The organism is Kineosporia succinea (assembly GCF_030811555.1).
Classification (GTDB): domain Bacteria; phylum Actinomycetota; class Actinomycetes; order Actinomycetales; family Kineosporiaceae; genus Kineosporia; species Kineosporia succinea.
In genome coordinates this window covers 56046-113716 of record NZ_JAUSQZ010000001.1, presented here as the reverse complement: position 1 = coordinate 113716, position 57671 = coordinate 56046, and the positions used below count along the sequence as shown (strand labels likewise).

At 70.8% G+C, this 57671-nt stretch carries 50 protein-coding genes and 1 pseudogene (1 of these 51 only partly in view); 44 read left to right on the top strand and 7 right to left on the bottom strand.

Translation table 11 applies throughout. The features are described 5' to 3' along the window. Nucleotides 1–728 precede the first annotated feature (728 nt). Complete coding sequence (locus tag J2S57_RS00540) at nucleotides 729–1430, top strand: GntR family transcriptional regulator (RefSeq protein WP_307236763.1); 702 nt, start codon at nucleotides 729–731, stop codon at nucleotides 1428–1430. Between the two features lie 107 nt (nucleotides 1431–1537). Here J2S57_RS00540 and J2S57_RS00535 read toward each other — a convergent pair whose 3' ends face one another. Then, nucleotides 1538–3232, bottom strand: coding sequence for an L-lactate permease (locus J2S57_RS00535; protein WP_307236760.1), 1695 nt, complete (start codon nucleotides 3230–3232; stop codon nucleotides 1538–1540). Between the two features lie 174 nt (nucleotides 3233–3406). Here J2S57_RS00535 and J2S57_RS00530 point away from each other — a divergent pair, with 174 nt between their 5' ends. After that, entirely contained in the window at nucleotides 3407–4825 is a 1419-nt protein-coding gene (locus tag J2S57_RS00530; RefSeq protein WP_307236757.1) for a serine hydrolase domain-containing protein, read from the top strand. 24 nt (nucleotides 4826–4849) lie between these two features. Here the strand turns inward: J2S57_RS00530 and J2S57_RS00525 are convergent, their stop codons facing one another. Together J2S57_RS00525 and thrS are read right to left on the bottom strand one after the other, a co-directional pair. Continuing rightward, nucleotides 4850–6151 carry an alpha-amylase family protein gene (locus J2S57_RS00525; RefSeq protein ID WP_307236752.1) on the bottom strand — a complete coding sequence of 434 codons (1302 nt, stop codon included), beginning with the start codon at nucleotides 6149–6151 and terminating at the stop codon, nucleotides 4850–4852. A gap of 73 nt (nucleotides 6152–6224) precedes the next feature. Then, a complete protein-coding gene (gene thrS / locus J2S57_RS00520; RefSeq protein ID WP_307236749.1) occupies nucleotides 6225–8204 on the bottom strand; it encodes a threonine--tRNA ligase in 1980 nt (659 codons plus the stop codon). 117 nt (nucleotides 8205–8321) lie between these two features. On the opposite strand from thrS, the gene J2S57_RS00515 reads away from it, so the two are divergent. The 21 genes from J2S57_RS00515 (at nucleotide 8322) to J2S57_RS00415 (ending at nucleotide 30156) form a co-directional block, all read left to right on the top strand. After that, nucleotides 8322–10043: a sensor domain-containing diguanylate cyclase gene (locus J2S57_RS00515; RefSeq protein ID WP_307236746.1), complete on the top strand. Its 1722-nt coding sequence runs from the start codon at nucleotides 8322–8324 to the stop codon at nucleotides 10041–10043. Nucleotides 10044–10227: 184 nt separating this feature from the next. Beyond that, entirely contained in the window at nucleotides 10228–10962 is a 735-nt protein-coding gene (locus tag J2S57_RS00510; RefSeq protein WP_307236742.1) for a hypothetical protein, read from the top strand. A 134-nt stretch (nucleotides 10963–11096) separates the two neighbouring features. Beyond that, the gene (locus tag J2S57_RS00505; protein ID WP_307236739.1) at nucleotides 11097–11345 is read left to right on the top strand and encodes a hypothetical protein; all 249 of its coding nucleotides are present in this window, start codon (nucleotides 11097–11099) and stop codon (nucleotides 11343–11345) included. A gap of 191 nt (nucleotides 11346–11536) precedes the next feature. Next, nucleotides 11537–11785 (top strand): hypothetical protein, encoded by a 249-nt coding sequence (locus J2S57_RS00500; protein WP_307236736.1) that lies wholly within the window; start codon nucleotides 11537–11539, stop codon nucleotides 11783–11785. Between the two features lie 130 nt (nucleotides 11786–11915). Next, a complete protein-coding gene (locus J2S57_RS00495; protein WP_307236733.1) occupies nucleotides 11916–12470 on the top strand; it encodes an HIT family protein in 555 nt (184 codons plus the stop codon). 110 nt (nucleotides 12471–12580) lie between these two features. Then, the gene (gene pgsA, locus J2S57_RS00490) at nucleotides 12581–13213 is read left to right on the top strand and encodes a phosphatidylinositol phosphate synthase (RefSeq protein WP_307236730.1); all 633 of its coding nucleotides are present in this window, start codon (nucleotides 12581–12583) and stop codon (nucleotides 13211–13213) included. Beyond that, entirely contained in the window at nucleotides 13210–14100 is an 891-nt protein-coding gene (locus tag J2S57_RS00485; protein ID WP_307236727.1) for a phosphatidylinositol mannoside acyltransferase, read from the top strand. The genes pgsA and J2S57_RS00485 overlap by 4 nt, the downstream gene beginning before the upstream one ends. Continuing rightward, a complete protein-coding gene (locus tag J2S57_RS00480; protein WP_307236724.1) occupies nucleotides 14097–15266 on the top strand; it encodes a glycosyltransferase family 4 protein in 1170 nt (389 codons plus the stop codon). The genes J2S57_RS00485 and J2S57_RS00480 overlap by 4 nt, the downstream gene beginning before the upstream one ends. Then, nucleotides 15266–15838 (top strand): NUDIX hydrolase, encoded by a 573-nt coding sequence (locus J2S57_RS00475; RefSeq protein WP_307236721.1) that lies wholly within the window; start codon nucleotides 15266–15268, stop codon nucleotides 15836–15838. The genes J2S57_RS00480 and J2S57_RS00475 overlap by 1 nt, the downstream gene beginning before the upstream one ends. A 59-nt stretch (nucleotides 15839–15897) precedes the next feature. Next, complete coding sequence (pdxS, locus tag J2S57_RS00470; RefSeq protein ID WP_370882424.1) at nucleotides 15898–16791, top strand: pyridoxal 5'-phosphate synthase lyase subunit PdxS; 894 nt, start codon at nucleotides 15898–15900, stop codon at nucleotides 16789–16791. Then, nucleotides 16788–17420, top strand: a complete 633-nt coding sequence (gene pdxT, locus J2S57_RS00465) for a pyridoxal 5'-phosphate synthase glutaminase subunit PdxT (protein WP_307236718.1) — start codon at nucleotides 16788–16790, stop codon at nucleotides 17418–17420. Before pdxS ends, pdxT begins: the two co-directional genes overlap by 4 nt. Further along, nucleotides 17413–18945, top strand: coding sequence for an MFS transporter (locus tag J2S57_RS00460; RefSeq protein WP_307236715.1), 1533 nt, complete (start codon nucleotides 17413–17415; stop codon nucleotides 18943–18945). The genes pdxT and J2S57_RS00460 overlap by 8 nt, the downstream gene beginning before the upstream one ends. 316 nt (nucleotides 18946–19261) lie before the next feature. After that, nucleotides 19262–20020, top strand: coding sequence for a YebC/PmpR family DNA-binding transcriptional regulator (locus J2S57_RS00455; protein WP_307236712.1), 759 nt, complete (start codon nucleotides 19262–19264; stop codon nucleotides 20018–20020). Nucleotides 20021–20104: 84 nt separating this feature from the next. Continuing rightward, nucleotides 20105–20674, top strand: coding sequence for a crossover junction endodeoxyribonuclease RuvC (gene ruvC, locus J2S57_RS00450; RefSeq protein ID WP_307236709.1), 570 nt, complete (start codon nucleotides 20105–20107; stop codon nucleotides 20672–20674). 208 nt (nucleotides 20675–20882) lie between these two features. After that, complete coding sequence (ruvA, locus tag J2S57_RS00445; RefSeq protein WP_307236706.1) at nucleotides 20883–21515, top strand: Holliday junction branch migration protein RuvA; 633 nt, start codon at nucleotides 20883–20885, stop codon at nucleotides 21513–21515. A 136-nt stretch (nucleotides 21516–21651) separates the two neighbouring features. Further along, nucleotides 21652–22773, top strand: coding sequence for a Holliday junction branch migration DNA helicase RuvB (ruvB, locus tag J2S57_RS00440; protein WP_307236702.1), 1122 nt, complete (start codon nucleotides 21652–21654; stop codon nucleotides 22771–22773). A 404-nt stretch (nucleotides 22774–23177) separates the two neighbouring features. Then, a complete protein-coding gene (gene yajC / locus J2S57_RS00435) occupies nucleotides 23178–23618 on the top strand; it encodes a preprotein translocase subunit YajC (RefSeq protein WP_307236699.1) in 441 nt (146 codons plus the stop codon). A 105-nt stretch (nucleotides 23619–23723) separates the two neighbouring features. After that, the gene (gene secD / locus J2S57_RS00430) at nucleotides 23724–25649 is read left to right on the top strand and encodes a protein translocase subunit SecD (RefSeq protein WP_307236696.1); all 1926 of its coding nucleotides are present in this window, start codon (nucleotides 23724–23726) and stop codon (nucleotides 25647–25649) included. Beyond that, nucleotides 25649–26797 carry a protein translocase subunit SecF gene (gene secF / locus J2S57_RS00425; RefSeq protein ID WP_307236693.1) on the top strand — a complete coding sequence of 383 codons (1149 nt, stop codon included), beginning with the start codon at nucleotides 25649–25651 and terminating at the stop codon, nucleotides 26795–26797. Before secD ends, secF begins: the two co-directional genes overlap by 1 nt. Next, the gene (locus J2S57_RS00420; RefSeq protein ID WP_307236690.1) at nucleotides 26794–27339 is read left to right on the top strand and encodes an adenine phosphoribosyltransferase; all 546 of its coding nucleotides are present in this window, start codon (nucleotides 26794–26796) and stop codon (nucleotides 27337–27339) included. The genes secF and J2S57_RS00420 overlap by 4 nt, the downstream gene beginning before the upstream one ends. A 360-nt stretch (nucleotides 27340–27699) precedes the next feature. Beyond that, nucleotides 27700–30156 carry a RelA/SpoT family protein gene (locus J2S57_RS00415; RefSeq protein WP_442358342.1) on the top strand — a complete coding sequence of 819 codons (2457 nt, stop codon included), beginning with the start codon at nucleotides 27700–27702 and terminating at the stop codon, nucleotides 30154–30156. A 360-nt stretch (nucleotides 30157–30516) separates the two neighbouring features. On the opposite strand, the gene J2S57_RS00410 is transcribed toward J2S57_RS00415, so the two are convergent. From J2S57_RS00410 to J2S57_RS00400, 3 genes are all read right to left on the bottom strand, one after another. Continuing rightward, nucleotides 30517–31116, bottom strand: coding sequence for a type IV toxin-antitoxin system AbiEi family antitoxin (locus J2S57_RS00410; protein WP_307236684.1), 600 nt, complete (start codon nucleotides 31114–31116; stop codon nucleotides 30517–30519). A 94-nt stretch (nucleotides 31117–31210) separates the two neighbouring features. Next, nucleotides 31211–32461 (bottom strand): DUF349 domain-containing protein, encoded by a 1251-nt coding sequence (locus tag J2S57_RS00405; RefSeq protein ID WP_307236681.1) that lies wholly within the window; start codon nucleotides 32459–32461, stop codon nucleotides 31211–31213. 94 nt (nucleotides 32462–32555) lie between these two features. Continuing rightward, nucleotides 32556–33413 carry a peptidylprolyl isomerase gene (locus J2S57_RS00400; protein ID WP_307236678.1) on the bottom strand — a complete coding sequence of 286 codons (858 nt, stop codon included), beginning with the start codon at nucleotides 33411–33413 and terminating at the stop codon, nucleotides 32556–32558. Between the two features lie 191 nt (nucleotides 33414–33604). Here J2S57_RS00400 and J2S57_RS00395 point away from each other — a divergent pair, with 191 nt between their 5' ends. Next, nucleotides 33605–34303 (top strand): MBL fold metallo-hydrolase, encoded by a 699-nt coding sequence (locus J2S57_RS00395; RefSeq protein WP_307236675.1) that lies wholly within the window; start codon nucleotides 33605–33607, stop codon nucleotides 34301–34303. 325 nt (nucleotides 34304–34628) lie between these two features. Here J2S57_RS00395 and J2S57_RS00390 read toward each other — a convergent pair. Continuing rightward, a pseudogene (locus J2S57_RS00390) lies at nucleotides 34629–35687 on the bottom strand (Rv2578c family radical SAM protein); the annotation flags it as partial. A 248-nt stretch (nucleotides 35688–35935) separates the two neighbouring features. Between J2S57_RS00390 and aspS the strand changes: the two are divergent. The 20 genes from aspS to J2S57_RS00290 all read left to right on the top strand — a co-directional run. After that, the gene (gene aspS, locus J2S57_RS00385; protein WP_307236670.1) at nucleotides 35936–37744 is read left to right on the top strand and encodes an aspartate--tRNA ligase; all 1809 of its coding nucleotides are present in this window, start codon (nucleotides 35936–35938) and stop codon (nucleotides 37742–37744) included. A gap of 195 nt (nucleotides 37745–37939) precedes the next feature. Then, nucleotides 37940–38245 (top strand): hypothetical protein, encoded by a 306-nt coding sequence (locus J2S57_RS00380; RefSeq protein WP_307236668.1) that lies wholly within the window; start codon nucleotides 37940–37942, stop codon nucleotides 38243–38245. Nucleotides 38246–38345: 100 nt separating this feature from the next. Beyond that, nucleotides 38346–38621 (top strand): hypothetical protein, encoded by a 276-nt coding sequence (locus J2S57_RS00375; protein WP_307236665.1) that lies wholly within the window; start codon nucleotides 38346–38348, stop codon nucleotides 38619–38621. A 422-nt stretch (nucleotides 38622–39043) separates the two neighbouring features. Then, nucleotides 39044–39271 (top strand): hypothetical protein, encoded by a 228-nt coding sequence (locus J2S57_RS00370; RefSeq protein WP_307236662.1) that lies wholly within the window; start codon nucleotides 39044–39046, stop codon nucleotides 39269–39271. Between the two features lie 70 nt (nucleotides 39272–39341). Continuing rightward, nucleotides 39342–40754: a replication-associated recombination protein A gene (locus J2S57_RS00365; RefSeq protein WP_307236659.1), complete on the top strand. Its 1413-nt coding sequence runs from the start codon at nucleotides 39342–39344 to the stop codon at nucleotides 40752–40754. A gap of 151 nt (nucleotides 40755–40905) precedes the next feature. After that, nucleotides 40906–41265, top strand: coding sequence for a DUF948 domain-containing protein (locus J2S57_RS00360; RefSeq protein WP_370882537.1), 360 nt, complete (start codon nucleotides 40906–40908; stop codon nucleotides 41263–41265). A 7-nt stretch (nucleotides 41266–41272) separates the two neighbouring features. Continuing rightward, entirely contained in the window at nucleotides 41273–41578 is a 306-nt protein-coding gene (locus J2S57_RS00355; RefSeq protein ID WP_307236654.1) for a DUF6167 family protein, read from the top strand. Between the two features lie 96 nt (nucleotides 41579–41674). Then, complete coding sequence (alaS, locus tag J2S57_RS00350; protein ID WP_307236651.1) at nucleotides 41675–44341, top strand: alanine--tRNA ligase; 2667 nt, start codon at nucleotides 41675–41677, stop codon at nucleotides 44339–44341. 21 nt (nucleotides 44342–44362) lie between these two features. Then, nucleotides 44363–44854 carry a Holliday junction resolvase RuvX gene (ruvX, locus tag J2S57_RS00345; protein WP_307236648.1) on the top strand — a complete coding sequence of 164 codons (492 nt, stop codon included), beginning with the start codon at nucleotides 44363–44365 and terminating at the stop codon, nucleotides 44852–44854. 13 nt (nucleotides 44855–44867) lie between these two features. After that, on the top strand, nucleotides 44868–46007 hold the full coding sequence (gene mltG, locus J2S57_RS00340) for an endolytic transglycosylase MltG (protein ID WP_307236645.1): 1140 nt from the start codon (nucleotides 44868–44870) through the stop codon (nucleotides 46005–46007). Nucleotide 46008: 1 nt separating this feature from the next. After that, nucleotides 46009–46857, top strand: coding sequence for a shikimate dehydrogenase (locus J2S57_RS00335; RefSeq protein ID WP_307236642.1), 849 nt, complete (start codon nucleotides 46009–46011; stop codon nucleotides 46855–46857). Between the two features lie 159 nt (nucleotides 46858–47016). Beyond that, complete coding sequence (locus J2S57_RS00330; protein ID WP_307236639.1) at nucleotides 47017–48717, top strand: type IV pilus twitching motility protein PilT; 1701 nt, start codon at nucleotides 47017–47019, stop codon at nucleotides 48715–48717. A gap of 11 nt (nucleotides 48718–48728) precedes the next feature. Next, nucleotides 48729–49958: a type II secretion system F family protein gene (locus tag J2S57_RS00325; protein ID WP_307236637.1), complete on the top strand. Its 1230-nt coding sequence runs from the start codon at nucleotides 48729–48731 to the stop codon at nucleotides 49956–49958. Between the two features lie 156 nt (nucleotides 49959–50114). Next, nucleotides 50115–50603 carry a type II secretion system protein gene (locus J2S57_RS00320; RefSeq protein WP_307236634.1) on the top strand — a complete coding sequence of 163 codons (489 nt, stop codon included), beginning with the start codon at nucleotides 50115–50117 and terminating at the stop codon, nucleotides 50601–50603. Nucleotides 50604–50702: 99 nt separating this feature from the next. Next, entirely contained in the window at nucleotides 50703–51953 is a 1251-nt protein-coding gene (locus J2S57_RS00315; protein WP_370882423.1) for a type IV pilus modification PilV family protein, read from the top strand. Between the two features lie 2 nt (nucleotides 51954–51955). After that, on the top strand, nucleotides 51956–52606 hold the full coding sequence (locus J2S57_RS00310) for a hypothetical protein (RefSeq protein ID WP_307236628.1): 651 nt from the start codon (nucleotides 51956–51958) through the stop codon (nucleotides 52604–52606). 10 nt (nucleotides 52607–52616) lie between these two features. After that, nucleotides 52617–54293, top strand: a complete 1677-nt coding sequence (locus J2S57_RS00305) for a hypothetical protein (protein ID WP_307236624.1) — start codon at nucleotides 52617–52619, stop codon at nucleotides 54291–54293. Between the two features lie 98 nt (nucleotides 54294–54391). After that, nucleotides 54392–55684, top strand: a complete 1293-nt coding sequence (locus J2S57_RS00300) for a prepilin-type N-terminal cleavage/methylation domain-containing protein (RefSeq protein WP_307236621.1) — start codon at nucleotides 54392–54394, stop codon at nucleotides 55682–55684. Then, on the top strand, nucleotides 55684–56373 hold the full coding sequence (locus tag J2S57_RS00295; protein WP_307236619.1) for a PilW family protein: 690 nt from the start codon (nucleotides 55684–55686) through the stop codon (nucleotides 56371–56373). The genes J2S57_RS00300 and J2S57_RS00295 overlap by 1 nt, the downstream gene beginning before the upstream one ends. A gap of 11 nt (nucleotides 56374–56384) precedes the next feature. Next, nucleotides 56385–57671 carry the 5' portion of a type IV pilus modification PilV family protein gene (locus tag J2S57_RS00290; protein ID WP_307236616.1) on the top strand. Its footprint extends 405 nt past the window's final position, so only the first 1287 of its 1692 coding nucleotides appear in the window; it begins with the start codon at nucleotides 56385–56387; its stop codon lies beyond the right edge, outside the window.

Genomic DNA, 57671 nt, shown 5'->3' with positions numbered 1-57671 from the left:
ATCCCCGGTGCTCGGAGGGCCTGGTCGATCGAAGTGCGGTGCTTTCGATTATCGATAATCGAAAGCACCGCGTCCGGTCTGGTGGGAGCGGGAGCTGCGCTTACGCCGGAACCGGCGGAGGACAGAGGGACATCGGGAGAGTGTGTTGGGGTCGCCGAACGGTGGCGCCGAACGGTGGCGCCGAACGGTGGCGCCGAACGGTGGCGCCGAACGGTGGCGCCGAACGGTGGCGCCGAGCGGGGGTGCCGAGCGGGGGTATCGGTGGGAAGAGGGCTGTTGGGGAGCGTTGGACGGGAGCGACGGGACGCCGAGTGGGAGCGGTGGGTGGGAGCGGTGAGTGGGAGCGACGGGCGGGAGCGACGGGGACGCCGGGTGGGAGCGACGGGTGGGACGCGGGGTTCGGTCGAACGTTGGGTGAGGACGTGGGCAGTGGGAGCGCCGGGCGGGAGTGCGGGCGGTAAGGATGCTGGGCGGTAAGGACGCCGGGCGGTAAGGACGCCGGGCGGGAACGCTGGATGGGAATGCTGGGTGGGAGTGCTGGGTGGGAGCGTCGGGTGGGAGCGCCGGGTATGGTGCGGGCAGGCTTTCGGCGAAGGGCTTGTGAAGGGGCCTTGCGGAGAGGGCTTCTCGGGTGGCCGGGATTTCTGGGGGAGACTGGCTCCTCTCGGGGCATGGATCGTTCTGGGGGCCTCAGGGCCGACCCGGAGAAGGCTGACCAGGAGGTTGCCGTGACCGCAGAGGTACCGGGCCAGGGCGACGAGGTCGGGGGGCCGGGGCTGGGCAAGCTGCCCACGCTGCTGATGAACGGGGAGCTGCTGTCCGACCAGGTGCATCGGCACCTGCGCCGGGCGATCGTGCGGGGGGAGATCGAGTCCGGCCAGCGGCTGGTGGAGTCCGACCTGGCGCGCCGGCTCGGGGTGAGTCAGGCGCCGGTGCGCGATGCGGTGAAACGTCTGGTGCACGAAGGGCTGGCCGTTTACCAGGCGCGGCGGGGAAGTTTCGTGGCCGAGGTGTCCGAGGGGGAGGCCGCGGCGGCGCGCAGCGTGCGGGCGGTGCTCGAGGCGGAGGCGGCGCGGCAGGCGATCCTGCAGTGGACGACGGTGGCTCAGTGGCGGCTGAACCGTGATGTCGAGGCGATGGACGCCGCCGCTGCGGCCGACGACGCCTTCGCCCTGCGGGAGGCCGATCTGGCGTTCCACCGGCACGTGGTCGAGGCGGCCGAGAATCCGTACCTGCTGCGGGCGTGGACGGTGCTGGAGTCGAGTTTCTACCTGCTCGGCGTGATCGGCGATCCGTTCCACGTCGGTGACCTGCGGCGCACGGCTCAGTGGCACCGGGACCTGCTCGACCTGCTGGAGAGCCGCGACATCGACCGGGCCGTGGCCGAGTTCGGGCGTCACGCGGCCTCGAGGCCGGGCGACCTCACGTAGAGCGGGAGCGGCGGCAGAAGGCACGGCGCGAGAGGTCGTGGGGTGAGGGGGCGCAGAGTGTGGGGCGGGCGCCCGAAGGTCCGCGCGCGGGGACCAGGTGGCCGGCGTCAGTGCACCATCCAGCTCAGGACCGGGGACGCCTGCAGCACCACCAGCAGGCACATCACCGGCAGCAGGATCACCGTGGCCTTGAGCACCGCGCGGAAGAGCTCGCCCTCGCGTCCGGCCAGGCCCACGGCGGCGGCCCCGATGGCCAGGTTCTGCGGGCTGACCATCTTGCCGAGGACACCACCGGATCCGTTCGAGGCCGCGAGCAGCACCGGATCCAGGCCGGTCTCGGCCGCCGCGCTCACCTGCAACGCCCCGAACAGTGAGTTCGACGAGGTGTCGGACCCGGTCACGGCCGTTCCGAACCAGCCCAGCAACGGCGACAGCAGCGCGAAGAAGCCGCCGGCTCCGGCCAGCCAGGAACCGAGCGTCCCGGTCATGCCCGACGTGTTCATGACGTAGGCGATCCCCAGCACCGCGACCACGGTCAGGATGGCCGTGCGCAACTGCACCAGCACCGCACCGTAGGCCCGTACCCATTCCGCGACGGGCAGTTTCAGCACCAGCCCGGTGAGCACCCCCGTCAGCAGCAGCACCGTGCCGCCGGTCGCCAGCCAGTCGAACTTGAAGGTGGTGAGGGCCAGTTCGCTGCCGTCCGGGCGGAGCACGTCCAGGCCCGGCCATCCGAAGAGCACCGTGGCCTCCGAGAGCCTGCTCTTCACCGCCGGGATCGCCACGAGGCTGAACAGCACGATCACGATGACGTAGGGCGCGAACGCCAGCAGCCGCTCGCGCGCACCGTCAGCCGGGTCGGGGCCCGCCCCGGCGCGGTCCACGGGGGAGGGGTCGATGGTGGACGCCCCGGCACCTCCCGTTCCCACACGACTTTCGTGGTGGTCGGGTGAGGGGAGAGGGGAAGGTGCCGCGTCGTCCGTGATCGGTGCCGGTGACCAGACGCGCAGGAGAACCAGCACCGCACCCGCCGACAGCAACGCGGCGCCGATGTCGCTGAGCTCGACCGGCCCGTAGTTGGACACCGCGAACTGGGCGACCGCGAACGCGACGCCGGAGGCGGCGGCGACCGGCCAGACCTCGCGGAGCCCCCGCCGTCCGTCGAGCAGGTACAGCAGCAGGAACGGCACGATCAGCGCCAGGAACGGCACCTGCCGGCCCGTCATCGCGCTCACGTCCCGCAACGGCAACCCCGACACCTGGGCCAGGGTGATCACCGGCGTCGCCACCGCCCCGTACGCGACCGGCGCGGTGTTCGCGACCAGCGCCGTCGTCGCCGCCTTGAGCGGGCTCAGGCCGATCGCGACCAGCATCACCGAGCAGATCGCGACCGGAGCCCCGAACCCGGCCAGGGCCTCGAGCAGGGCCCCGAAACAGAACGCGATGATGACGCCCTGGATGCGCCGGTCCGGGCTGATCCCCGAGAACGCGCGCTGCAGCACGTCGAAATGCCCTGAGCGCCGGGTGAGTTCGTACACCCAGATGGCGTTGACCACGATCCACATCACCGGGAACAGCCCGAACGCCGCTCCCTCGGTGGCGGCCAGCAGCGCCTGGCCCACCGGCATCGACCAGACCAGCAGGGCCACCAGCAGTGACAGCACCAGCCCGGTCAGCGCCGCCAGCCAGGCTCTGACCCGGAACACGCCGAGCATGACGAACAGCACGAGCAGGGGGACGGCCGCGAACAGGGCCGAGGCGGCCAGGCTGCCGGCCAGCGGGTCGAGTTCCTGTCGGTACACGATGCCTCCACGCACGACGGTGTGGTCCGGAGGTTCAGGTCCGTCCAGCGTGCGCGCCCGGGCCCGGGCCGGAAAGCGCTAGGTGTGGTCCAAGAGGCAAAGTTGTCACCGGGTGGTGCCGACGGAATCGGTCCGGAAACCCGTCCGGAAACCCGGTCCGCATAGCATCGGCGCATGACAGGGGATGAATCGATCGCGCCGTCGACCGCACGCCGTCTGCTCGCCGCCCTCGCCCGCTCCCAGCGCGAGGGGCGGCTGCCGAGCGCGGTCGCCGGGGTCACCCGGGGTGGGCGGCTGGTCTGGACCGGCGGACGCGGCGGTGCCGGTGGGAGCACGGGTGGCACCTCCGGCGGGCCCGGGGGAGCGGGCCCGGAACCCGGGCCGGACACGCAGTACCGGATCGGGTCGATCACCAAGACCATGACGGCCGTGGCCGTGCTGCGGCTACGTGACGAGGGACTGCTCCGGCTCGACGACCCGGTCGAGAACCATGTGCGCGGGCTGCCGTTCGGCGACCGCTCGATCGGGCAGCTGCTCGCCCACGAGTCCGGCCTGCGCGCCGAGCTGCCCGGCGACTGGTGGGAACGCGTTCCCGGCGTGGGCTGGGCCGAGTTCGCCCAGCGGCTGCGCGCCGACGACGTGCTCTACCCGGCCGGCCGCCGGTTCCACTACTCCAACGTGGGCTACGCCGTGCTCGGCGAGGTCGTGGCCCGGCTGCGCGGCCGGGCCTGGTTCGACGCCCTGCGCGACGAGGTGCTCGTGCCGCTGGGCATGCGCCGCACCACGTATTTCGCCGAGCCGGGCGCCGCCCGGGGCTGGGCCGTGCACCCGTGGGCCGACCTGGTGCTGCCCGAGCCCACCGAGGACTCCGGGGCGGGCGCCGCGGCCGGTCAGCTCTGGTCGACCGTCGCCGATCTCGGCCGGTTCGCCGGTCTGCTGCTCGGGTCCGCCTCGGCCGGAGGCATTCTCAGCCCGTCGTCCCGTGAGGAGATGGCCGAGGTCACCGGCGTCGACAGCGGGCGGTCGAGGCGCGGCTACGGGCTGGGCGTGTTCAGCTACGAGATGCCCGACGGCGCCGTGGTGATCGGTCACGGCGGCTCGATGCCCGGGTTCGTGGCCGGGCTCTTCGTCGAGCCGGCCCAGGACACCGGCGTGGTGGTGCTCGCGAACGCCACCAACGGCGGCAGCAACGACGTGGCCTTCGAGATGCTCCGGATCATGCGCGAGCACGAGCCTTTCGTGGGCCCGGCCTGGAAACCGCTGGAGAAGGTGGACGACGAGGCCCTCGCCCTGACCGGCACCTGGTACTGGGGGCCGAGCGGTCTGGGGCTGCGGCTGACCGCCGACGGCGAGCTGGTCGCGACCGGCCTGGGCAACCCGGTGCGCACCGGCCGGTTCCGGCGTGACGCCGACGGTGAGTGGATCGGCCGGGAGGGCTACTACGCGGGCGAGAAGCTGCGGGCGGTGCGCGACGCCCAGGGAACGGTGAGCTCCCTGGACATCGGCACGTTCGTGTTCACCCGCCGGCCCTACGACCCGTCCGGCCCGGTGCCCGGGGGTGTCGACCCGGAGGGCTGGCGTCCGCTGTACTAGGAACTCCGGCTCCCATGACCGGGCCTAGTACTCCAGTACGGCCCATCCGTGCGCCTCGATCTCGGCCTCCGGCCCCTCGGAACGGCTTGCCAGCAGCCGCTTCACGGGCCGGTCGCCGAGGTCGAAACCGTAGGGGGCGTCGGACACGTTGAGCAGCACGACCAGGCCGCCGTCACCGTCCGGGCGCCGGATCTCGTAGGCGAACGCCTCGTTGACCAGGTGGATCTTCTCGGCCGTGCCCCGGGTCAGCCAGGAGTGCCGCCGCCGCAGGCCGATCAGGTCCTGGTGCAGCCGGTACACCGGTGCGCCCAGATCGGCGAGCTCGCCGGGGGTGGAGGGGAACGCGGGCCGGATCTCGGCGTCCCCTCCGGCCCGGTCGTACTTCACGCCCCGGAACGCCTGCTCGTCGCCGGCGTACACGCTCGGGATCCCGGCCACCGTGAACAGCACGGTCAGCGCGTGCCCGAGGTGACGCGGGTCGTCGAGGCGGCTGGCGATGCGCGTGACGTCGTGATTGCCCACGAAGGTCTGCGGCACGAAACCCGCGGCGAACTCGTTGTGCCGCTCCAGGTTCCAGGCCAGCTCCCAGAAGTTGGCGTCGTTCAGGCTGCTCCACAACGACTTCCAGAGCTCGTACTGGGTCACCGAGTCGAGGTCGCCGGCCCGCGCGATCTCCGCGTAGTCGCCGTGGATCACCTCACCGAGGAACCAGGCATCCGGATGCGTGGTGCGGACCTCGCCGATCACCGCCCGCCAGAACTCCGCCGGCACCTGGTAGGCCGCGTCGAGGCGCCAGCCGTCGGCGCCGCGGTCGAGCCAGTACCGCATCACGTCGATGGTGTACTGCCGCACGGCCGGGTTCTCGTGGTTCAGCGCGACCAGGGCGCCGTGCCCCTCGAAGTCGCGGTAGGTGAACGTGCCGTCCTCGGCGAACGTCAGGTGGAACCAGTCCTTGTACTCCGACCGGTCTCCGTGAGCGAGAACGTCCTGGAAATGCGGGAACTCACGGCCGACGTGGTTGAACACCCCGTCCAGCAGCAGGCGCAGGCCGCGCCCGCGCGCCTGCTCGACCAGCGCGTCCCACATCGGCTCGTCGCCGAGCCGCGCATCGATGCGGAAATGGTCGACGGTGTCGTAGCCGTGCGTCGCGGCGGCGAACACGGGCCCGAGCAGCAGGCCGTTGGCCCCCAGCTCGATGACGTAGTCGAGCCAGGGGTGGAGCTTCTCGAGCCGCGGCACGACCTCGGTGGTGGCCTCGTCGGGAGCACCGGTGAAGGTGAGCGGGTGCAGCTGCCACCAGATGACATGTTCGGACCAGTCGGGCACCGCAAAGACCTCCGGGTGAAAAGCGAACGGCGCCGGGCCTTGTCGACCCGGCGCCGTTGCGTCAGTACATGGTTCAGACCTGCGCGCGGGTCCGGATCGCCTCGGTGATCCGCTCGATCGCCTGCTCGATCGGCACCCCGTTGTCCTGCGAGCCGTCGCGGAACCGGAACGACACCGCGCCCTTGGCCACGTCGTCGTCACCCACGATCAGCATGAAGGGGACCTTCTGCTTGGTGTGGGTGCGGATCTTCTTGGGCATGCGGTCGTCGGAGTCGTCGACCTCGACGCGCACCCCGGCCTCGGCCAGACGCCCGGCCACGTCCCGGAGGTAGGGCACGTGGTCGTCGGTCACCGGGATGCCGACGGCCTGGACCGGGGCGAGCCACGGAGGGAACGCGCCCGCGTAGTGCTCGACCAGCACACCGAAGAACCGCTCCAGCGAACCGAACTTGGCCGAGTGGATCATCACCGGCTGCTGCCGGGTGCCGTCGGCCGCCGCGAACTCCAGGCCGAAGCGCGAGGGCATGTTGAAGTCGTACTGGATGGTCGACATCTGCCAGGTACGGCCGATGGCGTCCTTCGCCTGCACCGAGATCTTCGGGCCGTAGAACGCGGCGCCACCGGGGTCGGGCACCAGCTCGGCGCCGGACTCCTCGGCCACCTGGCGCAGCACCTCGGTGGCCTTCTCCCACTCCTCGTCCGACCCGATGAACTTGTCCTTCTTGTCCGGGGCGTCGGAGCGGGTGGAGAGCTCGAGGTAGTAGTCGTTCAGGCCGAAGTCGCTCAGCAGCCCGGTGACGAACTTCAGCAGGTGCCGGATCTCACCGGGGGCCTGTTCCGGGGTGACGTAGCTGTGCGAGTCGTCTTGCGTCAGCCCCCGCACGCGGGTGAGACCGTGCACCACGCCGGACTTCTCGTAGCGGTAGACGGAGCCGAACTCGAACAGGCGCAGCGGCAGCTCGCGGTACGAACGCCCACGCGACCTGAAGATCAGGTTGTGCATCGGGCAGTTCATGGCCTTGAGGTAGTACTGGCTGTTCTCGAGGTCCATCGGCGGGAACATGGTGTCCGCGTAGTGCGGCAGGTGCCCCGAGGTCTCGAACAGCTGGCCCTTGCTGATGTGCGGGGTTCCGACGTACGAGAAGCCCTCCTCGATGTGCCGGGCCCGGACGTAGTCCTCCATCACCCGCTTGATCACGCCGCCCTTGGGGTGGAAGACCACCAGGCCGGAACCGATCTCGTCGGGGAAACTGAACAGGTCGAGCTCGGTGCCGAGCTTGCGGTGGTCGCGGCGCTCGGCCTCGGCCAGGCGCTCGAGGTAGGCCTTCAGCTCGTCCTTCGTGGCCCAGGCGGTGCCGTAGATGCGCTGCAGCTGCGGGTTCTTCTCGCTGCCGCGCCAGTAGGCGGCGGCGCTGCGCATCAGCTGGAAACCGTTGCCGATCAGCTTGGTGCTGGGCACGTGCGGGCCCCGGCACAGGTCCTTCCAGGCCACCTCGCCCTTGCGGTTGAGGTTGTCGTAGATGGTGAGCTCGCCCGCGCCGACCTCGACGTCGGCGCCCTCGGCGTCACCGGCACCGCCCTTGAGGCCGATCAGCTCGAGCTTGTACGGCTCGTTCGCCAGCTCGGCCCGGGCCTCCTCGTCGGTGACCACGCGGCGCTGGAAGGTCTGGCCCTCCTTGATGATGCGCTGCATGGCCTTGTCGAGGGCCTTCAGGTCTTCCGGGGTGAACGGGGTCTCGACGTCGAAGTCGTAGTAGAACCCGTCGCGGATCGGCGGGCCGATGCCGAGCTTGGCGTCCTTGAAGGTGGCCTGCACGGCCTGCGCGAGCACGTGGGCGGTGGAGTGCCGCAGCACCGCCAGGCCCTCGGGGTCTTCCGCGGTGACCGGCTCGACCTGGTCGCCCTCGGCCAGCGCGTGGGTGAGGTCGCGCAGCTCGCCGTTGACGCGGGCCACGATCACGGCGCGGTCGTCGGAGAACAGGTCCGCGGCCGTGGTCCCCGCGGGGACTTCCCGCGGCGAACCGGATACGGACACGGTGACCTGGGCTGACACAGTGACTCCTCGTTAGGTGGTGGGCACCCGGACGGGCGCATCCTGGATGCTACCGAGCGCGCCGCCCGTGGCGCGCCAGGGCTCAGGCTCGCGTCGGTGTGTGCCGATAGCGACCGGGTGGCTGGGCATGTGGTGGGGGATGACATCGGTGACGTCTCGTACGGCGCGTACACGGACGTGGACCGGCAGGAGCAGGCCCGGATCGAGGCCGTGCACGCCCTGGGACTGATCGAGCGCCCGGTGGCCGAGGGCATCGACCGGCTGGTCGAGCTGGCGGCGGAGCTGTGCCGTACCGAGAACGCCACGATCAACATCGTGGACGAGGAGTGGCTGCACTCGATCGCGGCGGTGGGCGGGCCGAAGGGCAGCTTCCCGCGCGAGGACATCCCCTGTGACCTGGTGGTGCGCAGCGGCCAGGAGCTCGTGGTGGAGAACGCCACGACGGTGCCGATCCTGGCGAACAGCCCGGTGGTCGACGGCACGATCGCGCGGATGGGCTTCTACGCCTCCGTGCCCCTGCGCACGCTGACCGGGCACGTGGTGGGCACGCTGTGCGCCTACGACGAGCAGGAACGCACGTTCACCGCCGAGCAGCTGAAGATGCTGCGGATCCTCGCCGACCACGCGATCGGCATCTTCCAGATGGCCGACGCCCTGGAACGCGCCCGGCACGCCACCGAGCAGCTGGCCCGGCGTTCGCGTCAGGCCCAGGAGAGCCAGCAGGGCCGGCGGTCCGCGGAGGAGCTGCTGGGCGCGGTGTTCCGGCACGCCGCCGACGGGATCGTAGTGGTCGCGGTCTCCGGCACCGAGACGGGCCGGATCGTGCACGCGAACCCGGCCGCGCAGACCCTCACCGGTCGTTCCGGTCTGGTCGGTCTCACGCTTGAGGACGTGGTGGCCGGGCAGGTGCCCGTCGCCCTCGGGGCGGGGGTCGCCGACGACGGCACCGCGGCCCGGCGCGCCCTGCTCGAGGACCTCGACCGCCTGGTGACGCAGCCGGCCGGCACCTTCCCGAACGACACCGTCCAGCACCGGACCCGGATGAGCATCGGCACCGGGCACCTGCTGGTGAACCTGGTGATCACCCTGACCCGCGACGCCGAGGGCAGCCCCGAGCACGCCCTCGTGCAGATGCGCGACGTGACCGCGCAGCAGGTGCACGAGCAGTGGCTGGAACGGCAGGCCCGCACCGATCCGCTGACCGGGCTGGGCAACCGCACGGCGCTGCGCGAGCGGCTGCGGGCCGCGATCGGGAGCCTGCCGGTGACCACCGGCGACACCGGTCTCGGCGTGGTGATGATCGACCTGGACGAGCTGCGCGCCGTGAACGACGCCCGCGGCCAGGGGGCCGGGGACGACCTGATCCGCCGCACCGCGCGGGCGCTGGCCGACGTGGTCCCGGACGGCTCCTTCACCGCCCGGCTCGGCGGCGACGAGTTCGTGGTGCTGACCGGGGAGGCCACCGAGGAGTCGGTGCGCGAGGAGTCCGGCCGGGTGCAGCGGGCGCTGGCCGAGGTGGCCAACCGGTTCGGCGCGGACACCGGTCTCACCGTGACGACGGCCCTCGGCGTGATGTTCACGCAGGACCCGGCGATCGACCCGGACGAGCTGCTGCGGGCGACGGCCGCGACGCTGGCCGAGAACAAGCGGCGGCGGGGCAGCGCGGCGGCGACCGCGCGGATCCCGGGGCAGCGCGTCCCGGCCGAACCGCCGGCTCTCTACGCGGTGCCGTCGCTCGCGGGCTCGCAGCCCCTGGCCTACCCGGCGCCCACCCCGGCCCCGCGGCACGCGCCGCAGCCGGGAGACGTGGCCCACCCGGCGCAGAGCCGGCGTCATTGACCGGCGTCATTGACCGGCGCCATTGACCGGCGCCATTGAAACGTCAGCAGGCGTCACCGGGACGCGGTTCAGGGGTGCACCACTTGCACCCGCAAATGGCAGCGTCGCTGCATCGGCCTTGACCCATTTGCCCGATTGACCGCCTCATGGTGACGGAGGGATCACCGACGGTCAGGAGGGTGAAGTGCTCGGGGTTGAGGACGACGTACGCACGCCCGGTGTCCAGCTTCTCGACGGCCGCAGCATCCAGGTCGGCGATTTCCGGGTGCAGCGCTGTGATTTCGTGTTCCAGCTGGGTTCGCGCGTGGGCCTGGAGCAGCTCATGGTCTCGGCGCCGGCCCGGTGGGCGGTCGGGGCGCTGGCCGAGCGGCCCGACGACGAGTCGCGGCGTGAGCGGGCCGTCGCGGCGCTGAACGCGACCGGTCAGCCGGCCGGGGACTCCACGCGGTTCGACCTGCTGGTGGTCCGGATCGACGGCGGCACCATCCTCGGCGGGCTGCTCGTGCTGTTCGGGACCGGCCCGGCCGCCTACGTGCTCACTCCTGACACCAGCCTGGCCGACCTGCTCGCGGACGACCGCGGGCGCCTGGCCGGGATCTTCGCCGACGGCGTCGGCCCGGACGTGCCGGGTCTGCTCGACGAGGGCGGCCGGGGCGACTGGGAGGAGCGGGTGCGCGAGGTCGTCGACGAGTTCGAGCCCTGGCTGGCCATGCCCCGCGGTGCGCACGCCGCGGCGCCCGGGCACGCGATCGTGCGGGCGGTGCGGGGCGTGGGGACGCCCGGGGAGACGGTGGCCCGCCGGGTGCGCCGGCCCGGGGTCGGGGTGCGTGCCGGTCAGGCGCTGCGCCGGCTGGGCACCGCGGCCCGGGAGCGTCAGGCCGGGCGAGGTGGGCGGACGGGAGAGATCGGGCTGCCGTGACGCTCGGTGCCGCCGGGATGGGGGCGATGCCCTCGCGGTGACCGTTCGGCGCACACTCGCCCCGGCGCGCTTGTGTCGGCGGTCACTCCCCGCCTCAATGAGGGCATCCAACGGCGGAACGGGAGGAGCCGATGATGGGTGCGGATGTGGTCGTCGCCCGGCTGCGGGGCTGGGGCCCGGGGCAGCAGGACCAGCGGCTCGACGAGCTGCACGACCTGGTGGCCCGCAAGCTCGCCGGTCAGCAGTACATGGCCGACTTCGACGAGGAGTGCCGCACACCGAGAGGGCCCTCCGGGTGGACGCGGGACCGGGTGCAGCACGCCGTGGCCACGGCGATCGCCCGGGACGCCGTCTTCGCCGCGCGGGTGCGTCAGCTGCTCTGACGTCCGCGGTTCCGGCCCGTCCGGCAGGCCTTTCCGAGATTCGGCTCTGACCAGGGGTTTCGGGGGAGGCCGGGCCGGACGGGTGGGATTTCCCCTGACCTGTTCGGCCCAACTCGCGTCCAGGTACTTGACCTGCGTCACACCTCCGCCGACCCTGCCTGAACAGGTTCAGCCTTAATGAGGAGGCAGATGTGCAGGGTGCGAATGTTGTCGTCGACCGGCTGCGGTCCTGGGGTTCGACCCCCGACGGCCACCTGAACGAGTTGCACGACCTGGTCGCCGGCAAGCTCTCCGGCACCCGGTACATGGCGGAGTTCGACGCCGAGTGCCGCACGCCCCAGGGGCCCTCCGGGTGGACGCGCGACCGCGTCCAGCACGCCGTGGCCACCGCGATCGCCCACGACCCGGCCTTCGCCGAGCGCGTGCACCAGCTGCTCTAGGTCTGAGGGGGCGGGTCCGGGCACCGGACGGTGACCGGACCCGCACCGGCGGCCGACCGCCCGGGCGACCACGACGTCCACCATTCGGCGCCCCCTGAAACATCCGGGCGCCGCCACTAGACTCCCGCAGGTGACAGACGGGTACGAGACGGCCGACGCGCTCGGCGGCGAGCCGGACGGGTTCGAGCGGCTCTGGACGCCGCACCGCATGGTCTACATCAGCGGTGAGGAGAAGCCGAAGACCTCGGCGCCCGGCGAGGACTGCCCGTTCTGCCGTGCGCCGCAGGCGAGCGACGAGGAGAGTCTCGTCGTCGCCCGGGGTGAGCAGGCCTTCGTGGTGCTCAACCTGTTCCCTTATAACCCGGGGCACGTGCTGGTCTGCCCCTACCGTCACGTCGCGGACTACACCGACCTGACGCCGGAGGAGACCGTCGAGGTCGCCACCCTGACCCAGCGCGCGATGACCGTGATCCGCGCGGTCTCGGCGCCGCACGGGTTCAACCTGGGCATGAACCAGGGGGCCGTGGCCGGCGCCGGTATCGCCGCCCACCTGCACCAGCACGTCGTGCCGCGGTGGGGCGGCGACGCGAACTTCCTGCCGGTGGTGGCCCGCACCAAGGCGCTGCCCGAGCTGCTCGCCGACACCCGCAAGAAGCTGGCGGACGCCTGGGCCACCGCTGGGTGAACACCCGCCTACCCTCCGATGAGCCCTTGTGCCATCGGGAGGGCCGCTGGTTGCAGGGTGGTCACGACGGCGCCGGAGCACCCCCTGAGCGTGGATAGAGTGGGCTCACCATGCTCAACCGATTCGCGCGGGCCCTCTTCACCCGCATCTTCACGCCGGTCGCCAGGCTCCTCCTCGGCTGGGGCGTCAGTCCCGACGTGGTCACCCTGGTCGGCACCGTCGGCGTGTGTGCCGGCGCCCTGATCCTCTTCCCGCAGGGCGAGCTGTTCTGGGGGGTGATGGTGGTCACCGCCTTCGTGTTCTCCGACCTGATCGACGGCACGATGGCCCGCCTCTCCGGCCGCTCGTCGTCCTGGGGCGCCTACCTCGACTCCACGCTCGACCGCTTCGGTGACGCCGCGGTCTTCGGTGGCCTGGTCATCTGGTTCTACAACGGCGGTGACGACGAGCTCACCGGTACCCTGGCGCTGGCCTGCCTGGTGCTCGGGTTCCTCGTCTCCTACGCCCGCGCCCGCGCCGAGGGCCTCGGCATGCAGGCCAACGTCGGCATCGCGGAGCGGTCCGAGCGGCTCGTGGCCACCCTCATCGCCACCGGGTTCGTCGGCATCGGCGTGCCCGTGCTGGTGCTCACCGCGGTGCTCGGCGTGCTCGCCGTGGCCAGCGTGATCACCATCGTGCAGCGGGTGCTCATGGTGCGGCGTCAGGCCCTGGCCCGTGACGCGGCCGCTGCCGCCCAGTTGTGAAAGACCGCATCGTCACCGCTGCCTATCTGTCGGCCTGGCGCGTCGTCCGGCTCCTGCCCGAGCGCCTGGCGTACCTGATCTTCCGGCTCGCCGCCGACTACGTCTGGTGGCGCCGGGGCACCGGGGTGCAGCGGCTCGAGCAGAACCTCGCCCGCGCCGTGCCCCCCTCGACGGACCTGCGGGCGTTGTCGCGCGAGGGCATGCGCTCGTACCTGCGCTACTGGGTCGACGCCTTCCTGCTGCCCGACTGGTCGTCGGAGCGCCTGGCCCGCACCTGCCGCGTCGACGAACCCGAGCGACTGGAGCGGGTCTTCGCCTCCGGCGGCGTCGTGGCCGCGCTGGCCCACCAGGGCAACTGGGACCACGCCGGGGCCTGGGCCTGCGTGCACCTGCGCAAGGTCACCACGGTGGCCGAGCGGCTCAGGCCCGAGGAGGTCTACCAGGAGTTCCTGGACTACCGGCGGCGCCTGGGCATGGAGATCTTCCCGCTCGGTGACCCGGGCCTGATGTCGAAGCTGATCCGCCAGGTGCGCGGCGGTGCGTTCGTGCCGCTGCTGGCCGACCGCGACCTGTCCGGCAACGGGGTGCCCGTGACCTTCCTCGGCGAGGCCTCGCGGATGGCCCCCGGCCCGGCCGCGATCGCGCTCGCCACCAAGGCCCCGCTGCTGCCCGTGAACACCTACTACGAGAAGCTGCCCGAGGGTGGCTACGGGCTGGTGCTGCAGATCCACGAGCCGGTGCCGGTGCCTTCCGAGGGAACCAGCGCGGAGAAGATCGCGGCCATGACCCAGGGTTGCGCCGACGCGCTGTCCGAGGGCATCCGGCAGCACCCGCAGGACTGGCACATGCTGCAGCGGGTCTTCGACGCGGATCTCGAGGCCCGATGAGAATCGGCATGGTCTCGCCGTACTCGTTCCACGTGCCCGGCGGCGTGCAGTTCCACATCCGGGACGTCGCCGAGCACCTGATCGGGCAGGGCCACCACGTCAGCGTGCTCGCCCCATCCGACGACGACACCCCGCTCCCGCCCTACATCTCCTCGGCCGGCCGCGCGGTGCCGCTGCCCTACAACGGCTCGATCGCCCGCATCAGCTTCGGCCCGGTCGCCTCGTCACGGGTCAAGCGCTGGCTCGCCGAGAACGACTTCGACGTGCTCCACGTGCACGAGCCGTCCAGCCCGTCACTGTCGATGCTGGCGATGTGGGCCGCGACCGGCCCGATCGTCGCCACGTTCCACACGTCCAACCCGCGCTCGCGGGCGATGTCGGCCGCGTACCCGTTGCTGCGGCCCGGTTTCGAGAAGCTGTCGGCCCGGATCGCGGTCTCGGAGGACGCCCGCCGCACGGTGGTCGACCACCTCGGCGGTGACGCGGTGGTGATCCCGAACGGGGTGTTCGTCGACCGGTTCGCCGCGGCCCCGCCGCGCCCGGAGTGGCAGGGCACGCCCGGGCGCCCGGCCATCGCGTTCCTCGGCCGTCTCGACGAACCCCGCAAGGGGCTGCCGGTGCTGGCCGCGGCGCTGCCCGCGCTGCTCGAGCGTCATCCCGGTCTGCGGGTGCTGGTGCTCGGGCGTGGTGAGGCGGAGGAGGCCCTGGCCGCCGCGGGCCCGGCCCGCGGCGCGGTCGAGCTGCTCGGCGCGCTCGACGACGACGCCAAGGCCTCGCTGCTGCGGTCGGTGGACGCCTACGTCGCGCCGCACATCGGCGGCGAGAGCTTCGGGATCGTGCTGGTCGAGGCGATGAGTGCGGGGGCGCCGGTGATCGCCAGCGACCTCGGGGCGTTCCGGCGGGTGCTGGACGAGGGGGCTCTCGGGCTGCTGGCGCGGACCGGTGACCCGGACGCGCTGGCTGCCGCCGTGTCGGCCTCGCTGGAGAACCCCGACCAGGCCCGCGAACGCGCCGCCCGGGCCTCGGTCGCGGTGCGCCGGTACGACTGGCCACGGGTGGCCGCCCAGGTGCTCGACGTCTACGAGACCGTCACGATCGGCGCCGACAAGGTGGGGGAGGACCCGCGCCTGGGTCTGCTCGCCCGCTGGCGCCCGAAGGTGAGCTGATGGAGCTCGCCCTGACCTGGCTCGACGGTCCCTGGGGCGTCGCGCTCCTCACCGTGCTGGGGCTGGTCGCGATCGGCTGGTACCTGTCCTACCTGGCGGCCCGGCTCGACCGGCTGCACCACCGGGTCGAGACCTCCCGCGCCGCGCTGGAGACCCGCCTGGCCCGGCGGGCCGCGGTCGCGCTGGAGGTGAGCCGCCTGGTACCCCCGCCGGCTGGTGAGCAGCTGCGGCTGGCGGCCACCCGGATGGTGCGCGCGCCCGACGCCCCGGTCAGCGAGGCCGGGGAGAACCTGCTGGCGCGGGCGCTGCACCAGGCGTTCGCGGACCCCCGGCAGGTGACGAAGCTGCGGGCCGATCCGGTGGCCGGTGAGCTGCTCGACGAGCTGGTGCTGGCGGGGGAGCGGGTGCAGCTGGCCCGCCGGTTCCACAACGACGCGGTCTCGCACGCGCAGCGGATGCGCCGTAAGAAGGTCGTGCGGTGGGCCAGACTGGCCGGGACCGCCCAGATGCCGCAGATGATCGAGATCGACGACAGCCAGCCCGAGTCCCTGTCCTGGCAGCCTGTGTCCTGAGTGGGCTTACGATGGCGCTGATCCTGGTTCCCGTCAGCTGAACGCCTGTGAGGTTCCCCGTGTCCGACACCCCCGTTACCGGTACCGGTCTCGTCAAGCGAGGCATGGCCGAGATGCTCAAGGGCGGGGTGATCATGGACGTGGTGACCCCCGACCAGGCCCGCATCGCCGAGGACGCCGGAGCCGTCGCCGTGATGGCGCTGGAGCGGGTGCCCGCCGACATCCGTGCGCAGGGCGGCGTGGTCCGCATGAGTGACCCGGACATGATCGACGGCATCAAGGCCGCCGTCTCGATCCCGGTGATGGCCAAGGCCCGCATCGGTCACTTCGTCGAGGCGCAGGTGCTGCAGGCGCTGGGCGTCGACTACATCGACGAGTCCGAGGTGCTCACCCCGGCCGACTACGCGCACCACATCGACAAGTGGAAGTTCACCGTCCCCTTCGTCTGCGGTGCCACCAACCTGGGGGAGGCGCTGCGCCGGATCTCCGAGGGCGCGGCGATGATCCGCTCGAAGGGTGAGGCCGGCACGGGCGACGTCTCGAACGCCACCACCCACATGCGCACGATCGGCGCCGAGATGCGTCGTCTGTCGAGCCTTTCGCCCGACGAGCTCTACGTCGCGGCCAAGGAGCTCCAGGCGCCGCTGGCGCTGGTCAAGGAGATCGCCGAGACCGGCAAGCTCCCGGTGGTGCTGTTCACGGCCGGTGGTATCGCGACGCCGTCCGACGCCGCGATGATGATGCAGCTGGGCGCCGACGGCGTGTTCGTCGGCTCGGGCATCTTCAAGTCCGGCAACCCGGTCGCGCGCGCCGAGGCGATCGTCAAGGCCACCACGTTCCACGACGACCCCGACGTGATCGCCAAGGTCTCTCGCGGTCTGGGCGAGGCCATGGTCGGCATCACCGTCGACGAGATCCCGCAGCCGCACCGTCTCGCCGAGCGCGGCTGGTGAGGACGCCTCCACCACCGGTCGTCGGCGTTCTCGCGGTCCAGGGCGACTTCCGGGAGCACCTGGCCGCGCTGGCCGGGGCCGGTCTCGAGGGGCGGGCCGTGCGGCGGCCCGCCGAGCTCGAGGGGCTGTCCGGGATCGTGCTGCCGGGGGGCGAGTCGACCACGATCGACAAGCTCACCCGGGTCTTCGGTCTGCGGGAACCCCTGCGGGGGCTTCTGGACGCGGGGGTCCCCGCCTACGGTTCGTGCGCGGGGATGATCCTGCTCGCCGACCGGGTGGTGGACACGGCCCCCGGACAGCAGACGCTGGGCGGTCTCGACGTGACCGTGCGGCGCAACGCGTTCGGGCGGCAGGTCGACTCGTTCGAGGCCGACCTGGACTTCGCCGGTGTCGAGGGCGGGCCGGTGCACGCGGTCTTCATCCGGGCGCCGTGGGTCGAGGAGGTCGGGCCCGGCGTGGAGGTGCTCGCCCGCTCGCCGGAGGGGCACGCGGTGGCGGTGCGGCAGGGAAACCTGCTCGCCACCTCCTTCCACCCGGAGATCACCGGCGACCACCGCGTCCACCATCTGTTCGCGTCGATGGTGAACGAGTACGCCGAGAAGGCGCGTGCGAACGGACGTCATGCCTGAACTGAGCACGGCCCGGCGCTTTCTGGTGCTGGGGATCTGCTGTATGAGCCTGCTCATCGTGGGGCTCGAGTCGACGGTGCTGAACGTGGCGCTGCCCTCGCTGCAGAAGGATCTCGACGCCTCGGTGTCGGGGCTGCAGTGGGCACTCGACTCGTACACGCTGGTGCTGGCGAGCCTGCTGATGCTGTCCGGGTCGACCGGCGACCGGATCGGGCGGCGGCGTACCTTCCAGACCGGCCTGGCGATCTTCGTGCTGGCCTCGGCCCTGTGCGCGCTGGCCCCGAACCTGGCCTGGCTCGTCGTCTTCCGGATGCTGCAGGGCGTGGGTGCCTCGATGCTCAACCCGGTGGCGCTGTCGATCGTCACCAACACCTTCCCCGACCGGGCCGAGCGCGCGAGGGCGATCGGCATCTGGAGCGCGGTGATCGGGGTGAGCATCGCGCTCGGCCCGATCCTCGGCGGGCTGCTGGTCGACACCGTGGGCTGGCGCTGGATCTTCATCATCAACGTGCCGATCGGGTTGCTGGCGATCGGGCTGACCGCGCTGTTCGTGCCGGAGTCGAAGGCCGCGCGGGCGCGCCGGTTCGACCCGGTCGGCCAGGTGCTGGTGATCCTCGCGCTGGCCACGCTGATCTACGCGATCATCGAGGTGCCGCACCGGGGCTGGGGATCGCCGCTGGTCGTCGGGCTGCTGGTGGTGGCGCTCGCGTCAGTCGTCGGGCTGGTCGTTCACGAGAGGCGGCGCGTGGAGCCGCTTCTCGACGTGCGGTTCTTCCGCAGCCCGATGTTCTCCGGGGCCACGCTGATCGCCGTCTGCGCGTTCGCGGCGTTCGCCGGGTGTCTCTTCGTCAACACCCTCTACCTGCAGAACGACCTGGGGCTGACGCCGCTGCGGGCCGGGGTCTACCTGCTGCCGATGGCCTTCGTGGTGATGGCCCTGGCTCCGTTGTCGGGGCGAATGGTGGCGGTCTACGGCACCCGCCCGTCGCTGCTGCTGGGTGGCGTGGGCATGACGGCGGGGACGATCACGCTGACCTTCGTCGAGCCGTCGCGTCCGCTGGGGCTGCTGTTCCTGGCCTACGCCCTGTTCGGCGTCGGGTTCGGGTTCCTGAACGCGCCGATCACGGCCACGGCGGTGTCGGGGATGCCGCCGTCGCAGGCGGGGCTCGCGGCGGCGGTCGCGTCGACGAGCCGGCAGGTCGGCACGACGGTGGGTGTGGCGGTGGTCGGGTCGGTCTACACGAGTGCGCTGGGGGCGGGGTCCGCGGCCGGTCTCGCGGCGGCCGGGGCGGGCTCACGGGTGGACGCGGCGCACGCCGGCTGGGGTGTCGTCGCCGGTTTCGCGGTGCTGGCGCTGGTGTTCGGGTTCGTGTCGTCGGGACGCTGGGCGCGGGAACGGGCGGAACGGGCCGCGGCCGAGCTGGCGGAGGAGCCGGTGCGCGACCCGGTCGCGGTCACTGCGGCGTCCGAGTCCGAGTCCAAGTCCGGTTCCGGGTCCGGGTCCGAGCCCCGGGTCTGGGACTGAGGCCGGGGCGCCTTCGCCTCGTCCGTGACCTGCCTCGTCCGCGTTCTGCCTCGTCCGTGACCCGCCTAGCCGCGTTCTGCCTCGTTCGTGACCCGCCTCGTCCGCGATCTGCGGGGTTCTCGATCCGGGCGTCTCCCCGTTCGGGAGCCCCCGGTTCCGGCGTCCTCGCATCGTGCGTCCGTTGCTGGTGATCGGGCGCCTCCGGGCTCTTTCCGGGCCGGTCGGCGGCCCGTGTCCACGTCCACTCCCCGCGCGTGGGTAGGATGACCAGCTGAGCTTTGGTTATTCGAATGTATGCGTAACGGGAGGCAACCCGATGTCCGGCCATTCCAAGTGGGCCACCACCAAGCACAAGAAGGCCGCCATCGATGCCAAGCGTGGCAAGATGTTCGCCAAGCTGATCAAGAACATCGAGGTCGCGGCCCGCACCGGTGGCGGCGACCCGAGCGGCAACCCGACGCTGTACGACGCCATTCAGAAGGCCAAGAAGTCGTCGGTGCCGAACCACAACATCGACAACGCGGTGAAGCGTGGTTCCGGGGCCGACGGCGGCGGGGCCGACTACCAGACGATCATGTACGAAGGCTACGGCCCCAACGGCGTCGCCCTGCTGATCGAGTGCCTGTCCGACAACCGCAACCGGGCCGCCATGGAGGTCCGCACCGCCATGACGCGCAACAACGGCGCGATGGCCGACCCGGGCAGTGTGTCGTACCTGTTCAACCGCAAGGGCGTCGTGGTCGTGCCGAAGTCCGACGGCCTCACCGAAGACGCGGTGCTCGAGGCGGTGCTCGAGGCCGGCGCCGAAGAGGTCAAGGACCAGGGCGAGGTCTTCGAGGTGATCAGCGAGGCCACCGACCTGGTGGCCGTGCGCACCGCCCTGGTCGACCAGAACATCGACTACGACTCGGCCGAGGCCCAGTTCGTGCCGTCGATGGAGGTCCCCCTCGACGAGGAGGGCGCGCGCAAGGTGTTCAAGCTGATCGACGCCCTCGAAGACAGCGACGACGTGCAGAACGTCTACGCCAACTTCGACGTGCCGGACGACGTGATGGAAGTTCTCAACGCCGAGTGATGGCGTCGGACCGAGGGCCGGGTGTGACACGCGTTGCGGGTGTCGTTTCCCGGCCCTCGTCCGTTTTGATGTGATCGTGCTGTCATGCGTGTTCTCGGCGTCGACCCCGGCCTGACCCGGTGCGGCCTGGGCGTGGTCGACGGACTGCCCGGGCGCCGCGCCACGATGGTCGCCGTCGACGTGATCCGCACCCCGGCCGGCTCCGACCTGGGCGCGCGGCTGCTCGGGATCAGCGACGCCGTCGAGGGCTGGATGGACCAGGTCGCGCCCGACGTGGTCGCGGTCGAGCGGGTGTTCGCCCAGAACAACGTGTCCACGGTGATGGGCACGGCCCAGGCCGCCGGGGTGACCGTGCTCGCGGCGGCCCGCCGGGGCATTCCGGTGGTCATGCACACGCCGAGTGAGGTGAAGGCCGCCGTCACCGGTTCCGGCCGGGCCGACAAGGCCCAGGTCACGGCCATGGTGCAGCGGATCCTGCGGCTTTCCGAGGCACCCCGCCCGGCCGACGCCGCCGACGCGCTGGCCCTGGCGATCTGTCACCTGTGGCGTGACGGCACGGCGGCGGTTCTGCCGCGTGGCGCCCAGGGCGGTGCGACGGCGGCGCAGCAGGCGTGGGTGGCGGCGATCGAGGCGTCGAAGCGTCCGGGGCGCTGACGCTCTGGCCTGCCGGTGGCTCCGAGCTTTGACCTGAGAGCAGGAACACCTCCTATGCGTGGCGGGTATAGGGGGTGCCCCCGTGCTCGTCCGCGACGAAGTGAACCCCTCCGGGGGCGGGCGCGCCGACGGGCCTTGGCAGATTCTGTCGGTGGGTCCGGCTAGATTGCGGTCTCGTACAGATGTTCGGAGTTGTGAGGGAGTCACGGTGATCGCGTCGGTGCGGGGACGGGTGGCGGCGGTCCGCCTGGACTCGGTGGTGGTCGAGGTCGGCGGGGTCGGGCTACTGGTCCAGGCCACCCCCGGCACGCTGGCCGAGCTGCGTCCGGGGCAGGAGGCCGAGCTGGCCACCAGCATGGTCGTGCGTGAAGACTCGCTCACGCTCTTCGGTTTCGCCGAGGCCGACGAGCGCGACGTGTTCGAGATCGTGCAGACGGTCTCGGGCATCGGCCCGCGCCTGGCCCTGGCGATGCTGGCGGTGCTCACGCCCGAGGCGCTGCGTCTCGCGGTCGCGCAAGAAGACCTGACGTCGCTCACCAAGGTGCCCGGCATCGGGCGCAAGGGCGCGCAGCGCATCGTGCTCGAGCTGACCGGCAAGCTCGGTGCGCCCAGCGGCGGGGCGACCGCCGCGCCGGTCACCGCCGTGGCCGCACCGGCCTGGCGCGACCAGGTGCTCGACGCGCTCACCGGTCTGGGCTGGCCGGTCAAGGCCGCCTCCGACGCGGTCGACCGGGTGACCTCGGGGCCCGACGCGGCGGTTCCGGTCGACGAGAACGGCGCCACGCCCGACATGGCCCAGGTGCTGCGGGCAGCGCTGCGGCAGCTGGGGCGCACGGGCTGATGGCGCTGGTTGTCGGTGAGCTGCAGGTGAATACCGGTGCATGCGTCGGTTCCATCGGGCGCGGTGGTGCGGGTTCGGGTGTGGGCGCAGGCGGGCGGGTCGGTCCTGACGTGAGCGGGCTCGAGTGGGTGCGGGCATGAACGACGATGCGCTGAGCGAGGCCGAGGAAGCGGCGGCCCGGCTCCTGTCCTCGGCCGCGGGGGTCGACGACCGGCTGGTCGAGGGCGCGCTGCGGCCGCAGATGCTGGCCGAGTTCGTGGGGCAGCAGGTGGTGCGCGAGCAGCTGAGCCTCGTGCTCGACGCGGCGAAGGCGCGCGGTTCGGTGCCCGACCACATCCTGCTCTCCGGTCCGCCCGGCCTGGGCAAGACCACCCTCGCGATGATCGTGGCGCACGAGCTGAACCAGCCGCTGCGGGTCACGAGTGGCCCGGCCATCCAGCACGCCGGTGACCTCGCCGCGGTGCTGTCCTCGCTGACCGAGGGCGAGGTGCTCTTCGTCGACGAGATCCACCGGGTGGCGCGCCCGGCCGAGGAGATGCTCTACGTCGCGATGGAAGACTTCCGCGTCGACGTGGTGGTGGGCAAAGGCCCGGGGGCGACGGCGATCCCGCTCGACCTGCCGCCGTTCACGCTGGTCGGCGCCACCACGCGGGCGGGCATGCTGCCGGGTCCGCTGCGCGACCGGTTCGGGTTCACCGGGCACCTCGACTTCTACGCCCCCGAAGAACTCGAGCAGGTGCTGCGGCGTTCCGCCGAGCTGCTGGGGGTCGAGCTCACGCCCGAGGCCGCGGTGGAGATCTCCGGTCGTTCGCGGGGCACGCCGCGTATCGCGAACCGCCTGCTGCGCCGGGTGCGGGACTGGGCGCAGGTGCGCGGCGACGGCACGCTCGACCTGACCGCCGCCCGCGCCGCGCTCGAGGTCTACGCCGTCGACGCGCGGGGTCTCGATCGCCTCGACCGCTCGGTGCTCGAGGCCCTGTGCCGCCGGTTCGGCGGGGGCCCGGTGGGGTTGTCCACCCTCGCCGTCGCGGTGGGGGAGGAGCCGGAGACCGTCGAGACGGTGTCCGAGCCGTTCCTCGTGCGCGAAGGTCTGCTCGGGCGCACGCCGCGCGGCCGCATCGCCACCCCCGCGACCTGGGAGCACCTGGGTCTGGCCGCTCCCGCCGGCTTCGCCTGGGCCGGGGCGGGCACCGGCGGCGGCACGCTGACCAGCCGCTCCGGCATGCACCAGGACACGCTGCCCGACCCCGAGCCCTGATCGTGCACCGGCCCGGCACCCGACCGTGCGCCGCCGGCGGCGCTCACGCAGCCGGCGTCCCGCCTGTCCGCCCTGATCGTGTTCCGCAGCTCCACCCGAAGGGTGGCACTGCCGGAACGGGCCGCCGGGGCGATCGGCAGACGGATCCCGGCCCCGCGGCACGCCGAACGTCCCTGCTCAGAGGTCAGCTGAACGGAGCACCCAGTCCGCTGTGGGAGCATGCGTGCTCACGAGCGGGCCGAGGTCGGGCATGATAGGTCGGTTGGTGCCGAAGGCAACCAGACCGGCGTCCCGGCCGACTGGTAGCCGGACAGGTTTCCCGGCACGTCGCCAAGGAGGGCACCGGCGCACATGAAGGTCGAGACGATGAGGGCAGCATCCGTGACGGAGTGGGTGGCGACGACGTGGAACTGATCATCCTGGCAGTTCCTCTGGTCCTGCTCTGGTTCATGGTGAGCCGGCAGCGCAAGCAGCAGCGTGAGCTCATGGCCCAGCAGGACTCGGTCGCCCCGGGCACCCGGGTGATGACCACCTCCGGGCTCTACGCCGAGGTGGTCGAGGTCGAGGCCGACGCCGTGGTGCTGGAGATCGCGCCCGGTCTGCTCACCCGCTGGAACAAACGAGCGATCGCGCAGATCGTGCCCGAGACGGACCCGGCGGAAGCCGACGGCCCGGCGGAGACCGACGGCACCCCGCACCAGAGCACCACCACAGGCACCCCAGACGCCACAGACACCACCGGCAGCACCACCGCCGAGCGTGACGGCATCCGTTCCGAGGCCGGCTACGCGCCGCCCCCGGAGTCCGGCACCTCCGACGGCAGCACCGGATCCGACGGCCGCTGAGCCGGCCCTGACTGCGACGGCTCCAGCCGTCACGAGAACGAGAAGAGACCCGCAACCGTGGCACGATCCAGCAACGCCTCCCGACCAGGTCGGGCACTGCTGTTCATGGTCGCCATCTTGGCCGTCGTGTACGCCGTGGTCGGCATCCGGACGGTGACGTCGAACGGCGGATGGACCCCGGCCCTCGCCCTCGACCTCGAGGGCGGCACCGAGATCATTCTCGAGCCGAGGCCCCTGAACGGCGCGAACATCACGCCGACCACCGAGCAGCTGAACGAGGCCGTGAACGTGATCCGGCAGCGGGTCAACGGCTCCGGTGTCTCCGAGGCCGAGATCACCACGCAGAGCGGCAAGAACATCGTCGTCTCGCTGCCCGGCCACCCCGACGAGGCCACCCGCAACCTGGTGAAGCAGTCGGCGCAGATGAGCTTCCGGCCGGTGCTCGTGGCCGAGGCCGTCGGCCTGCCGGTCACCAGCGCCACGCCGACCCCGTCGACCAGCAGCAGCCCGGGGGCCACGCCGGAGGCGACCTCCAGCGGCAAGGCCAAGGCCGAGGCGAGCCCGAAGGCCAGCGCCAGCCCGGAGGCCGGTGCCGACGAGAACAACCGGGTCGTGCCGCAGGCGCTGAAGGCGGGGGCGACGCCCACCGACGAGGCGACCAGCTCCCCGAAGGCGAGCTCCTCCCCGCAGGCGACCGACGCGTCCGCAAGCCCGGAGGCGACCGCGAGCGGTGACACCGCCGCCGCCGACCCGACCGACCCGGCCGCCGGTTCCGCGTCGGACACCGCGCAGATCACCGAGGACCTCTACAACGAGTACACCGCGGAGACCTGCACCGACCTGAGCAAGCTGCAGGCGCAGTCGAGCGACCCGGCCAAGCCGGTCGTGACCTGCGAGAGCGACGGCAGCTACAAGTACATCCTCGGCCCGGTCGAGGTGCCCGGCGCCGACATCAAGACCGCCAGCGCCGGCATGGGCGCCAACGGCCAGGGCTTCTCCACCGGTGAGTGGGTGGTGAACCTCGAGTTCAACTCCGAGGGCACCAAGAAGTTCGGCGACGTCACCAGGCGCCTGATCCAGCTCACCGGCGCGCAGAACCAGTTCGCGATCGTGCTCGACGAGCTGGTCATCTCGGCCCCGTCCACCAACGCGGCGATCACCAACGGCCAGGCGCAGATCTCCGGCAGCTTCACCCAGGCCTCCTCGCAGCTCCTGGCCCAGCAGCTGAAGTTCGGTTCGCTGCCGGTGTCGTTCCAGGTGCAGACCGAGAACCAGATCTCCGCACTGCTCGGTGGCGAGCAGCTCGAGCGCGGCCTGCTGGCCGGTCTCATCGGTCTGGTGCTCGTGGTGCTCTACTCGCTCCTGCAGTACCGGGCCCTGGGCCTGGTCACGGTGTTCAGCCTCGGCCTGGCCGGCGCGCTCACCTACGGCCTGGTCGTCCTGCTCGGCGAGACCGAGGGGTACCGGCTCTCCCTGGCGGGTGTCACCGGTCTGATCGTGGCCATCGGTATCACGGCCGACTCGTTCATCGTGTACTTCGAACGAGTCCGGGACGAGGTGCGTGAGGGCCGTCCGCTGTCGTCGGCCGTCGAGGCCGGCTGGAGCCGTGCCAAGCGCACCATCCTGGCGTCCGACGCGGTCAACTTCCTCGCCGCGATCGTGCTCTACCTGGTCGCGGTCGGCGGGGTCCGCGGGTTCGCCTTCACCCTCGGCCTGACCACCCTGATCGACGTCGTGATCGTCTTCCTCTTCACCAAGCCGGCCGTGACCTACCTGGCCCGGCTGCGCTTCTTCCACGACGGCCACACGCTGTCGGGCTTCAGCGCCAAGCAGCTCGGCCGTCCGAGCGCCTACGCCGGCCGGGGCCGGGTGCGCAACGGCGCCGCCGCCACCGAGCAGGTCTCCACGGGCGACAGCATCGCCGCCCGCCGGGCCGCCGCGGCCCGCGCCGGAACCGGCTCGGAACCGGGGGATCCCGGTGGCTCCGCGCAGGACAGCCAGGTCACGTCGGGCACGGGGAGGAACTCCTGATGTTCAGCTTCGCCGCCTTCGGTAACGACCTTCACTCCGGCAAGCGCTCGTTCGCCTTCGTCGGGCACCGCAAGATCTGGTATGGCATCGCGATCGCCATGACGGTCGCGTCGATCCTGTCGCTGGCCTTCATCCGGCTGAACCCGGGCATCGAGTTCCGCGGGGGCTCGGAGTTCCAGCTCTCGCAGGTCGCCGACACCGACACGATCAAGGGCTCCGACGCCGTCAACTCGGTGGTGCCGGGGGCCGAGGCCCGCGTCACCGTCATCGGTGACAACGGCGTGCGGGTGCAGACCGAGACCCTCAGCGACGCCGAGACCACCGAGGTCCGCGACGCTCTGGCCAAGGCCTACGCGGTCGACGACAACAACATCACCTCGAACTTCGTCGGGGCCAGCTGGGGCAGCGACGTCACCAAGAAGGCCGCTCAGGGTCTGCTGGTGTTCATGGTGCTGGTCAGCATCATCATCGCCCTGTACTTCCGCACCTGGAAGATGTCGGCCGCGGCGATCATCGCGCTGCTGCACGACCTGATCATCACGGCCGGCCTCTACGCCCTCACCGGTTTCGAGGTCACCCCGGCGTCGGTGATCGGCTTCCTCACGATCCTCGGGTACTCGCTCTACGACACCGTCGTGGTGTTCGACAAGGTCCGCGAGAACACCGACCGGATCACGCTGTCCACGCGCCGCACCTACGACGAGGCCGCCAACCTGGCCGTCAACCAGACCCTGGTGCGGTCGATCAACACCTCCGTCGTGGCTCTGCTGCCGGTGGCGTCGATCCTGTTCATCGGTGCGTTCGTGCTCGGCGCGGGCACCCTGAAAGACATCTCGCTGGCCCTGTTCATCGGTATCGCGGCCGGTACCTACTCGTCGATCTTCGTGGCCACGCCGCTGCTGGTCGACCTGCGCCGCCGTGAGCCCGAGATCGTCGCCCACACCAAGAAGCTGCTCAAGCGCCGCGCCGAGGGCACCGCTGCCGGTCCGGAGCACGACGAGCCGGACGACGCGGCGGAGCCCGAGCGCGTCGGTGCCGGTTCCGCCGCGGTCGTCACCGGTTCGGGCACGCCCTCGCGCCGCGGCCCGGCCGTCCGGCGCGAGACGTCCGGCCAGCGCGCCCAGCCGAAGCGGGGCCGGCGGGGGTGACGACCGAGGAGGATCTGAGCCGGCGGCTCTCGGCGGGACTGCGGGACGTTCCCGACTACCCCTCGCCCGGTGTGCTGTTCAAGGACATCACGCCGCTGCTGGCCGACCCGGACCTGTTCGCCGAGTCGGTGCGCGCGCTGTCCGCCGCGCACCGGCCCGGCGGTGGGGCCGAGGTGGACCTGGTGGCCGGGGTCGAGGCCCGCGGGTTCATCTTCGGCGCGGCCGTGGCCCTCAGCCTGGGCGTGGGCTTCGTGCCGGTGCGCAAGAAGGGCAAGCTGCCGCACACCACGGTGTCGGCGGAGTACACGCTCGAGTACGGCACGGCCGTGATCGAGGTGCACGAAGACGCCGTGCGGCCCGGGCAGCGGGTGCTGCTGCTCGACGACGTGCTGGCCACCGGAGGCACCGCCGAGGCGGCGGCCGGACTGCTCGAGCGGGTCGGGGCCGAGGTGGTGTCGGTGTCGTTCCTGGTCGAGCTCGGATTCCTGGACGGCCGGCGGCGACTCGCCGGGCGTGAGGTGAATTCTCTGCTGAAGTACTGAAAGCGGTACGTGCCGCCCGTTCGGGAAACGTGTCCCTTTCGTTCGACCGTGCGTGATGAACTCAACACGAACCGCTCGAGTTCGGCATCAAGTCAATATCGAAAGGGACCGTTTCCCGCAGAATCGGGAATCATGAGGCGTCCGGGAGCGCTCTGGTAGCTGCTGGAAGTGCTCAAGACGGGCAGTGCGGCTGCCGAGAGGCGAGGCACGGGGGCGGTGCGGCCCCTACACTCGTCCAGCAAGGAGTCTCCGCAGCGAGACGAACGACGTCGGGAGGATCGCGTGTCCGAAGAGGTCGCAGCGAGGGTCGCGCAGGACGCGCTGCCCGATGGGCGGAAGGATCGCCCGGCGCTGGCGGCTGTGAAGGACTCCGCGAAGCCCGCCGGCAACGCCTCGCCCGGTCAGTCACCGGCCGACGGTGAACAGCGTCAGACGCCCTCGGTCCCCGCGCCCGCAGCGCCACCGGTCCCGGTGAGCCAGCCCGGCGCGTCCACCGTCGAGAAGCGCTCCACGACGGCACCGAAGGCCGCCCCCGAGCCGCGCCCCCGCGTGGCCGAGCCGCTGGTCTCGCCGGTGCGCGTGTTCTCGCGCATCGCGCGGCTGGGTGCCGCCGCCCGCAACCCCAACAGCCCCCTGCTCGAGCCGTTGCTGCGCAGCGTGCGCAACGCGCACCCGAAGGCCGACGTCAGCGTCATCGAGAAGGCCTTCCAGGTCGCCGAGAAGGCGCACTCGGGGCAGAAGCGCAAGAGCGGCGACCCGTACATCACCCACCCGGTGGCGGTCGCGCAGATCCTCGCCGAGCTCGGCATGACCCCGGCGACGCTGGCCGCGGCGCTGCTGCACGACACCGTCGAGGACACCGACTACGGCCTCGAGGAGCTGCGCGCCGACTTCGGCGACGAGATCGCGATGCTCGTCGACGGTGTGACCAAGCTCGACAAGGTCAAGTACGGCGACGCGGCCCAGGCCGAGACCGTGCGCAAGATGGTCGTCGCGATGTCGAAAGACATCCGCGTGCTGGTGATCAAGCTGGCCGACCGGCTGCACAACGCCCGCACCTGGCGCTACGTGCCCGCCCACAAGGCCGAGAAGAAGGCCCGCGAGACCCTCGAGATCTACGCCCCGCTGGCGCACCGCCTGGGCATGAACACGATCAAGTGGGAGCTCGAGGACCTCAGCTTCGCCACGCTCTGGCCCAAGGTGTTCGACGAGATCGTGCGCCTGGTGGCCGAGCGCGCCCCGGCCCGTGAGGACTACCTGGCCCAGGTACGCGAGCAGGTCTCGGCCGACCTGCGGGCGGGCAAGATCAAGGCGGTCGTGTCCGGCCGCCCCAGGCACTACTACTCCGTGTACCAGAAGATGATCGTGCGGGGCCGCGACTTCGCCGACATCTACGACCTGGTGGGCATCCGGGTGCTGGTCGACTCGGTGCGCGACTGTTATGCCGTCCTCGGTGCGCTGCACGCGCGCTGGAACCCGGTGCCCGGCCGGTTCAAGGACTACATCGCGATGCCCAAGTTCAACATGTACCAGTCGCTGCACACCACGGTGATCGGTCCCGAGGGCAAGCCGGTCGAGATCCAGATCCGCACCCACGGCATGCACCGCCGCGCCGAGTACGGCGTCGCCGCGCACTGGAAGTACAAGGACGAGTCGAACGGCGTCGGCACCGGCAACGCCACCGACATGACCTGGCTGCGCCAGCTGCTCGACTGGCAGCGCGAGACCACCGACCCGGGCGAGTTCCTGGAGTCGCTGCAGTTCGAGATCCAGGCGCAGGAGGTGTACGTCTTCACGCCCAAGGGAGATGTCGTCGCCCTGCCCGCGAAGTCCACCCCGGTCGACTTCGCCTACGCCGTGCACACCGAGGTGGGTCACCGGTGTATGGGCGCCCGCGTCAACGGTCGCCTGGTGCCGCTGGAGAGCCCGCTCGACAACGGTGACGTGGTCGAGGTCTTCACCTCCAAGACCGATGCTGCGGGTCCCAGCCGCGACTGGCTGAACTTCGTGCACAGCCCGCGGGCGCGCAACAAGATCCGCCAGTGGTTCTCGAAGGAGCGCCGCGAGGAGGCGATCGAGTCCGGCAAGGAGGCGATCACCAAGGCGATGCGCAAGCAGAACCTGCCGATGCGCCGCCTGCTCACCCACGAGGCCCTGATCACGCTGGCCACCGAGCTGCGTTTCCAAGACGTCTCGGGTCTGTACGCGGCTGTCGGCGAGGGCCAGATCTCGGCCGCGCACGTGGTGCAGAAGCTGGTCGACGCGGCCGGCGGCGAGGCCGGCACCGAGGAAGACCTGGCCGAGACCGTCACCCCGATGCGCCCGCGCCGTCCGCGCATGGGTGACCCGGGTGTGGTCGTGAAGAACGTCGAAGACGTCTGGGTCAAGCTCGCCCGTTGCTGCACACCGGTGCCGGGCGACCCGATCATCGGGTTCGTCACCCGGGGCTCGGGCGTCTCCGTGCACCGCACGGACTGCAACAACGTCAGCGGCCTGCGCGAGGAGCCCGACCGCATCGTCGACGTCGAGTGGGCGCCGAACCAGGCCAGCGTGTTCCTGGTGCAGATCCAGGTCGAGGCCCTCGACCGCAACCGCCTGCTCTCCGACGTCACCAGCACGCTGTCCGACGAGCACGTCAACATCCTCTCGGCCAACGTCACGACGTCCCGTGAGCGCATGGCCATCTCGCGCTTCACCTTCGAGATGGCCGACCCGGCGCACCTGGGGCACGTGATCGCGGCGGTGCGGCGGGTCGACGGTGTTTTCGACGCCTACCGCATCACCGGGCGCCGGGCCGACGGCGACGACATCGACTGAGTTCGGTTCGGCGGCGCGGGTCTTCGGGGCCGGTGGCCGGATCCTGAAGCCGGCGGCGGTTCTTCGAGGGCGGGGCGAGTCCTTCGGTGAAGGTGATGGCCGTTCCTCGCCGGTGGCGGTTGGTTTCGGGGCCGATGGTGGACGTGGTAGTCGTCTGCGCCTCTGCGCTCACGAGGGCTGAACGAAGGCTCCCCGAGAAGGGGACAGGTGGCCGGGCGAGGGCTCTCATGAGGGCACGGGAGCTGAACGAGGGCACCCGAGGCGAGCCACGCAAGCCCTGACGAGGGCTTGCGGAGCTGTGCGGCCGGTCGTGAGGCGGGCCCGCGGGAACCTCTCGCCGGCGCCGGGACCCGCTGCGGGTCAGGCCATCTCGCCCCAGGCCCCGATCACGGCCCGGGCCTGGGCCGCGCCGCGCGCGTAGGGCATCTGGCCGAGCAGGTCGAGCACCTGCGGCGGATGCACGTCGTAGAACTCCTGCAGCAGACGCAACTGGGGGAGGGCCTCGGCCCGCGGCAGGTCGCGGGCCACGTCGGCCGCGGTGCGGTGCGGACGGGTGACCGGCACACCCTCGACGGTGTGCAGGTGCTCGGGCGGGACGTCGACCTGCCGGGCCCGGACCCCCGGGATACGCGGGGAACGCCGGTTGCGGCCGATGATCAGGTCGAGCCGCTCGGGCAACGGCGGGGTGGGTGCACCTGCGGCCGCACACGAGCGGGGACACAGCCCGGTGTGCAGCCAGGCCGCCGTGCCGAAACCGAGCGACCGGCCGCGGCCCGCGTCGATCTCGCGGTCGCCGAGTTTCATGCGCACCGCCCGGGCCCGCACCGCCGGTGTCACCGCGACGTCGGCGGCGACCAGCACCCCGGGCAGGATCTCGCGGGCCAGCCCGTCACGCAGAAGCTCAGCGCGCTCGAGCCCGCGGGCGAGGATGAGAAGAGAGGCGTCGTCCGTCGTCGTCACCCCTCAAAGGTGCCTCTTCGCGTCCCCCGAAGCAGTCGGCAGGACAGCACCTGTGGAAACCGGTGCTGTCCTGCCGACCTGTGGAAAGCCCCTGTCAGTCGGTGAACTCGTTCTGAGCCTGCTGGGCCTGCTCGAGCCAGGCGCGGCGGGACACCAGGGACGCCTCGAGTTCCTTGATCTTGCGGGCGTTCCCGGACGCCTGGGCCTTGGCCAGATCGGCCTCGGCGTCGGCGATGGTGCGCTCGAGCTGCGTCACCATGTCGTTGGCGCGGGCCCGCGCCTCCGGGTTGCTGCGCTTCCACTTGTCCTGCTCGGCGTCACGCACGGCCTGCTCGACCCGGCGCAGACGGCCCTCGATGCGCTGCATGTCGTTGCGCGGCACCTTGCCGGCCTCGTCCCAGCGCACCTGGAGGTCGCGCAGGGCGGCCTTGGCGGCGTTCAGGTCCTTGACCGGGAGGAGCGCCTCGGCCTCGTCGGCGAGACGCTCCTTCACCTCGAGGTTGCCCGCGAACTCCTCGTCGAGCGCGGAGTTCGCGTCCTGACGGGCGCTGAAGAAGGCGTCCTGCGCGGCGCGGAACCGGGCCCACAGCGCGTCGTCGTCCTTCTTCGAGGCCCGGCCGGCCGTCTTCCAGCGGGTCATCAGGTCGCGGTAGGCGGAGGCCGTCGCACCCCAGTCGGTGGACCGGCTCAGCGACTCGGCCTCGGCGATGAGCTGCTCCTTGGCCGCCTTCGCCGAGTGCCGCTCCTCGTCGAGCGCACCGAAGTAGTGCCGGCGCTTACGGTCGAACGAGGTGCGGGCGTGGCTGAACCGCTTCCACAGCTCGTCTTCCGTGTGCTTGTCGAGGCGCGACTCCTTCTGCAGGCGGCGCCACTCGTCGAAGAGCTCCCGCAGCCGGTCGCCGGAGGTCTTCCAGGGGATGCGCTGCGGGTCGGCCCCGGCCAGCGTCTCCGCCTCCTCCACCAGCACGGTGCGCTCGGCGATGATCGCCGCCCGGGCCTCCTGCTTGGCCTTCTGGTTCTCCTCGCGCAGGTGCTCCACGGCCGGCGCGAGCGCCGTCAGCCGGGTGAGCAGCCCGTCGAGGTCACCGACGGCGTTCGCGTCGCGGATCGAGGGCTCGAGCCGCTTGATGGTGGTCTCGGAGTCCCCGGGGGAGACCTGACCGGCCTTCACCCGCTGCTCGAGCAGACTCACCTGCGCGGCCAGGTCCTCGTACTTGCGCACGAAGTAGGCCAGGGCCTCGTCCTGGGTGACACCCGGGTACTGGCCGACCTTGCGTTCCCCGTCGGGCGTCCGCACCCAGACGGTGCCGTCCTCGTCCGCGCGGCCCCACTCTTGTCCGGTCACGATCTCACGCCTTCTGCTTTGCCACCCATGTCAACCCCGTCAACCCCGTGTGCCTTGCCAGCCCCGTACGTGCTGTGATGCCCTGCGCCCCGCGTCACCCGGACACCTTGGTCGACTCGATCGACACGGCCGAGACCGGCGTGCCGTCCTGGGAGCCGTCGCTGACGCCACCCTCGGCGACCTTCTTGACCACGTCCAGGCCCTTGGTGATCTTGCCGAGCACCGTGTAGCCGCCGACGTCGTCGTCCGGGATGTCGGTGTCCCCGTAGACCAGGAAGAACTGGCTGCCCATGCTCTCGGCGTCACCACCGGCCCGGGCCATCGCCACGGTGCCCTCTTCGTAGGTACGGGACGTGGCCCCGGACTTCTTGCTCGGCGCGTTCTCGATCGGGCCGTAGGTGTAGCCCGGGCCGCCCGTGCCGGTACCGGTCGGGTCGCCGCACTGCAGCACCTCGAACCGCTCGGCGGTGGTCAGACGGTGGCACGGGGTGCCGTCGTAGAACCCGTCCTTCGCCAGCTGCACCATCGAGGCCACGGCCTGCGGGGCCGCCTTGCCGTCGAGGCTGATCGTGATGTCGCCGCAGGTGGTCTTGACGTCGACCGTCCAGGTCCGGCCCTCGGCGCCGGACTTCGCCGGCACCTTGTCGTACTGCTTCGGGCTCTCCGGAGCGGTCACGTCGACCGTGGGGCACGTGGACTTGGCGTCGCTCACCGCCGAGCTCGCACTCGCCGCGGGGGTGCTCGCCGCCGAGGTGCTCGCCTCGTCGTCGTCCTTGCCCTGGTTCGCCAGGAGGAACGCCGCGGCGATCACCAGGACCACGACGACGGAACCGCCGCCGACGGCCAGCCGCTGGCGCACCTTGCGGTTCTGTGCGCGCTTGGCGGCGAGCCGGTCCTGCCACTCCTCGTAACGACGCTTCTCGTAGGCGCGCTCCCGATTCTTCGGGGTCACGTGCTGCCCTCCATGCCGTTTTCGCCCCGCGGACCACTGTCGGCGGGTCACCCGTTACGCAGTCTAGGGGGTACGAGCTGTGTGTTCGCCGTAGTGAGCAGCAACGACGTGCCGAGCGGCGGACGGTGGCTCGTGCCGACCCCGGTGGGGAGCCTGATCGCCCCGGGTCCAGCCTGCCCTAGTCTCGGGGAATGCTGGTTCTCGGGTTCCCCTCAGAGGTGTTCGGCACCAACTGCTACGTCCTCGCCCCGGCCGCGGGGGAGGAGTGCGTCATCGTGGATCCCGGTGTCGCCGTGGTGGACCAGCTCGCCGAGGTGCTGACCGAGCACCGTCTCAAGCCCGCCGCCGTCGTGGTGACCCACGGTCACGTCGACCACGTGTTCTCGGTGACTCCGGTCTGCGGCGCCCACGGGGTCGCGCTGACGGTGCACGAAGACGACCGCTACCGGCTGAAGGACCCTCTCGGGTCGCTGCCCGAGGACTTCGGCGCCATGCTGCGCCAGCAGTTCGGCAGCACGGGCTGGAAGGAACCGGACGACGTGCGCACCGTCGCGGACGGGGAGCGTCTCGCGGCGGCCGGGCTGGACCTGGCCGTGGTGCACGCCCCCGGCCACACCGAGGGCTCGGTGATGTTCGCGCTCGACGCCCTGCCCGAGGGCATGGCCTCCGAGGCGGGCCTGACCAGCACCCTGCTCAGCGGTGACGTGCTGTTCGCCGGGTCGATCGGGCGCACCGACCTGCCCGGTGGCGACTCCGAGGCGATGAACCGCTCGCTGCGGGAACGGGTTCTGCCCCTCGACGACTCCACGCTGGTGCTGCCCGGCCACGGCTCCCCGACCACGATCGGGCGGGAACGGCGCGACAACCCGTTCCTGCGGGCGGTGATGTAGGCGGTCACAGCAAACGGAGCTGTTCCCGCGCGGGATCCTCGCGCGCGTCGGGCATGCTCCCGGCGGGAAAACGGCTCTCCGGGTCACCGGGGATGCCGGCCGCCCCGGCGCCCCGGGACCGCTCCCCGGGTGGTCGCTCACCCCGGCCGGAGGATGGTGTCGCGCCCGCCGGGCGGCCGATGCGGCGGATCCCGCCGCCGGGCTGACCGCCCTCCAGGGCTCCCTCGATGTCCGCGCGGCGTTGCCGGGTGCGGATGCTGCCCAGATCGTGGCCCTCGCCCCGCCGTTCCGCCGGGGCCCGGTCGGGGAACGCGCCGGGTGTCGTTGCGGGCGCCGTCCCGGGGGTCGCGTCGGGTGCTGTGTCGGGTGCTGCTTCGGGTGGCGTGCCGGTTTCGGCGCCGGTGATGCCGTGGCGGCGCAGCAGTGGCTGCACCCGCCCGGCGAGCCAGCGGCGGTAGTCGGGGGACGCGTAGGCGCCCTTGCCGTACAGCTCCCGGTAGCGGCGCACGAGTTTCGGGTGCTCGCGCTGCAGCCAGCCGAAGAACCACTCGCGCGCACCCGGCCTCAGGTGCAGGGGAACCACCGTGACGCCCGTGGCCCCGGCCCGGGCCAGCCGCCCGATCGCCTCGTCGAGGTGCTCGTCGGAGTCGGTGAGCCAGGGCAGCACCGGGGCCAGGAACACGCCGCAGGGCAGGCCGGCGTCGCGGGCAGCCCGCACCACCTCGAGACGGGCCCTGGGACTCGGCGTGCCGGGCTCGAGACTGCGGTGCAGTGACTCGTGCCAGATCGCGATGGACATGCCCAGCCCGACCGGCACGTCGGCCGAGACCTCTTGCAGCAGTGGCAGATCGCGCCGCAGCAGCCCGCCCTTGGTGAGGATCGAGAACGGGGTGCCGGAGTCGGCCAGCGCCCGGATCACCCCGGGCATGAGCCGGTAACGGCCCTCGGCGCGCTGGTAGGGATCGGTGTTGGTGCCCAGCGCCACGTGCTCGCGGCCCCAGCCCGGGCGGGTCAGCTCGCGCCGCAGCACCTCGACCAGGTTGACCTTGACCACGATCTCGCTGTCGAAGCCGGTGCCGGTGTCGAGCTCCAGGTAGGAGTGGGTGCCGCGGGCGAAACAGTAGACGCAGGCGTGACTGCACCCGCGGTACGGATTGACCGTCCAGCGGAAGGGCATCGGGGAGTCGCCCGGCACCCGGTTGAGGGCGCTGCGGGACATCACCTCGTGGAAGGTCATGCCCGCGAACTCGGGTGTGGTGACGGTGCGCAGCAACCCGCGCAGTGCCGGGGCGTCGAGCCCCGGCAGAGCAGGTGCCGCCACCGGGCCGGACCCTCCGAACGGCCCGGGGGCGTCACCGCTGACCCGCTGTGAATCCCAGCGCATGAGCTTCATTCGAACACGTGTTCGAACACAGTGCAAGCACCTGCGGGTCTCGGGTGTGGACGCCGCGGCGGGACCTTTGCGTTGCCACCACGGAGTGTCACCTGGGACGCCGGACGCCGCGACCCGAGAGGGTCCCGCGGACACCGGCCCGCGACGCACGGAAGAACCCGCGTGAACCTGTCGGTGCACGTCCGTAGAATCGCCTGCGTCCCGTCAGCCATGAGACAAAGACTTCGAGAGGCCACACCGTGCTGCGCACCCATCAGGCCGGGTCCCTGCGACCCGGTCACGTCGGCGAAACCGTCATCCTCACCGGATGGGTCGCCTCCCGCCGGGATCACGGCGGGGTGGCGTTCGTCGACCTGCGCGATGCCTCCGGCGTCGCCCAGGTGGTCGTGCGCGACGAGCAGGTGGCCCACGGCCTGCGCTCCGAGTACTGCCTCCGCATCACCGGCGAGGTCTCGCCGCGTCCCGAGGGCAACGAGAACCCCGCCCTCGCCACCGGCGCGATCGAGGTCATCGCGAGTGAGGTGGAGGTGCTCAACGAGTCCGCCCCGCTGCCGTTCCAGCTCGACGACCACATCGAGGTCGGCGAGGAGACGCGGCTCAAGTACCGCTACCTCGACCTGCGCCGCAGCGGCCCGGCCGCGGCCATCCGGCTGCGCAGCAAGGTCAACCAGGCCGCGCGCAACGTGCTGCTCGACCGTGACTTCGTCGAGATCGAGACGCCGACCCTCACCCGGTCCACGCCCGAGGGCGCCCGTGACTTCGTGGTGCCCGCGCGCCTGAAGCCCGGCTCCTGGTACGCCCTTCCGCAGAGCCCGCAGCTGTTCAAGCAGCTGCTCATGGTCGGCGGCATGGAGCGCTACTTCCAGATCGCCCGCTGCTACCGCGACGAGGACTTCCGGGCCGACCGTCAGCCGGAGTTCACCCAGCTCGACATCGAGATGTCGTTCGTCGAGCAGGACGACGTGATCGAGATCGGCGAGTCCATCGTCAAGGCGCTGTGGAAGCTCATCGGCCACGAGATCACCACGCCGATCCCGCGCATGACCTACGCCGACGCGATGGCGAAGTACGGCTCCGACAAGCCCGACCTGCGCTTCGGCAACGAGCTCGTCGACATGACGAAGTACTTCGCGGCCACGCCGTTCCGGGTGTTCCAGAACGAGTACGTCGGTGCGGTGGTCATGCCCGGCGGTGGCTCCCAGCCGCGCCGTCAGCTCGACGCCTGGCAGGAGTGGGCCAAGCAGCGGGGCGCCCGCGGCCTGGCCTACGTGCTGATCGGTGAAGACGGCGAGCTCTCCGGTCCCGTCGCCAAGAACATCTCCGAGGCCGAGCGCGCCGGCCTGGCCGAGGCCGTCGGCGCGAAGCCGGGTGACTGCGTCTTCTTCGGCGCCGGCGTCACCTCCGAGGCCCGGGCCCTGCTCGGCGCCGCCCGTCTGGAGATCGGCAAGCGCTGCGGCCTGATCGACGAGAGCCGCTGGGAGTTCGTCTGGATCGTCGACGCCCCGCTGTTCGAGCCCGCTTCCGCGGCCGTCGCCAGTGGTGACGTGGCGGTCGGCTCGGGTGCGTGGACGGCGGTGCACCACGCCTTCACCTCGCCGAAGCCGGAGTGGATCGACAAGTTCGAGTCCGACCCGGGCAACGCCCTGGCCTACGCCTACGACATCGTCTGCAACGGCAACGAGATCGGTGGTGGGTCGATCCGTATCCACCAGCGGGCCGTGCAGGAGCGCGTCTTCACCATGATGGGCCTCAGCGACGACGACGCCCAGGAGAAGTTCGGCTTCCTGCTCGACGCCTTCAAGTTCGGCGCACCGCCGCACGGCGGCATCGCCTTCGGGTGGGACCGCATCGTCATGCTGCTGTCGGGTGCCGACTCGCTGCGTGAGGTCATCGCGTTCCCGAAGAGCGGCGGCGGTTACGACCCGCTGACGGCCGCGCCGGCCCCGATCACCCCGGCTCAGCGCAAGGAGGCCGGTGTGGACTACGTGCCGCCGAAGCCCAAGACCGACGCCGAGAAGGGCGAGAAGGCCGAGGCCCAGCAGGGCTGATCGACCTTCGCACCGCTCTTCGCACCACGAACCCCCGGCCGCTGCGGCCGGGGGTTCGTCGTTTTGCCCCGAAAAGATTCGGAAATTTGTCGCCGAAATGCCGAACATTCCGGAGTCCGCCAGCATCTCTATCTACGTCGGCAACGGAATGCCGGCGGTCCGGCCCACCGGCCGGAGGATCGAGAGGAGCCAGGGATGGCCAACGCACGACGCGGCACCAGCACCAGCGCCCGCCCCCGCACGACGCGTGCGGCCCTGTCCGGCTCCCGGTCGGGGGTTCGGCCGGAAGCACGACCCGGCGCGACCTCCCGGGCTGCTTCCGGCCCGGCTTCCGGCGCGGCGCCCGGCACCCGGCTCCTGGGTCTTCCGGCGGCGGGGATCTGCTTCCTGCTGGGCAGCAGCGCCCTCGGTGCGCTGGGCGTGGGTCTGCTGGTGTCGATGGTCTTCGTGGCCATGTCGTCGATGAATCAGCCCGCCGACGAGGCCGGCAGCCGGTTCTGAGCGATCCGACCTGAACGGCCCGCAGGATCCGAACGGTCTCGCAGGGCCTGAACGGTCTCGCAGCGCCTGAACGACACGGACGGCACGGGAGGGGCGGACGATGGCACGCAGACGACGGGGTCGTAAGCGCAGGGCCCTGATCCTCGGGATGATCGCCGGGGTGGTGGCACTCAGCCTAACCGCGAATCCGGTGGTGGGAGCGGCCGTCGGTCTGGCCGTGATGTTCCTGGCTCTGTTGCTGGCACCTTCGCGGCGGCGGCGTCCGGGCTATGCGGACGGTGGCGGTGGCGGTGACTACGGCAATTCCGGGGACTCCGGTGGCTGGGGCGACGGCGGCGACAGCGGTGGTGGTGACGGCGGCGGTGGCGGTGACTGACCGACGCGTATGCCTGGCCGGCGCGTGTGCCTGACGGCGTGGGTGCCTGGCCGAAGTGAGCGCCCGGCCGGCGCGAGTGACTGACGGCGTGGGTGTCTGGCCGAAGCGAAGTGCCTGACCGGCGTGAGTGACTGGCCGACGCGAGTGACTGACGGCGCGAGTGTCTGGCCGAAGCGAAGTGCCTGACCGGCGTGAGCGAGTGGCTGAAGTGAGTGCCCGGCCGACGCGACTGCCTGGCCGACGAGAGCGACGGGCCGACAGGGCGAAACCGGCGGCGGCGTCCGTCGTGACGCAACCCGCGCGGACGGTGAGCGGGGTGACCGAGGTGCGCACCGCGTCCGTACCTGATCTGTCCCCGGAACGGGCCTCTAAAATGGCGCCATGGGACACGTGAGCAACTCTGACCCCGCCGGGCCGAGATCGTGAGCGCTCGGCTGCTGAGGCTGGCGATCCCCGCGGTCGTCTTCTTCGTGATCGTCGTCGGCGTGAACCTGCTGCTCGGCAACGGGATCGTGCCCGGGCTGGTGATCGGTCTCGTCGCGGTGGCCGCGTTCATGGGGGCCGAGCTGGTGTTCGGCAGAACAGGCAAGCCCGACAGCAACGACAGCAACGGCAACGACAGCAACGACGGCGCCAACGGCGCGGCCTGAGGTCCGTTCCGCCCCGCACCGGCCGACTGGGCGCGGAGCATCACCCGGCGCCGGATAATCTGCAGTCCTGATGGCCGACCTGTTCTCCGACGACAACGACTCCGACAACGACACCGTGGGCCCCCCGTCCGCCCTGAACCCCGTACGCCCGGGCAGTCTCGGGCACGCCGGCAGTGGTGACCGCCCACCCCTCGCGGTGCGGATGCGCCCGCGCGCCCTCGACGAACTCGTCGGTCAGGAGCACCTGCTCGGCCCGGGGTCCCCGCTGCGCCGCCTCGCCGAGGGGGCCGACGGACTGGCCGGACCCGCGTCCGTCATTCTCTGGGGCCCCCCGGGAGCCGGGAAGACGACACTCGCCCACGTCGTCTCTAACACCGGCGGACGCCGGTTCGTCGAGCTCTCGGCGGTCACCGCCGGGGTCAAGGACGTGCGCCGGGTGATGGAGGAGGCGCGTGAGCTGCGGGACAAGTCCGAGACCCGCACCGTGCTGTTCCTCGACGAGATCCACCGCTTCACCAAGTCCCAGCAGGACGGCCTGCTGCCCGGCGTGGAGAACCGCTGGGTGATCCTGGTGGCGGCGACCACCGAGAACCCCTCGTTCAGCGTCATCTCGCCGTTGCTGTCGCGCTCGCTGCTGCTGACGCTGCGCCAGCTCGACGACGAGGACATCGCGAGACTGCTGCAGCGTGCGGTCGCGGACGAGCGGGGCCTGAACGGCACGGTGACGCTCACCGACGGGGCGACCCAGGACCTGGTGCGCCTGAGCGCCGGTGACGCCCGGAGGGCCCTGACCAGCCTCGAGGCCGCCGCCGGCAGCGCCCTCAGCAAGGACCAGACGGAGATCACCAGCGAGGACGTCGAGCAGGCCGTCGACAAGGCGATGGTGCGCTACGACCGCGAGGGTGACCAGCACTACGACATCACCAGCGCCCTGATCAAGAGCATCCGCGGGTCGGACGTCGACGCGGCCCTGCACTACCTGGCGCGCATGGTGGAGGCGGGGGAGGACCCCAAGTTCATCGCCCGGCGGCTGATGATCGCGGCCTCCGAGGAGATCGCGATGGCCGACCCGACCGCCCTGCAGGTGGCGGTCGCGGCGGCCCAGGCGGTGCAGATGATCGGCATGCCGGAGGGCCGGATCATCCTGGCCCAGGCCACCGTCCACCTGGCCATGGCGCCGAAGTCGAACGCCTCGTACATGGCCCTGAACGCGGCGATGCAGGACGTGCGGGCCGGCCTGGGCGGGCCGGTGCCCGCCGACCTGCGCGACGCGCACTACACCGGGGCCAAGAAGCTCGGCCACGGGCGGGGTTACAAGTACGCCCACGACCACCCGCACGGCGTGGTCTCGCAGCAGTACCTGCCCGACGACCTGGCCGGGCGCGAGTACTACGTGCCCACCGACCGCGGCGCCGAGCGCGGCATGGCCGAGCGCCTGTCCCGCCTGCGCGCCGTGCTGCGGGGCGGCCTCAAACGCCGCTGACGGCGCCCGGGAACGGCGAGAGCCCTACTCCGCACGGCGATACCTCCGGTCCGCGATAGGGTCAACCCCGTTCCGGCAGGGATGTCACCGGTTTCCGGTGTCTTGACCGGCCGGGACTCGTCAACCGCAGCGCGCGATGAAAGGGAACATCATGTCGGTGGGCGGTATCGCCGGGCTCATCGCGGCCGTAGCCTTCGTCCTCCTCGTCGGCGCGCTCGCGTACCCCCTGATCAAGCTGGGAAAGGTGCTGGACGAGGCCCGGGTCACCGTGCGTGGCCTCTCGGACGGTGCCCTCCCTCTGCTGTCGGAGGTCACCACCACGGTGGCGTCGACCAACGCACAGCTCGGCAAGGTCGACACCATCACGAACAACGTGGCCCAGGTGTCGACCAACGTCTCGGCGCTGACGGCTCTCTTCGCCGCCACTCTCGGGTCGCCGGTGGTCAAGGTCGCGGCGTTCAGCTACGGCGTGCGCCAGGCGATCAGCGGACGCAAGTCGCGGAAGAGGTGACGCGGTAATGGCGAGGCTCTTCTGGATCGCGGTCGGAGCGGGAGCGGGCGTGTACGTCGTCCGCAAGTTCTCCAAGACCGTCGAGCAGTACACACCGGCCGGGATGAGCAACTCGCTCGCCTCGGTCGGTGACGGCCTGCGCGAGATGGCCGCGGTGATCCGAGAGGGAATGGCCGAACGGGAGCAGGAGTTGCGGGTCGCACTGGGTGTCGACGCCGGGACGATGGACCCGCAGACCGCACAATCGCTGATGCAGGACCCCACCGGACCGGGCGCCTACGAGGACCCCTCCAGGGACACCCGCTACTACTGATCCCACGGTAAATGCCTGGCCGTCCACCGTGCCCCTGAGGCACGGTGGACGGACGGCTGTAACCGACAAACACCTGTGACGCGAAAGGTCAGATCCATGGAGACGGCAGAGATCCGCCGCCGCTGGCTGCGGTACTTCTCGACTCGTGGGCACACGGTCGTGCCGAGTGCTCCGCTGCTGTACGACGACCCCACCCTGCTGTTCGTCAACGCCGGCATGGTCCCGTTCAAGCCCTACATGCTGGGTCAGGAGACGCCGCCGTTCGAGCGCGCCACCAGTGTGCAGAAGTGCATCCGTACCCTCGACATCGACGAGGTCGGCAAGACCAGCCGCCACGGCACGTTCTTCCAGATGAACGGCAACTTCTCCTTCGGTGACTACTTCAAGGAGAAGGCGATCGAGCTGGCCTGGGAGCTGATCACCCGGCCCCAGGAAGACGGCGGCTACGGGCTCGACGAGTCCCGCCTCTGGGTCACCGTGCTGCAGGGCGACGAGGAGTCGCGGCAGCTCTGGAAGCGCATCGCGGAACTGCCCGACGAGCGCATCGTGCAGCGTGGTCTGGCCGACAACTACTGGCACATGGGCGTTCCCGGCCCGGGCGGTCCCTGCAGCGAGATCTACTTCGACCGCGGCCCGCAGTACGGGCGCGAGGGTGGTCCGGAGGCCGACGAGGACCGCTACCTCGAGATCTGGAACCTCGTCTTCATGCAGGAGATGCTGAGCGAGGTCCGCACCAAGATCGACTTCGACGTCGAGGCCCCGCTTCCGTCGAAGAACATCGACACCGGCATGGGCCTCGAGCGCATGGCCAGCCTGCTGCAGGGTGTCGACAACCTCTACGAGATCGACGAGGTCTACCCCGTCATCTCCCGCGTCGAGGAGATCACCGGCAAGCGCTACGGCGCGAACCACCAGGACGACGTGCGCATGCGCGTCATCGCCGACCACGTGCGCTCCGGCCTGATGCTCATCGGCGACGGCGTGACCCCGTCCAACGAGGCGCGCGGCTACGTGCTGCGCCGTCTGCTGCGCCGCGTGACCCGCTCGGTGCGGCTGCTCGGCGTGCAGGACTCCTCGCTCGTCGACCTGCTCACCGTGTCGAAGAACCGGATGGCGCAGTCGTACCCGGAGCTCGAGGAGAACTTCGCGCGCATCAGCCAGATCGCGCAGGCCGAGGAGCAGGCGTTCACCCGCACGCTCAGCTCGGGCACGACGATCCTCGACACGGCGGTGGCCAGCGCCAAGCAGGCGGGCGAGAGCACGCTGTCCGGTGAGCGCGCGTTCCAGCTGCACGACACCTACGGCTTCCCGATCGACCTGACCCTGGAGATGGCGGGCGAGCAGGGCCTGACCGTCGACCACGACGGGTTCCGCCGGCTGATGGCCGAGCAGCGCAACCGCGCGAAGGCCGACGCGAAGGCGAAGAAGGTCGGCCACGCCGACACCTCGGTCTACCGCGAGCTGCGCGAGCCCGGCATCACCGAGTTCACCGGCTACCGCGAGCTGTCGACCGACTCCACCGTGCGTGGCCTGGTCGTCGACGGTCAGCGCGTGGAGGCGGCCGACAAGGGCCAGACCATCCAGATCGTGCTGGAGCGCACCCCGTTCTACGCCGAGTCCGGTGGCCAGATCGCCGACGAGGGCGAGATCACCGCCGACGGCGCGCGCCTGCGGGTGCTCGACGTGCAGCGCCCGGTCAAGGGCCTGATCGTGCACACGGTCGAGGTCACCGAGGGCACGATCCGTTCCGGCTCGGACGTTTTCGCGAGCGTCGACCGGGAATGGCGGCTGTCCGCCTGCCAGGCGCACTCCGGCACCCACGTGGTGCACGCGGCGCTGCGCCAGGTGCTCGGCCCGACGGCGCTGCAGAGCGGTTCCTACAACCGGCCCGGCTACCTGCGGCTCGACTTCGCCTGGACCTCCGCCCTGGAGTCCGCGGTGAAGGAGGAGCTGGAGCAGGTCGCGAACCTGGCCCTGCGCTACGACTACCCGGTGTCGGCGACCTACATGCCGATCTCCAAGGCCCGTGAGCTCGGCGCGCTGGCGCTGTTCGGCGAGACCTACGACGAGGAGGTCCGCGTCGTCGAGATGGGCGGCGCCTGGTCGCGGGAGCTGTGCGGTGGCACGCACGTCGAGCACAGCTCGCAGATCGGGGCGATCACGCTGATCGGCGAGTCGTCGATCGGTTCCGGCACCCGCCGGGTCGAGGCCTACGTCGGCCTGGACGCCCTGCGCTTCCTGGGCCGCGAGCGGGCCCTGGTCAGCCAGCTCACCGAGGCGCTCAAGGTGCGCCCGGAGGAGCTGCCGGAGCGGGTCAGCTCGCTCGTCGCCCGCCTGCGCGAGGCCGAGAAGGAGCTCGAGAAGGGCCGTCGCCAGGCGCTTCTCAACGCGGCCGGTTCGCTGGTCGACAGCGCGGCCGACGTCAACGGCGTCGCCGTGGTCACGCACGACGCGGGTCCGGTCGACCCGGCCGACGCCCGGGCGCTCGCGCTCGACGTGCGTGGCCGGATCGCGAACAGCCGGGCCGGGGTGGTCGCGGTCGCCGCGGTCGCCAAGGACCGCCCGGTGGTCGTCATCGCGACCAACGAGGAGGCCCGCGCCCGTGGCGTCAAGGCCGGCGAGCTGGTGCGCGAGGCCGCCAAGGTGCTCGGCGGCGGTGGCGGCGGCAAGGACGACGTGGCCCAGGGTGGTGGCACCGACGCGTCCAAGATCGGTGAGGCGCTCGCGCGCATCCAGGCCGTCGTCGCCGAGCGATCGGCGTAACCCGTGCGGCAAGGCGTCCGGATGGGCGTTGACGTCGGCAGCGTCCGGGTGGGCCTGGCCCGCTCGGACGCCGCCGGGTTCCTCGCGACCCCGCTGGAGACGGTTCAGGTCGTCGAGGGCAGCAATACGCACTATGACCGGATCTCACGGTTGGTCACCGAATTAGCGGTGTGTGAGGTAATCGTCGGCCTCCCTCGTTCACTTTCGGGCAATGAGGGGGCAGCGGCGGCGCTCGCGCGCGCGTACTCTGTCGAAGTCGCCCGTCGTGTGGCCCCGGTCCCGGTGCGCCTCGTCGACGAGCGGCTCAGTACCGTGACCGCGCATCAGCGGCTTCGCGAAGCTGGTGTGAAAGGACGCAAACGCCGCCCGGTCGTCGACCAGGCGGCGGCTGTGGTGATCCTGCAGTCGGCGCTGGACGCGGAACGTTCGTCCGGGCGCCCTCCGGGGTCCCCGGTCGTTCTGGAATCGGACCCGGATGGACCGGGTCCTGGCCATGGAGAGGCACTGACGTGAGCGAGGCTGCGGCGTGAGCGATGTGTCGTCGCTGCATGACGTGCTCCCTGGTGGTTTCTCCGGGCCACCACCGAGCCGTCGCCGGGCTGACCGGCAGAAGCGCAAGCGCCGCAAGAGCCGTCGGCGCCGCACCTGGACCGTCCTGGCGCTGTCGCTGCTCATCGCCGGCGGAGGGGTGTACGGCGCGTACCTGGCGCTGTCGCCGGTCGTCGCCCGGCTGACCGAGCCGAAGGACTACGCGGGCGAGGGCGAGGGCAAGGTCGACGTGACGATTCCCGAGGGCGCGTCCGGCCGGGTCATCGCCTCGGTGCTGACCGATGCCGGGGTCACCAAGACCGCCGTGGCGTTCGTGGACGCGACCAAGAAGGACTCGCGCGCGGCCGGTATCCAGCCCGGCACCTACTCGCTGAAGAAGAAGATGTCCGGCGCCGCCGCACTCGACGTGCTGGCGGATCCCGAGAACCGGATCACCAGCACCGTCACCATCCCCGAGGGCACCCGGGTCTCCGACGCGCTCAACAAGATCGCCAAGGCGCTCGACCTGAAGCGCAGCGACCTGTCCGACGCCGCGAAGTCCGGCAAGATCGGGCTGCCGTCGGCCGCCAAGGGCAACCTCGAGGGCTTCCTCTACCCGGCGACCTACGACTTCGGGCCCGGCGTGACGGCCACCGAGGTGCTCAAGGAAATGGTCGCGCGGGGCAACCACACCTACGACGAGCTCGGCATCGCGCCCCGGGAACTGCGCGAGACCGTGATCAAGGCCAGCATCATCGAGGCCGAGGCGGGCAACGAGAAGTACATGGGCAAGGTGTCCCGGGTGCTCTCGAACCGGCTCGACGACGGCATGAAGCTGCAGCTCGACTCCACGGTCAGCTACGCCACCGGCAAGTTCAACGTGACCACCACGTCGGACGACCGGGCCAGCACGAGCCCGTACAACACGTACAAGTACGCGGGTCTGCCGGCCGGGCCGATCAGCAACCCGGGTCACGCGGCGCTCGAGGCGGCCCTGAAGCCGACGCCCGGCCAGTGGCTGTTCTTCGTCACCACCAACCCCACCACCGGTGAGACGAAGTTCGCGAACAACGTCACGGAGCACAACCGGTACGTCGAGGAGTTCCGGGCCTGGCTGCGCGCCAATCCGGATCGCTGATGTGAGGACGTCGGAGGGGGGCCGCCGGGCCGCGGTGCTCGGCAGCCCCATCGGTCACTCGCTCTCGCCTGTGCTGCACGGTGCGGCCTACGAGTCGCTCGGCCTGACCGGGTGGGCGTACACGGCGGTCGAGATGGACGAGGCCGGGTTCCCGGCCTGGTTCGCCGGGCTCGGGCCCGAATGGGCCGGGCTCTCGCTCACCATGCCGCTGAAGCGCGTCGTCATCCCGTTGCTGGCCTCGGTCACTCCGACGGCGGACGTGGTGGGCGCGGTGAACACGGTGACCTGGACTTCCGAGGGGGCACCGGTGGGTGCCAACACCGATGTGCACGGCATCGTCCAGGCGCTGCGGTCGACCGGGCTGTCGAAGGCGCCCGTGGGCTGTGTCGTCGGGGCCGGGGCGACTGCGGCGTCGGCCGTGGCGGCGCTGGCCGAGATGGGCTGCGAGCACGTGATCGTGCAGGCGCGCACCGCCGCGAGGGCCGGGCTGCCGCTCGAGGTGGCCGAGAAGCTCGGGGTGGCCGCGCGGGTGGCACCGCTCGACGACCACGCGGCGGTGCTGTCGGCCGACGCGGTCATCGTCACGTTGCCGGGGGACGCGGCGGGCACCTGGGCGGGCGGGTTGCGGGAGTCGGTGGCCGGGCCTCCGGCGGGTTCCCTGCTCGACGTGTCGTACCACCCGTGGCCGACGCAGGCCGCGCAGTGGTGGAGCTCGGCCGGGGGTGCCGCGGTGGGCGGCTTCGAGATGCTCCTGCACCAGGCCGCCGAGCAGGTCCGGCTGATGACCGGCCGCAGCGCGCCGGTCGAGGACATGCGGGTCGCCGGGGAGAAGGCCCTGGCCTCGCGCTGAACCCGGCGCTACTCCCTCCTGCGGCGCGTCGTCGCGCTGCGTTGATCCTCCGCTCAAGCGAACCACCTCATCGGCCGAAATCCCTACGGACCGGTGGTTCGCACGTGTGCCACCGGCCGTGACCGCGGATCGCCCCGGCACGGTGCCAAGGAGGATCCGGTGGACAACAGCTATCCCGGGCAGCCCGGACCCGAAAGGCCGGCGGCTCCCGCTCCCACCGCTCCCGCCCCGGGGCAGGCCGCTGCCCCGCAGCCGCGGTCGCACCCGGCGCCGGCCGGCCACCAGCCGGGAGCCCAGCCGTCCGGGCACCCCGGAGCACACCCCGGAGCACACCCGGTACTGCACCCTGGACTGCAGCCGGCCGCCCAGCCGGGGGCACACACGGTGGCGCCGCCCGCCTACTCGCACCCGACCTACGCACAGGCGGCTCAGCCGGGTGCTCAGCCCGGCGTTCACCCGGGCCTCCAGCAGCCGGTCCGTGCGGCCCAGCCCGGCCAGAACGTGACCCCGGGCCTGGTTCCGCCGCAGCAGCAGCCCCAGCCGCCGGCCCGTCCGGTCGCGCAGCCGGCCGGGGGACAGCCGGGTCTGATGCCGCTGGCCCAGCCCGGTCTCATGCCCGCACCGGCCCCCGGACGGCACCAGGCCGCACCCGGTCAGGTGCCGCAGCAGGCACCCCAGCCGAACGTACAGCCCGGCGTCCAGCCGGGTCGGGTGCCCAGCCAGCCACAGCCGCCGGCGACGGCTCCGCAGCCGCCCCAGCAGCAACGTCCTCAAGCCTCACCGATCGAGCCGACCGGCTTCGACCTGCACGCCGTGCTGGCGTTCCTGGTGCAGCAGGGCGGCTCCGACCTGCACCTGTCGAACGGCGCCCCGCCGCTGGTGCGTATCCGCGGCCACCTCGCCCCGGTGCCCGACCACCCGCCGCTGAACAACCACGCGATCCAGTCGACGGTCTACGCGATCCTCACCCAGAAGCAGCGGGAACGTTTCGAGGAGAACCTCGAGCTCGACTTCGCCTACGCGGTGCCCGGCGCCTCGCGGTTCCGGGTGAACGTGTACCGGCAGCGTGAGTCGATGGGCGCCGTGATGCGGGTGATCCCTTACGAGATCAAGACTCTCGAGCAGCTGAGCATCAACCCGAAGGTCGCGACGTTCGCCGGCCTGCCCCGCGGCATGGTGCTGGTGACCGGCCCGACCGGCTCGGGAAAGTCGACGACGCTGGCGGCGCTGATCGACCTGGCCAACCGCACCCGGCACGACCACATCATGACCGTGGAAGACCCCATCGAGTTCCTCCACCCGAACAAGAACTGCCTGGTCAACCAGCGTGAGGTGGGCGAGGACACGCACTCGTTCGGCAGCGCGCTCAAGCACGTGCTGCGCCAGGACCCGGACATCATCCTGGTCGGTGAGCTCCGTGACCTGGAGACGATCTCGGTGGCGCTGACCGCGGCCGAGACCGGTCACCTGGTGTTCGGCACGCTGCACACGCAGGACGCCGCGCAGACGGTCGACCGCATCATCGACGTGTTCCCGCCCGAGCAGCAGCAGCAGGTCCGGGTGCAGCTGGCCGGTGCGCTGCAGGGCGTGGTCTGCCAGACCCTGGTGCGATCGGCCGACGGCAAGGGCCGCGCGGCGGCCACCGAGGTGATGTTCGCGACCGGTGCCATCCGGAACCTGATCCGTGAGGGCAAGACCCACCAGATCTACTCGGCGATGCAGGCCGGGGCCCAGCAGGGCATGCAGACGATGGACCAGTGTCTGGCCGACATGGTGCGGGCCGGCCGGGTGCAGTACGACCAGGCGCTCGAGAAGGCGCACCACGCCGACGACTTCCAGCGCCTGACCGGGCGCGGCTGAGGAGGCGGACGATGGCGACGGCGACCGCGGCGAAGACGTACGAGTACAAGTACCGGGACCGTCAGGGCAAGCTCGTCAAGGGCAAGCTCGAGGCCCCCAGCGAGGACGTGCTGATCCAGCGGCTCCGGCAGCAGGGTTACGCGCCGCTCGACGTGAAGCAGGCCAACACCGGCCTGAACGTCGAGATCAAGATGCCGGGCAGCAACAAGGTCGATCTCAAGGACCTGGCGATCATGAGCCGCCAGTTCGCGACGATGATCGACTCCGGCCTGTCGCTGCTGAAGGCCCTGAGCATCCTGGCCGAGCAGACCGAGAGCAAGCCCCTGGCCAAGACTCTCAACGAGGTCAGGTCGGACGTCGAGGGGGGTTCGTCGCTCTCGGCGGCAATGGCCAAGCACACCAAGGTCTTCCCACCGCTGATGATCAACATGTGCCGGGCCGGTGAGGTCGGCGGTTTCCTCGACGCGGTGCTGCTGCAGATCGCGGCGAACATGGAGTCCGAGGTCAAGCTGCGGGCGAAGATCAAGTCGGCGATGACCTACCCCGTGGTGGTTTTCATCATGGCCATCCTCGCGGTGGTGGGCATGCTGCTGTTCATCGTGCCGGTGTTCACGAACATGTTCGCGAGTCTGGGTGGCACGCTGCCGGCTCCCACCCGGGCGCTGGTGTTCCTGTCGGCGGCGATGAAGGTCGCGGCGCCGATCATCGTGGTGCTCGCCGTTCCCGGTTCGGTGATCTGGAACCGGAACAAGCACAAGGAGGGTGTGCGCCGGGTCGTGGACCCGCTGAAGCTCAAGGTGCCCATCTTCGGTGACCTCTTCAGAAAGGTCGCGATCAGCCGGTTCTCGCGAAATCTGGGAACCATGCTGCACGCCGGTGTGCCGATCCTGCGCAGCCTCGAGATCGTGGGTGAGGCGGCCGGCAACGTGGTGCTGAGGGACGCGGCCAAGGCAGTGGGGGAGAGCGTCCAGCAGGGAAAACCGCTGGCTGCCCCCCTGGCCGAGCACAAGGTGTTCCCACCCATGGTGGTGCAGATGCTGGCCGTCGGTGAGGACACCGGAGCCATGGACAGCATGCTGCACAAGATCTCCGAGTTCTACGACCAAGAGGTCGAGGCCACCACCGAGGCCCTGACGAGCATCATCGAGCCGTTGATGATCGCCGTGCTGGGGTCGCTCATCGGCGGCATGATCATCGCCCTCTACATGCCCATCTTCTCCGTCTTCAACCTGATCACGTGAGGTAGGACCGGTACGCGGCAGTAGGTTTCGGTTTCGGAATCCTCAAGTGCCGCTCAGGTCGGCCGATATCACGATTGTCATCGAGTCGCGCCAGGTCGCCCCGGCCAGGCGGCGCGCTCAACCCAGCCGCTTTAGTCAGATCAGAAGGAGCACTCGATGCTCGCTCGCATCCGTAAGTCGATGAAGGAGAAGGACCAGGGCTTCACCCTGATCGAGCTCCTGGTCGTCATGATCATCATTGGCATCCTGGCCGCCATCGCGATCCCGGTCTTCCTGTCGCAGCGCAAGAAGGCCCAGGACAGCGCGGCGAAGTCGGACGCCTCGTCCATCGGTAAGGCGCTGGCGACGTACTTCGTCGACGGCACGGTGGCGCCCACGGTGAACATCGTGAGCAGCCGCTACGTGATCACCCCGGCCGGTGGCTCGGCGATCGACGTCGGCAAGGTCAGCAACGGCGTCGTTCTGTGGGGTGTCGGTACGGCCGCCGCCGCCACTGCCGCTCCGGGCACGGGCCTGGTTCTCGGCACGGACTCCGGTCAGTGGTGCGTCGGTGTGAAGAACCCGAACGGCGATGCCCAGACCTACAAGTTCTCCGCGCAGAACGGCCTCGAGCAGGGCGTCTGCGCCTCGGCCTCGGCGCCGTGATCTGAACTCCTGAACACGAGGGCCGGCCGGCCGGGTCCGGCCGGCCCTCCGCTGTAGCACCACGTGGTTGTACGCGGGCTGTGAAGAGTTGGCGGAGAAATGGCTGGATGGGCTTGCGCGGACGCGTGTCCGCGGCGGGAACACGCTCGCGACAGCGGGATGTCGCTGCTCGAGGTCGTCGTCGCGATGGCGGTCTTCGCCATCGGCGTGACGGCCGTACTCGGCGTCTTCATGCAGACCGGCGCGGTCGCGGGCGACAACCTGCGCCGCACGACGGCGGCCAACCTGGTCAGCCAGCAGCTGGAGAAGGCGCGCTCCCAGACGCCGCAGCAGATCCCGGACGACCCCTCGACGACCGTCCAGACCGTCGGCTCCGTCACCTACACGATCACCCAGAACGCCAGCTACCTGACCTCGGGCGCCACCTCCAGCGCCTGCACGGGCACCAGCGGGGCCCTGGCCTACAAGCTCGTCCGGGTGTCGGTGAGCTGGGACAACATGGGCCTGGTCAAGCCCGTCACCGGTGACCTGCTGCGCTCGGTCGGGTTCGGGCCGAACGACGGCACCAAGGGCGCGCTCTCGGTGCTGGTGAAGGGGTCGACCGGGCTCGGGGTCCCCGGGGTCACGGTGACCCTGGTCGGGACCGGCAAGACCCAGGTCACCGGTGCCGACGGCTGCGTGCTCTTCGCGACGCTGGACAGCAAGGCCTACTCGGTCTCGGTCAACCAGGCCGGGTACGTGGGCATAGCCGGCACCCAGTCCGCGACCAGCAACCCCTACAGCGTCGCAGCTGGTCAGCTGACCAAGGGCGAGCTGCTCTACGACACCTCGCGGACGGTGAACCTCACCGCGGGGGTGCCGGACGGGGTGAGCGCCTACGTGGTCCCGAGCGGGGTTCCGATCCAGGTCGGCAACACCCTGATGACCACCACGAAGCTGGGCTCCTGCACCGGGAGCTCGCTGTGCCTGAGCGGTTTCCCCGGCCAGATCCGCAACCTCTTCCCCGAGGTGCAGACGGTGACGGCGGGGCAGTGCACGACGACGGACGCCTCCCAGGCGGCCATCGACAACCGTCTCCCGGCCACCGACGACGCCGCTCTGGCGATCCCGCTGGGGGCCGTGACCGTGAACGTGCGCTCGGTGCTCACCGGGCAGGCGGCCAGTGCGCGGACCGTCACCCTCACCTCGGGCGACTGCTCCGGCAACTCCTACAGAATGACCAGCGGCAGCACGATCCTGCTGCCTTACGGCACCTACAACGTCTCCGTCCCCTCCGGCGTCCTGGCCAGCAAGGCCACGGTGGGCAGTGCCGCCCGCACGGCCACCCTGACCGTCAACGTGGTGACCTGACGATGGGTCCCCAGGAGTGCGACCGGAATCAGCGGGACGCGGGTCTCAGCCTGGCCGAGCTGGTCGTGGCCGTCGGTGTCGCCTCGGTCCTGATGATCGCCATCGGCGTGGTGTTCAACGGCACGCTGCAGGGCGTGGGAGCGCTGCAGGTGAAGACCTCGGCCACCGCGGACGCGCGGATCGCGATGGAGGCCATGACCCGGTCGGTCCGGGTCGTCTACAAGCCGGACAAGCAGAGCGCGATCGAGCAGAACCAGGCCAACGCGATCACCTTCTACGCGTTGCTCAACCGCACGGGCTCGGCGGTGACGCAGATGCCGCAGCCCACCAAGGTCCAGTACCTCTTCGAGGGCAACTGCATCCGGCAGAAGACCTGGCCGGCGTCGGTGGACGCGGCGGGGAACGTGACCTGGCCCAGCAGCGGGCTGGTCTCGACCTGCCTGGCCCGCACGAGCGTCGCGCCCACGTTCACCTACTACCCGACCGGGTCCGGCACGGCGACCGTCACCGACCCGAATCTGGTGCGCAGCATCGGGATCTCGGTCGAGGTCCGCGACCCCGCGCGGCCGAAGGTGAAGAGCGTGCAGCTCGTCGGCCGGGTGACGCTGACCAACCTGGTGGCCGACGACAACAACCCCGACAGCAACGGCTGAGAAGGATCCGATGAGACGCCCCCGACGTCCCTCCCTCCCCGGTGAGAAGGCCTGGTCCGAGCGCGGTTTCGCTCTGGTCGCGGTCATCATGACGATCGCCGTGCTGAGCCTGTTCCTTCTCACCGCGCTGGCGTACGCGCTGAACGGCATGAACCCCTCGCGGCGTGACCAGGACGCGAAGTCCGCCGAGCAGGCGGCCCTCGCCGGGGTGGACGAGTACATCTCCCGTCTCAACACCGACGACAACTACTGGGCCAAGGGCGATACCGGGGACAGCACGAACGCGGCGTTCACCAGTGCGGGCCAGCCGGTGCAGGGCACGGGCGGGGCGGCGTCGACCGCGGCCCGGTTCACGTACTCGGTGCGCAGCACCGACGCGGAGACCGCCCGGACCGGCATCATCCGGTTGCGGGTGACCGGGGCCAGCGGGATGTTCGGCAACGCCGGGGTGGTCACCCGCACGGTGACGGCCGAGCTCAAGCGGGCCGGGCTGCTCAACTATGTGTACCTCAGCGACATCGAGGTGACCGACCCGGACCTGGGCGGCGACAAGTCGTGCGCGTACTACTACTACAAGACGGACACGACCCCCGCCCGGCCGAGCAGCTGCTCGGGTATCCAGTGGACCGGCCGCGACACCGTCAACGGGCCGCTGCACTCCAACGACGCGCTCCAGATCAACACCCTGACGGGGGTCAGCGGCGCGGTGAACTTCACCAACGTCAAGACCGAGAGCTCGTGGCCGGCCATCCAGGGTCTGACCTCGAACGACAAGACCTGGTACGGCACCCAGGCCAAGGGGACGCTGCCGGGGTACACGCCGAAGTACGCCAAGTCGGTCACCCTGCCCACGAGCAACAACGACCTGCTGAAGTACGTGAACCCGGACGTGGACGGCGACGGCGCGGTGGGACCCGGCTGCTACTACACCGGGGCCACGCGAATCATCCTGCAGGGCACGACGATGAAGGTGCTGAGCCCGTCCACCACCCGCTCGGACATCCCGTCGAGCTGCTACAACCGGGCCAACCCGAAGGTGGAGCAGACGGTCGCGATCCCTCCCGTCATCCACGTCGACCCCACCGCCTCGTCATGCACGCTCGGGGCGGTCGGCTACCCGGCGAGCGGTGAGTGGTACAGCTCGTCCAAGGGGGCCAACGCCGTCGCCTGGACCGGGGCCCAGGGCGGTGACGACGCCAGCGTGAACTACCACTGCTCGCGGGGTTCGGTGTACATCTCCGGCACGTCGTCCACCCCGGTGACGATCTCGGCCGCGGACGACGTCGTGGTGGTCGGCGACCTCCAGCCCGACTCGGTCGCCGGGACCAACGTCATCGGGCTGATCGCTGGCAACTGCATCTGGATCTGGCACCCGGTCAAGAGCGGCAACGTCAACGCCAACCTCTACAGCACCGCGCCGGTCAGCACCGTGCGGGCCGCGATGCTGGCCCTGCGGCACAGCATCGTGGTGCAGAACTGGTTCTCCGGAACCCAGCTGAGCGACCTCAACATCACCGGGGCGATGGCGCAGAAGTTCCGCGGGCCGGTCGGTGGCACCTACAACGGGGTGTCACGGGGGTACGGCAAGAACTACGTCTACGACCAGCGGGTGGCGTACTCGCAGCCCCCGTACTTTCTCAACGCCGACAACGCCCCGTTCCAGGTGCTGCGCATGACCGACGGCTGACCTGCGCGCCGGGCTCAAGGTTCGCCGGGCCGGGCCCGATCACCTTCACGACCACCACGTCTCCCGGGGGAGGAGACGCGTGGTCCGGGGGAGGACCGATGGGGGTGACGACGGGGCGGCGCCGGCGAGGGCCGGACGACGCCGGTATGTCGCTGCTCGAAGTGGTGATCGCGATGGCGATCTTCTCGATCGGCGTCACCGCGGTGCTCGGCCTTCTCATCCGGACCGATCAGGTCGCGAGCGGAAACCTGCGCCGCAGCACCGCCGCCGGCCTCGTCGACCAGTACCTGGAGGCCGCTCGCGCCCAGGCGGCCCTGGACCTGACCAACGGCCGGAACATCGATCTCCCGAAGGTCAACGGCATCGAGTACAAGGTCACGACCAACGTCAGCGTCCTGACCTCCGACGCCACCTCGAGTGCCTGCACCACCGCAGCCGGAAGTGCGCGCCTGGCCTACAAACTCGTCCGGGTGGCGGTGACCTGGCCGGACATGGGGCTGGTGCAGCCGGTCACCGGGGACCTGCTGCGGGCGATCGGCCCGGGCGCCATCGACTCGACCAAGAACTCGCTGGCCGTGCAGCTGAGCGACGCGAACGGCAAGCCGGTGGCCGGGGTGACCGTGGCCCTCAACGGCGGCACGACCACCCAGACCACCGGTGACGACGGCTGCGCCGTGTTCACCGGGCTCGCGGACGGCGCCTACTCGGCGACGGCCAACCAGGCCGGGTACGTCGGGACCGCCAACACCCAGAGCGCGCCGAGCCGCACGGTGAACGTCACCGCGACTCAGTCCAGCACCGGCAACGGGGCCGCGGTCGGCACCCTCTCGAAGGTCGATCTGCCCTACGACACCGCCCGTTCCCTGACCTACACCTACGCGTCCCCCATGAGCGGGGTGACGGCTCTCGCCAGCGGTATCCCGCTGCGCATCAGCCGCAGCGGCCTGACCGAGACGACGGTCTCCGCCACCTGCGCCTCGTCGAGCACCTCGATGTGCCTCACCACCACGACACCGCCCCAGATCCAGGCGCTGTACCCCGGGACGTACACGGTCAAGGCCGGGTCGTGCACGCCGGCCGGGCCGTCGCAGGGGCAGGTCAACATCCAGGACGCGGCGGCGAGCGGCGGTGCGGTCAGCATCCCGATGGGAGCGCTGACGATTCAGGTCAAGGGCCTTCTCGGCTCGTCGAGCCGCCTGGTGACCATCACTCCCTCGAGCAGCTGCCCGGCCGGGGACTCGTACACCGTCAACGTCCCGGCCGCCGGGACCACCGTGCTGGTGCCCTACGGCAGCTACGTCCTCACGGCCACCGGCGTCACGGTCTCCTCCTCCGCGACCGTGAGCAGCGGCAGCCCGGTGCAGAGCGTGGTCGTCGGGGCGGTGGTCTGATGACGCGGGCACTCCGGCACTGGCGGGCCGGCCGGGAAAAGCGGGACACCGGAATGACTCTGGTGGAGTTGCTGGTCAGCATCGCGACCGCCAGCGTCCTGATGACGGCCATCGCGGTGGTCTTCTTCGGTGTGCTGCGCGGGGTCACGACCGTCAACGTGAAGACGACGGGGACGGCGGACGCCCGGATCGCGCTGGAGGCCATGACCCGGGCACTGCGGGTCGCGGTCAAGCCGGCCACCCGGCAGTCCGCCTTCGACACCCGGTTCGCGATGGTCAACTCGCAGCGGGTCGCCTTCTACGCGCTGCTCTACCGCAACTCCTCCACCGGGGCCGCAACCCCGACCGCGGCACCGGACCCGATGCTGGTGAAGTTCGATTACCAGAACTCGTGCATCACCCAGACCCTGGTGCCGATGCAGCTGGACGCCAGTGGCGCCCCGGCCTGGGACGGCACCGGGACCACCACCTGTCTGGCCCGCACCACCCAGCCGCCGGCCTTCCGCTACTTCAGTTCCGGCGCGCCCAAGGCCACCGAGTACACCACCGGCACGACCGACGTCACCTCCTCGAACCTGCCGCTGATCCAGAGCATCGAGATGACGGTGACGATCCAGGACGTCAGCCGGCCCCAGACGAAGGACGTAGTCATGAGCGACCGCGTGACCATGAGCAACATCGCGAGCTGAGGGGACGCCGGATGTACGGGGGACAGGACCGGTGGGCTTCCGGCCGGGACAAGAAGACCGGTACGGAGCGGGGTTTCGCCCTGGTCTCGGTGGTGATGGCGATCGCGATCCTGAGCACGTTCCTGCTGGTGGCCCTCGCCTACACCCTGAACAACCTGGGCCCGGCCCGGCGCGGCCAGGACGCCAAGTCGGCCCAGCAGGCGGCCCTGGCCGGTATCGACGAGTACCTGTCCCGTCTGGCGGGGGACAGCAGTTACTGGCAGAAGGGCAACAACGACTCGACCAATGCCGCGTTCACCAGCGCCGGCCGGACGATCCAGGGCACCGGCGGGGCCTCGTCGACGTCCGCGCGCTACAGCTACTCGTTGCTCAGCAGCGTTTCGGACGTCAGCTCCAGCGGCGTCATCCGGTTGCGGGTCACCGGAATGAGCGGCCCCGCGGGTGGCACCGGCACGGTGAGCCGCACGATGACGGTCGAGCTCAAACGCAGCGGGCTCCTCGACTACGTCTACCTCACCGACTACGAGGTGATCGATCCGGCCCTGGTCAACGGCCCCAGCACCTGCGCCGCCTACTACTACGCGCTGGGTACCCAGCCGGCCCGATCCGGTAAGTGCAGCGAGATCCAGTGGGGGGCCAACGACACCGTCAACGGGCCCCTGCACTCCAACGACGCCCTCCAGATCAACGGATCCGTCAACTTCACCAACCCGAAGACCGAGACCAGCTGGCCGGACACGAAGGGCGCGGCCGACGGCGCCCCGACCTGGTGGGGCAAGCAGAATCCGCCACTGACCGGGTACCCGCCCAAGTACGTGGACACCATCGCGTTGCCCGAGAGCAACAACGAGCTGCTCAACCACGTACCGCCGAACATCGACGTCGACGGGCAGGTGGGCAAGGGGTGCTACTACACCGGGGCCACCCGGATCATCCTGCAGGGCAGCACCATGCGAGTGCTGAGTCCTGCCACCTCCTCGTCCGGCGTGCCCGCCCGTTGCTACAACACCGCGGCGTCGGCCCGGGGCAGTGAGCAGACCGTGGCGGTGCCGCCCGTGATCTACGTCGGCAACACGGCGTCGACCTGCGCCCAGGTCGGCTACCCGGCCACCGGCGAGCTCACGCCCACGCAGACCGGAGTCGACGACGCGTCCTGGCAGGCCACCGTCACCAAGGGCGGCACCGCGTACAGCTATCAGACCACCAACTACGCCTGCGGACGTGGCACGGTCTTCGTCCAGGGCACCACCAGCGTCCCGGTCACCGTCGCCGGGTACGACGACGTGGTGGTGACGGGC

Excerpts from the sequence above, each read along its gene's own strand:
- J2S57_RS00355 (WP_307236654.1), top strand. The coding sequence starts at position 41,273 with ATGGCGAGGCTCTTCTGGATCGCGGTCGGAGCGGGAGCGGGCGTGTAC.
- J2S57_RS00380 (WP_307236668.1), top strand. The coding sequence starts at position 37,940 with ATGGCCAACGCACGACGCGGCACCAGCACCAGCGCCCGCCCCCGCACG.
- J2S57_RS00295 (WP_307236619.1), top strand. The coding sequence starts at position 55,684 with ATGACGCGGGCACTCCGGCACTGGCGGGCCGGCCGGGAAAAGCGGGAC.
- J2S57_RS00315 (WP_370882423.1), top strand. The coding sequence starts at position 50,703 with ATGGCTGGATGGGCTTGCGCGGACGCGTGTCCGCGGCGGGAACACGCT.
- J2S57_RS00325 (WP_307236637.1), top strand. The coding sequence starts at position 48,729 with ATGGCGACGGCGACCGCGGCGAAGACGTACGAGTACAAGTACCGGGAC.
- J2S57_RS00375 (WP_307236665.1), top strand. The coding sequence starts at position 38,346 with ATGGCACGCAGACGACGGGGTCGTAAGCGCAGGGCCCTGATCCTCGGG.
- J2S57_RS00310 (WP_307236628.1), top strand. The coding sequence starts at position 51,956 with ATGGGTCCCCAGGAGTGCGACCGGAATCAGCGGGACGCGGGTCTCAGC.
- J2S57_RS00455 (WP_307236712.1), top strand. The coding sequence starts at position 19,262 with ATGTCCGGCCATTCCAAGTGGGCCACCACCAAGCACAAGAAGGCCGCC.
- J2S57_RS00320 (WP_307236634.1), top strand. The coding sequence starts at position 50,115 with ATGCTCGCTCGCATCCGTAAGTCGATGAAGGAGAAGGACCAGGGCTTC.
- J2S57_RS00305 (WP_307236624.1), top strand. The coding sequence starts at position 52,617 with ATGAGACGCCCCCGACGTCCCTCCCTCCCCGGTGAGAAGGCCTGGTCC.
- J2S57_RS00460 (WP_307236715.1), top strand. The coding sequence starts at position 17,413 with ATGCCTGAACTGAGCACGGCCCGGCGCTTTCTGGTGCTGGGGATCTGC.
- secF (WP_307236693.1), top strand. The coding sequence starts at position 25,649 with ATGTTCAGCTTCGCCGCCTTCGGTAACGACCTTCACTCCGGCAAGCGC.
- J2S57_RS00395 (WP_307236675.1), top strand. The coding sequence starts at position 33,605 with ATGCTGGTTCTCGGGTTCCCCTCAGAGGTGTTCGGCACCAACTGCTAC.
- ruvC (WP_307236709.1), top strand. The coding sequence starts at position 20,105 with ATGCGTGTTCTCGGCGTCGACCCCGGCCTGACCCGGTGCGGCCTGGGC.
- J2S57_RS00360 (WP_370882537.1), top strand. The coding sequence starts at position 40,906 with ATGTCGGTGGGCGGTATCGCCGGGCTCATCGCGGCCGTAGCCTTCGTC.
- J2S57_RS00480 (WP_307236724.1), top strand. The coding sequence starts at position 14,097 with ATGAGAATCGGCATGGTCTCGCCGTACTCGTTCCACGTGCCCGGCGGC.
- alaS (WP_307236651.1), top strand. The coding sequence starts at position 41,675 with ATGGAGACGGCAGAGATCCGCCGCCGCTGGCTGCGGTACTTCTCGACT.
- J2S57_RS00300 (WP_307236621.1), top strand. The coding sequence starts at position 54,392 with ATGGGGGTGACGACGGGGCGGCGCCGGCGAGGGCCGGACGACGCCGGT.
- secD (WP_307236696.1), top strand. The coding sequence starts at position 23,724 with ATGGTCGCCATCTTGGCCGTCGTGTACGCCGTGGTCGGCATCCGGACG.
- ruvX (WP_307236648.1), top strand. The coding sequence starts at position 44,363 with ATGGGCGTTGACGTCGGCAGCGTCCGGGTGGGCCTGGCCCGCTCGGAC.
- pgsA (WP_307236730.1), top strand. The coding sequence starts at position 12,581 with ATGCTCAACCGATTCGCGCGGGCCCTCTTCACCCGCATCTTCACGCCG.
- J2S57_RS00475 (WP_307236721.1), top strand. The coding sequence starts at position 15,266 with ATGGAGCTCGCCCTGACCTGGCTCGACGGTCCCTGGGGCGTCGCGCTC.
- J2S57_RS00530 (WP_307236757.1), top strand. The coding sequence starts at position 3,407 with ATGACAGGGGATGAATCGATCGCGCCGTCGACCGCACGCCGTCTGCTC.
- J2S57_RS00365 (WP_307236659.1), top strand. The coding sequence starts at position 39,342 with ATGGCCGACCTGTTCTCCGACGACAACGACTCCGACAACGACACCGTG.
- ruvB (WP_307236702.1), top strand. The coding sequence starts at position 21,652 with ATGAACGACGATGCGCTGAGCGAGGCCGAGGAAGCGGCGGCCCGGCTC.
- J2S57_RS00505 (WP_307236739.1), top strand. The coding sequence starts at position 11,097 with ATGGGTGCGGATGTGGTCGTCGCCCGGCTGCGGGGCTGGGGCCCGGGG.